Raw genomic sequence first — 56,348 nt, 5'->3', positions numbered from 1 at the left:
CGCAAGGCCGACACGGTCATCCGCTGCCTGGAGGCGGAGCTGGCGTTCTACGGCCAGACCCTCGGGTTCGAGCCGCGCGGCGTCGAACCCGTCGAGCTCAAGATCGGCTGATCAGGGGACGATGTAGGAGGAGATGTCGAGCAGCGTGTGGTCGGCGCGGAAGAACGACACCGTGTCTCCTGAGGTGTTGTTCAGAAAGCCGGCCGTCAGGCCGTTGTAGTAGGCGTCGGGACGGTTCGTGCCGGGGCCGACGTAGACGCGCAGCAGGCTGCCCGGCGGGATCACGTAGCCGGGGCCGATCCGCATCAGGTTGCCCGCCTGGTCGCGCAGGTAGCCGCCGCTCACCTCGACCGGCCTGGACGTCGTGTTGCGCAGCACCACGTGCTCGCTCTTCTCCGGCTGGGCGTCGTCGCCGCTCGGGTCGGGGAAGACGCTGTCGATCACGACGCCGTTCGCGCCGGGGAAGGGCGTCCGGCCCTCCAGGATCCGCCGGGTGGTGGCGGGGAAGTTCGTCGCGAGCCAGTCGTATCCCTGGTTCGCCCCCATGGAGACCTCTGCCGGGCTGTCCACCGGGTCGCTGAACACCTTCAGCCCCTTGGCGTGCGCGCGCCTGACGTCGTCGGCGCTGGTCGCCCTGGGGTGGGCGTACACGCTGACCGTCCAGCCCGCCAGCGCGGCCAGTTCGTCGTCGGAGAGCATCTTCCCGCCGGTCAGGTAGGAGAGCTGGACCTTGGGCGCGGACGCGTGGAATTCCTGGAGCGCCGCCTGGTCGCGCGAGTGGACGTGCACCCGGTAGGCCCCCGACCTGAGGGTCCCGCCGTCGGTGAGCCCCGCCGCGTTCAGCTCCCCGGCGAGCAGCGTGGCGATCCCCGGGCTGTTGGCGGGCGCCTTCAGCTCCAGGCTGAGCCCGGTCTCCCTGCCCCTGATGGCGAGCAGCTCCTTCAGGGCGGGTACCCGCTGGCCCGCGTACCGGGCGTCGAACCACGACCCGGCTTCCAGCCTCCTGATCTCGGCCAGCGTGAGCTGGCCCACCCTCCACGGCGCCCGGTCGGGGAAGACCTGCTCCACGTCGGTGGTCCGGGCGAGCGTGTCGTCGTGCACGAGCACGATCTGCTTGTCGGCCGTGAGCTGCACGTCGCCTTCGAGCACGTCGGCCCGGTCGCGGACTCCGCCGCGGTAGGACGCGGGCGTCTCCTCGGGGGCCTGCCCCGGCGACCCGCGATGCCCGACGATCACCGCGTGCGCGCGCTTCCCCGCGGCCTGCGGCGCGGCCTGGGCGCTGCCCGCGAAGGCGAGGGCGGCGGCCAGCACGGCCCCGCCCCCGATCATGGCGATCCTGTTCACGAGATCCTCCCGCCTGGAATGACTTGATCATCACCGCGGAAGCTTGCGAACACCAGACCGGCCGCTTAATTCCCCCCGAACCCCAACGAACCGCCCGGTCGCTTGATCGCCGCCGGTCAGCGGGCGAACTCGATCGCCCGGGACTCCCGGACGACGGTGACCCGGATCTGGCCGGGATAGGTCAGCTCGTCCTCGACCTGCTTGGCGATGTCGCGGGCGATCACCTGGGCCTGGATGTCGTCGACCGCGTCGGGCTTCACCATCACCCGGATCTCGCGGCCCGCCTGCATCGCGAACACCTTCTCCACGCCCTCGTGCCGGTCGCGGGCGATCTCCTCCAGCCGCTCCAGCCGCTTGACGTAGGCCTCCAGCGACTCGCGGCGCGCCCCCGGCCGGCTGCCGCTCACCGCGTCGGCGGCCTGGGTGAGCACGGCCTCCACGGTCCGGACCTCGACCTCGTTGTGGTGTGCCTCGATCGCGTGGACGACGTCCTCGTGCTCGCCGTAGCGGCGGGCGATCTCGGCGCCGATCAGCGCGTGGCTGCCCTCCACCTCGTGCGTGAGCGCCTTGCCGATGTCGTGCAGCAGCGTGCACCGCTTGGCGACCTCCACCGGCAGCCGCAGCTCGCCCGCCATGATGCCCGCGATGTGCGCCGACTCGATCAGGTGCTTGAGCACGTTCTGCCCGTAGGACGTCCGGTACCGCAGCTGGCCGAGCAGCGCGATCAGCTCCGGGTGCATGTCGGCGATGCCGACCTCGACCAGGGCGTCCTCGCCGGCGCGGACGCACAGCTGCTCGACGTCGCTGCGGCTGCGCTCGTAGATCTCCTCGATCCGCTGCGGGTGGATCCGGCCGTCCAGGACGAGCTTCTCCAGCGTCAGCCGCCCGACCTCGCGCCGCACGGGGTCGAAGCAGCTCAGCAGCACCGCCTCCGGCGTGTCGTCGATGATGAGGTTCACGCCCGTGGTGGTCTCGAAGGCGCGGATGTTGCGCCCCTCGCGGCCGATGATGCGGCCCTTCATCTCGTCGCTCGGCAGGTGCAGGACCGACACCACCGACTCGGCCGTCTGCTCGCTGGCGACCCGCTGGATCGCCAGCGTCACGATCTTTCGGGCGCGCTTGTCGCCCTCCGCCTTCGCCGCGTTCTCGATCTCCCGCACGATCGGGATGGACTCCCGCTTCGCCTGGTTCTCGATCGCGGCGACGAGTTCGCCCTTGGCCTGCTCGGCGGTCAGCCCGGCCGCCTGCTCCAGGACCTTGCGCCGCTCCTCGGCGACGCCGTCGAGCTCCCGCCCGCGGGCCTCCAGCGCCTTCTTGGTCTCGGCGAGCCGCCCCTGCCACTCCTCCAGGCGGCGCACCTCGGCGTCCAGCCGCTGCTCCCGCTCCGCGAGCCGCGCCTCCCGGCGCTCCAGGTCCTCCCGGACGGTGCGGAGATCGTCCCGCAGGGTCCGGCCTTCCTCGTCGAGTTCGGCGCGCCCGGCGGCGGCGGCCTGCTGCGCCTCGCGCTCGGCCTTCTCCAGGACGGCCCGCGCGTCTTTGGCGGCCTTCGCCCTGATCTCGTCGGCCTCGCCCTGCGCCCGGGCCATCTCGGCCGCGGCCCTGCCGGGCGTGCCGGGGCGCCGCACCAGAACGATCACGAGAGCGACCAGGGTCACCAGCAGCGCTGCACCCAGCAGGACGCTCTCCATGAGGCAGATCCTTCCTCGCCGCGGGCCCGTCCGGAGTACGGGCCCTGCCTAGCGAGGACTTACTCGCGCGCGGATGCACGACATCGCGGGACGGCGCAGCGGCGCGCCCCGGCGACCCGGCCGAATCCGGTCGACGAACCTGTCCTTTATGCCTCTCAGCTGCTGGAACGTGCTCGGTCGTATGGCAATCCGCGAGACGCGGAGTAACTCCTCACTGCCGTAACGGTAAGCGGCACAGAGGTAATGAGCAAGCAAACGACGGGCATTCCGGGCTAACCGAACGTCGGCGTGACTCCTTGCTTACCGCTTCCCCTGACCCCTGTCCCCCGCCCCGACCTGCACCATCACGCTCTCACCCGGCCGCCGTCCCGGCTTCCTCCGGTCACCGTCCCGGCGACTCCGGCGTGTCGCCACCCGCCTCTAACGCCGCCGCCACTGCCCCACCCACCCCACACCTGGTACGCGGTGTTTCAAAGGCCCGGCCCACTTCGCTCGCCTGGCGGCTCGCCACGTGACCGGGCCTGGGAGAACGCGGCATCGCTTGGCGATCTGCCCGGCTCCGCTCGCCTCCGGCTTCGCCGCATCGGGCAGGTCACGCCCTGACACCGCCGCCCCAGCCCCCGAGCGCACTGGGACCTGCGGATCCTCCCTCACGCCTCACCCAGCGGCAATGGCGCAGGGCCGCGAGGGCTTCCTCCGTCGCCCTGCAGTGCAGGCGGATGGTCAGTCGAGGGGCGTGGGGAGGTCTTCGGGGTCGGTGCCCTCTTCGGCCAGGGCTTCCTTGACCACCCGGTAGGACAGGGCGGGCGAGTAACCCTTGCGGGCGAGCATGCCGACCAGGCGGCGCATGCGCTTGGCCGGGTCGGTGCCTCGGCTGGACGGGAGCTTTCGGGCGACCAGGGCGCGGGCCGTCTGCTCCTCCTGGTCGGAGTCCAGGGTCTCCACGGCTTCGTTGACGGTCTCGTTGGAGACGCCCCGGCGGCGGAGTTCGGCGGCGAGGGCCCGCTTGCCCAGGCCTCGGCCGGCATGCCTGGACTGGACCCATGCCTGGGCGAAGGCCTCGTCGTCGATGAGGCCGACGTCGGTGAAGCGGCTGAGGACGCGTTCGGCGGCGTCGTCGGGGATGTGCTTGCGCTGCAGGGCCTCCACCAGCTGGGCCCGCGTGCGGGGGGAGGCGGACAGCAGGCGCAGGCAGATCTCGCGGGCCTTCGCCTCCGGGTCGCCCTCGCGCGCGGCCGTCATGGGGTGCCGGTTCGGGCCGGGGTGGGAGTCGTGGGAGCGGCGGCGCCATCGGGGAAGTTCCGGGCACCGGTCGTGCGGTGCCGGGTAAGGCGCCGCCGCCCTGCATACGAGATCATCGCCTACTCTTCGTCAAGAGTCACCCGCCTCCGAGGAATCCTTGTCAGGAATCGCCCGTTTTGGCGGCCTTAGCGCCCCTTTTCGCGGCGGGGGCCTTGACCGGGGCGGGAGCCGGGGGCTCGGGTGCGGCGCCCGGGGCGGCGGCGGGCTCGGCCTCCTTGTCGACCTTCGGGCCGATGCCGAGCTTCTCCTTGATCTTCTTCTCGATGCCGTCGGCCAGGTCGGGGTTGGCCTTGAGGAAGTTGCGGGCGTTCTCCTTGCCCTGGCCGAGCTGGTCGCCGTCGTAGGTGTACCAGGCGCCGGACTTGCGGACGAAGCCGTGCTCCACGCCGAGGTCGATCAGCCCGCCCTCGCGGCTGATGCCGAGGCCGTAGAGGAGGTCGAAGTCGGCGACGCGGAACGGCGGGGCCATCTTGTTCTTGACGACCTTGACGCGGACGCGGTTGCCGACGGCCTCGGTGCCGTCCTTGAGCGTCTCGATGCGGCGGACGTCGAGGCGGACGGAGGCGTAGAACTTCAGCGCGCGGCCGCCGGTGGTGGTCTCCGGGGAGCCGAACATGACGCCGACCTTCTCGCGGAGCTGGTTGATGAAGACGGCGGTGGTCTTGGTCTGGTTGATCGCGCCGGTGAGCTTGCGCAGGGCCTGCGACATGAGGCGGGCCTGGAGGCCGACGTGGCTGTCGCCCATCTCGCCCTCGATCTCGGCGCGGGGCACCAGCGCGGCGACGGAGTCGATGACGACGATGTCGATCGCGCCGGAGCGGATCAGCATGTCGGTGATCTCCAGGGCCTGCTCGCCGGTGTCGGGCTGGGAGACCAGCAGGGCGTCGATGTCGACGCCGAGCTTGGAGGCGTACTCGGGGTCGAGCGCGTGCTCGGCGTCGACGAAGGCGGCGATGCCGCCCATCTTCTGGATGCTCGCGACGGCGTGCAGCGCGATGGAGGTCTTGCCGGAGCCCTCGGGGCCGTACACCTCGACGACGCGGCCGCGCGGCAGGCCGCCGATGCCGAGGGCGATGTCGAGGGAGATCGCGCCGGTGGGGATCACCTCGACGGGCGCCCGCGCCTCCTCGCCCATCCGCATGACCGATCCCTTGCCGAACTGCCGCTCGATCTGGGCGAGTGCGGTCTCGAGAGCCTTCTCCCGGTCGTTCGCTGCCATGAGATGTCCTTCTCGTTGAGATGTGTCGGCTCTCGGCCGCTGCTTGCGATGTCGAGGGCGACGTTACGGCGGGCCACCGACACTTTCGACCCCGGCGCGGTGCGAGGACGCCGCCGCGGGCCCGGCCCAGCCTACCGAACATCCGTTCGATCATCGTCCCGCATGCCGATTTGCGGTGGAATCTCCGTGCGATCGATGGTCCCGACCCCGTAACCTGGCGGGGTTGACGGAGGGTTCCCATCATGACGCTGACCGTCCTCTTCTGCGTCGATCCGCTCCATCCCCGGCGCGTTGACCCCCACTTCGCCCGCGAGGCCGCCGCCGTGCGGGACCACTACGGCGAGATCGCTCTGATCGACCACGACGCGCTGCGGCGCGGTGACGTCGAGGACGCGGTCGACGCGGCGCCCTCCGACCTCGGCCCGGTCTGGTACCGCGGGTGGATGCTCTCGGCGCGGGAGTACGGCGCGATGGCCGCCGCCCTGAAGCGCCGCGGAACGGTGCTCCTGACGCACCCGGACGACTACCGTCGCGCGCACGAGCTGCCGGGATGGCACGACACGTTCGCCGGGCTGACCCCGCACAGCGTGTGGCGCCCTCTCGGCACCGGCCAGGACCCCGGTCCCCTCGGCGAGCTGGGTGAGCTCGTCAAGCCGCTGCGCGGCGGGCCCGCGGTGGTCAAGGACTACGTGAAGTCGTGCAAGCACGAGTGGGAGGAGGCGTGCTTCGTCCCCGACGTGAAGGACCTCGCGCAACTGCACGACATCGCGGCGAAGATGGTCGCGCTGCGCGACGACCATCTGGCCGGCGGTCTCGTCGTCCGGGAGTTCGAGCAGTACGACGGGGAGGGCGAGGCGCGCGTGTGGTGGGTGGACGGCGAACCCGCCCTGGTCGGCCCGCACCCGGACAGCCCCGGCACGGAACTCGATCCGGACCTGGGCGCGGTGGCCCCCGCCGTCCGCGCGCTCGGGTGCCGGTTCATCACCACCGACCTGGCCCGCCGCACGGACGGCGCCTGGCGCGTCGTGGAGGTCGGCGACGGCCAGGTCAGCGACCTGCCGTCGTCGGTGGACGCGATGGACCTCTACGCGCATCTCCCCGTGCCCGAATAACATCCGCCCAGGTGATGTGGTTGTGATCGAACCGGATTAGGGTTTTCGCCGTCTGATGACCTGTGGCCCCTGGCCGCCTCTCGATCCCTCCGTCGGAAGGACGTGTTCTCTTGCCCCCTCAGGAGCCCACTCGCCGGCTCAGCTCCCGCGCCGTGAAGGTGGGGATGGTGAGCGCCCTGTCGTTGACCCTCGTCGCCTGCGGTTCCGGTTCGACGACGGCGAGATGCGTGGACCGCAACGCGCCGGCCAAGGGCAAGGGCGGGTACAAGGTCGTCCCGGACAACAACTGCAACTCCGGCGACATCGACAACGGGGCCAACAACGCCTACAACCGCTACTTCTGGTACTACGGCGGCAAGAGCCGGTCCGGCTTCGTGTCCGGCGGCAGCCAGTACCGGCCCGAAGGCAAGATCAAGTCCAGTGGCGGGCGGACGCTGAGCCGGGGCGGGTTCGGCGGCGGCGGCCGGGGCGGGAGCTGACCCGTGCGCCGAGTCCGTTCCGCACCGCGCGAAGGCTGGGCGGAGAAGGTCGAGGCGCACGGCCTGGCCTTCCACCGCACAGCGCACCCCGAGCACCTGACCCGGCCCTACTGGGACGAGTCCGTGCACTACGTCTTCGACCTGGACGAGGTCCTCGCCCTGGAAGGCGTCGTCGAGGAACTGCACCGGATGTGCCTGGACGTGGTGGAGCATGTCGTGTCCACCGGTCGTTACCACGTCCTCGGCATCCCCGACTGGGTGGCGCCCCTGATCGAGGAGTCCTGGCGGCGCGGCGACCCGCACCTCTACGGGCGGTTCGATCTGCGCTACGACGGGCAGGGGCCCGCCAAGCTCCTGGAGTACAACGCCGATACTCCGACCGCGCTCGTGGAGAGCTCCGTCGTCCAGTGGTACTGGCTGCAGGACACCCATCCCGGGGACGACCAGTGGAACTCCATCCACGAGCGGTTCGTGGCGCGCTGGAAGGAGATGGCGCCCGCCGTGGGCGGCGGCCCCGTCCACTTCGCCTGGACCACCGGTGACGAGACCGGCGAGGAGGTCATGACGATCGCCTACATGCAGGAGACCGCCGAGGAGGCGGGCCTGCCGGGTGTGGCGATCGCCATGGAGGACATCGGCTGGGACCCGGCGCGCGGACGCTTCGTCGACCTCGACGAGCAGGCGATCGGAACGCTCTGCAAGCTGTACCCCTGGGAGTGGATCGTCGCCGAGCCGTTCGGGCGCAACATCCCGGGGACGCCCACGTCGTGGATTGAGCCGATCTGGAAGATGGTGCTCTCCAACAAGGCGCTGCTCGTTCTGCTGTGGGAGCTGTTCCCGGGTCACCCCAATCTGCTGCCCACCTACCTGAACACTCCGTCGAACCTGACGTCCTACGTGCAGAAGCCGCTGCTCGGGCGGGAGGGCGCGAGCATGCGCATCGTCACGCCGGACGGTTCGGAGCAGCGGACCCAGGGCGACTACGGCGCGGAGGGGTACGTCTTCCAGGAGTTCTGCGCGCTGCCGGACTTCGACGGCGAGCACCCCGTCCTCGGTGCGTGGGTGGTCAACGACGGGGCCGCTGGGATCGGCATCAGGGAGACGTCCGGGCTCATCACCGACGACACGTCGTCCTTCGTCCCGCACCGCATCCCGCTGTAGCGGCAGCCCTAGCGCAGGGTCGCGGGGACGTCGAACGTGGCCACGACGGCCTGCCAGACCCTCTTGGCGGATTCACCGTCAGCGAAGGCCTGTTCGATGGTGCGGCCGCCCAGGTCGGCTATGACGTAGTCCTTGGCCACGCTCTGGGCGTAGTGCTCACCGAACTGCTGGTTCATCCGATCCCAGAAGAGTGTTAGCCGCACGTGTCCCACGCTATCCGACGGATGGTTCCCCCAGGGACCGCGTCACCTCGCCGGGTACCTCGGGGGCGCGGCCCTGGCGGTACTGGCGGTGCAGGCCCGTCAGGTACCGTTCGACGCCTTCGATGACCCGGGCCGTCCGGTAGGAGGGGAAGACGTCGAACCCGTGCTGGGCGCCCCGCATCTCGGCGTAGAGGACGGGCGAGCCGGAGACCTCCCGCAGCCGCTCGACGAACCGGCGGGCCTCGGCCACGGGGATGAGCGAGTCGCGGCTGCCGTGGATGACGAAGAAGGGCGGTGCGTCTTCGCGGATGTAGGTGACCGGGGACGCCTTGGCGTACACCTCCCGGTTCTCCGCGAAGGGCTGCTTGACGACCATCCGCTCCATGAGGCGGGTGGTGCCGAAGGGGCGGGGAAACGTTCCCGCCTCGAAGAAGTTGTAGAAGCCGTAGAACGGGACCGCACCCTGCACGGTGGTGTCCGCGTCCTCGAAGCCCGGCTGGAATTCGGGGACGTTCGCGGTCAGCGCCACCATCGCGGTGAGGTGCCCGCCGGCCGAACCGCCGGTCACGCAGAGGAAGTCGGGGTCTGCTCCGTACTCCTCGGCGTGCTCCTTGTACCAGGCGACGAAGTGCTTCAGGTCGATCAGATGGTCCGGCCAGGTGGCACGCGGGCTGAGCCGGTAGTTGACGTTGAAGCCGACCCATCCCTGGACGGCCATGTGGTTGAGCAGCGGCAGCCCTTGCTCCCGCTTGTCGCCGATCACCCAGGCTCCGCCGTGGATCTGCATGAGCCCCGGGCGCAGCCCGCCGCCGGCGCGTTCGGCAGCGGGACGGAAGACGTCCAGTTTCAGGCGCAGGCGGCCCTCCTGCCGGTACACCACGTTGCGTTCGACCCGCACGCCCTTGCGCGGGACCAGGCACAGCGGGGGGACGATCAGGTGTGCGAGCGGGTAGCGCGGTGCGCCCTCGGGGTCCAGTTCGAGGGGGGCGCCGCTGTCTCGCAGAGTGACGACCGTCCGGCGGGACGCCGCGAGGGTGGCCGCGACGCCCGCCATGCCGAGGACCGCCAAGGCGAGTCCGGTCCAGCCCGCCCAGCCGTCCAGTCCCCCGAAGGCCGCGGCCAAGGCCGTGGCGGCGGCCCAGACGACCAGGACGTGTGGTGCCAGCTCGATCGTGAGCCAGCCCGCGAAGAAGCTCGGCGTGAGGAGGCCGGGGCCGCGCCGCGGGGCGTGGGCGTTGGCGGCCGTCAGGGCGAGCAGGACGCCCAGGGCGAGGAGGACGTAAGGCATCGTGACTCCCTTGCGGAGCGTGGGCCGGCCTGCTCCACCCTGCCCATACAAGCGCTTGCTTACAAGAGGGTCCGCGGAAGGACGACATCCATGTGACGCGTGCCACGCCCGCGCATTCTGTCCCACCCGCGAGGCAGTATGGCGCCATGGGCGGTGACGTGCTCGAACGCTTCTCCCCGGCGACCCGCGCCTGGTTCACCGGGGCGTTCGCCGCGCCCACGCCCGCGCAGGCCGGGGCCTGGGAGTCTATCGCCGGCGGCGACAACACGCTGGTCGTGGCGCCGACCGGGTCCGGCAAGACCCTGGCGGCCTTCCTGTGGTCCCTCGACCGGCTCGGCACCGAGGCCCTTCCCGAAGACCCGCTGCGCCGCTGCCGCGTCCTGTACGTGTCGCCGCTGAAGGCCCTCGCCGTCGACGTCGAGCGCAACCTGCGCGCCCCGCTGACCGGCATCCGCCACGCGGCGCGGCGCCTCGGCCTGCCCGAGCCGGACGTCCGGGTCGGGATGCGGTCGGGCGACACCCCGGCCGACGAGCGCCGCCGGCTGGCCGTCAGGCCGCCCGACATCCTGATCACCACCCCGGAGTCGCTGTTCCTGATCCTCACCTCGCGGGCGCGCGAGTCGCTGCGCGGGGTGGAGACCGTCATCGTCGACGAGGTGCACGCCGTGGCGGGCACCAAGCGCGGCGCGCATCTCGCGCTGTCCCTCGAACGGCTGGACGCGCTCCTCGAACGCCCCGCCCAGCGCGTCGGCCTGTCGGCGACGGTCCGTCCCGCGGGCGAGGTGGCGGCCTTCCTGGGCGGGCCGAGGCCCGCCGCCGTGGTCCAGCCGCCCTCGGAGAAGGTGTTCGAGCTCGACATCGTCGTCCCGGTCGAGGACATGGGCGAGGTCGGCCGGTTCGTCGACGACTCGGGTACGCCCGACCCCCGCCAGCGCAGCATCTGGCCCCACGTGGAGGACCGCCTGCTCGACCTGATCCAGGCGCACCGCTCGACGCTCGTGTTCGCCAACTCCCGGCGTCTGGCCGAGAGGCTGTGCGGACGGCTGAACGAACTCGCCTACGAGCGCGCGGACGGCGAGCCCCTCCCGGAGGACCACTCCCCCGCGGCCACGATGGCCCAGGCGGGCGCCGCCAAGGGGGCGCCGATGGAAATCGCCAGGGCGCACCACGGCTCCGTCTCCAAGGAGGAGCGGGCCGGCATCGAGAACGCCTTGAAGGAGGGCCGCCTGCCCGCGGTCGTGGCGACGTCCAGCCTGGAACTCGGCATCGACATGGGCGCGGTCGACCTGGTCGTCCAGGTGGAGTCGCCGCCGTCGGTCGCCAACGGGCTCCAGCGGGTCGGTCGCGCCGGCCACCAGGTCGGCGCCGTGTCCAAGGGCGTCATCTTCCCCAAGTACCGGGGCGACCTCGTGCAGACGGCCGTGGTGGCCGAACGCATGCGCGGCGGCGAGATCGAGGAGCTGCGGTACCCGCGCAATCCCCTCGACGTCCTCGCCCAGCAGATCGTCGCGATGGTCTCCATGGACGAATGGACGGTCGACGACCTCGAATCCCTCGTCAAACGCGCCGCCCCCTACGCCACGCTCCCCCGGTCGGCGCTTGAGGCGTCCCTGGACATGCTCGCCGGGCGCTACCCCAGCGACGAGTTCGGCGAACTCCGTCCCCGCCTTGTCTGGGACCGCGTGACCGGCGTGCTGCGCGACCGTCCGGGTGCCCAACGGCTCGCCGTGACCAGTGGCGGGACGATCCCGGACCGCGGCCTGTTCGGGGTGTTCCTCGTCGGCGAGAAGGCCTCGCGCGTCGGCGAACTCGACGAGGAGATGGTCTACGAGTCGCGCGTGGGGGACGTGTTCGTCCTCGGTGCGAGCTCATGGCGGATCGAGGACATCACCCCCGACCGCGTGCTCGTCTCCCCCGCGCCGGGCCAGCCCGGCAAGCTGCCGTTCTGGCACGGCGACACGCTGGGGCGTCCGGCCGAACTGGGCCGCGCCCTCGGTTCGTTCACCCGCGAGCTGGCCGAACTGCCCCAGCAGGAGGCGCGGGCACGCGTCACCTCGGCCGGCCTGGACGACTGGGCCTCCGCCAACCTCGTCTCCTATCTGACCGAGCAGCGTGAGGCCACCGGGCACATCCCCGACGACCGCACGATGGTCGTCGAACGGTTCCGCGACGAGCTCGGTGACTGGCGCATGGTCGTCCACTCTCCGCTGGGCGCGCGTGTGCACGCCCCCTGGGCGCTCGCCATAGCCGGCCGCCTGCGCGAGCGGTACGGCGTCGACGCGCAGGCAATGCACGCCGACGACGGCATCGTCATCCGCATCCCGGACATGGACGAGCCCCCCGGTCTCGACCTCGCCGTCTTCGACGCCGACGACATCGAGCGCATCGTCGTCGACGAGCTGGGCGGCTCGGCGCTGTTCGCCGCCCGGTTCCGCGAGTGCGCGGCGCGCTCGCTGCTGCTCCCCCGCCGCCGTCCCGACAAGCGCATGCCCCTGTGGCAGCAGCGCCAGCGCGCCGCGCAGCTCCTGGCCGTGGCGAGCAAGTACCCGTCGTTCCCGATCGTGCTGGAGACCATGCGCGAGTGCCTGCAGGACGTGTTCGACGTCCCGGGCCTGGTGCAGCTCATGCGCGACATGTCCGGACGCAAGGTCCGCATGGTGGAGGTGGAGACCTCCGAGCCGTCCCCCTACGCGCGTTCCCTGCTGTTCCACTACGTGGGCGCGTTCATGTACGAGGGCGACTCGCCCCTGGCGGAGCGCCGCGCGCAGGCCCTGGCTCTCGACTCGGCGCTCCTCGCCGAACTGCTCGGCCAGGCCGACCTGCGCGAGCTGCTCGATCCCGACGCCGTCGCCGAGACCGAGCGCGAACTCCAGCGCCTGGCCGCCGACCGCCGGGCCCGTGACATGGAGGGCGTCGCCGACCTCCTCCGCGCGCTCGGCCCCCTCACCACGGCCGAGGCGGCCGAACGCGCACTGCCCGCGGGTCTCGGCGCCCCGCCGGACGAGGGCGGGGCCGCGGCGGGTGACGCGGAGACCGCCGCGGCAGGCGGTCCCGTGCCGGACGAAGTGATGGTCCTGGTCTCGCGGTGGCTGGCGGAGCTGGAGGCGACGCGGCGGGCGATCCGCGTCCGGATCGCCGGGGAGGAGCACTGGGCCGCGATCGAGGACGCCGGCCGGCTGCGGGACGCGCTCGGCGCGCCGCTGCCGGTGGGGGTCCCGGAGGCGTTCCTCGAACCGGTCGGCGACCCGCTCGGCGACCTGGTCTCCCGGTACGCGCGGACGCACGGGCCGTTCCGGGCGGCCGAGGCGGCGGCGCGCTTCGGGCTGGGCGTCGCCGTGGTCGTCGAGACGCTGCGGCGGCTCTCGGGCTCGGGCCGGGTCGTCGAGGGCGAGTTCCTGCCGGTCGGGTCGGTGGCGGGCCCGCTGACGACCGAATGGTGCGACAGCGGCGTGCTGCGGATGCTCCGGCGCCGTTCGCTGGCACGCCTGCGCGCCGAGGTGGAGCCGTCCCCGCCGGAGTCGCTCGGCCGGTTCCTGCCGGCCTGGCACGGCATCTCGGGCGGGTCGCGGCTGCGGGGCATCGACGCGCTCGTCCAGGCGATCGAGCAGTTGCAGGGCGCGGCGGTGCCCGCGTCCGCGCTGGAGTCGCTGGTCCTGCCGTCGCGGGTCCCCGGCTACACCCCGGCGATGCTGGACGAGCTGACCTCGGCCGGCGAGGTCGTGTGGGCGGGCCAGGGAGGGCTGCCGGGCGGCGACGGCTGGGTGGCGCTGTACCTGGCCGACACCGCCCCGCTGCTCATGCCGAACCCCGCCGAGATCACGCTCACGCCCGTGCACCAGGCCGTCCTCGACGCCCTCGGCGACGGAGGCGCGCTGTTCTTCCGGACGCTGTCCGACCGTGTGAACAAGCAGGCCACCGCGGGCGACGCCGACCTCGTCACCGCCGTGTGGGACCTCGTCTGGGCCGGCCACCTCACCAACGACACGCTGGCCCCGCTGCGGTCCGCGCTCGGATCGGGCCGTCCGACGCACCGTTCCCGGACGACGCGCCGCGGGCGTCCCGTCCTGCCGTCCCGGACGGGTCCGCCGACGGTCGCCGGGCGCTGGTGGCCGCTTCCCGAGCGCGAATCCGCCGCGACCCTGCGCTCGCACGCCCTCGCCGAGTCGCTCCTGGAGCGGTACGGCATCGTCATCCGCGGCGCCGTCGCCGCCGAGCGCACTCCCGGCGGCTTCTCCGCCGTGTACCCGGTCCTGCGCGCGTTCGAGGAGACGGGGCGCTGCCGCCGGGGCTACTTCGTCGAGGGCCTGGGGGCCGCCCAGTTCGCGCTGCCGGGGGCCGTCGACCGGCTCCGCGCTCTCCGCCCGGGGGCGGCCGCCGCGCCCGACGACATCTCCGCCCTCTGGGAGACGCCCCGCAAACCCGCGGTCCGGGCGCTCGTCCTCGCGGCGGCCGATCCCGCCAACCCCTACGGCGCGGCGCTGCCCTGGCCGGAGCGCGCCGACGAGGTCGCCAGCGGCCACAAGCCGGGCCGCAAGGTCGGCGCGCTCGTCGTCCTGGTCGAGGGGCGCCTCGTCCTCTATGTCGAACGCGGCGGGCGGACCCTGCTCACCTGGGACGACGACCCGGACGTCCTGCAGCCGGCCGTCGACGCCCTCGCTCTGGCCGTCCGTGAGGGGGCGCTCGGCAAGCTGACCGTGGAGCGCGCCGACGGCGAGGCCATCAATGACTCCCCGCTGGCCGCCGCGCTGGAGTCGGCCGGCTTCCATCCCACGCCCCGGGGGCTGCGGCTGCGCTCCTGACCGTCCGAGCCGCGGAGCGCGACGCCGCCGAGCAGAAGGCGTGGGTGCGCGCCCTCTTCGCCGGCCTCGTGGGCGACGGCGTGCTGGCCGACCAGCTGCTCATCCTGCACGAGGGCGCGCTCGTCGCGTTCAGCGTCGCCGGCGTGCGCGACGCGGCGGCCTCCGCCCGCTCCGCCGGCGAGGCGATCGTGCCCCGCCGGCTCAGCGCCGCCGCCCCCTGAACATGTTGATCAGCCCGCGCAGGGCCCGCTCGTCCAGGGACCCGAACGGGTTGTCGTGGACGAGGTAGGTCCAGGTCGCCGAGGGCCGCTTCAGCCCCGCGGCGTCGAGGTCGACGCCGTCCTCGGACGCGGTGAGGGCCGCGAAGGCGGCGACGGACCGCCGGCGCGCGTCGGCCAGGAGCCGCTTGCCCGCCGGGACGGCCTCCCGGTTGAACTCGACCAGCGGGTCCAGGCCGCGGCCGAGCGAGCGCAGGTGGATGCCCTCGCGCAGGTCGGCGAGGAACGCCAGGTGCTCGGCCCAGCAGCGGTCCAGCTGGTACAGGACGATCTGCCGCGCGGCGCCGGCCACCTCGTCCGCGCCCGCGATCGCGGTGAGCTCGGCGTGCCGCTCCGGGGCGTCCGCCGCCATGGCCCGGTCGGCGGCGTCGCCGTGCAGGACGGCGTCGCGCTCGGCGAGCACCTCCCGCCGCTGGAGCCCGATCAGGTGGTTGTACCGCCACGTGTTGCGGTGCAGCTCCAGGTCGACGCCCTCCGCGACGCGCTGGGCGTGGCCGACGATCCAGTGCGCGCTCTTGTCGGTGATGAGCCCGTCGTCGCCGGCGGGCGCCCTGGACTCCTCGTCCGGCGCGTAGCGGGTGACGAGGTCGTCCTGGAGGCTGGTGAAGAACACCGAGCCGCCGGGGTCGCCCTGCCGCCCGGCCCGCCCCCTGAGCTGGTCGTCCAGGCGGCTGCTGTGGTAGCGGCCCGTCCCGATGACCAGCAGGCCGCCGGCCCGCGCGACCCGGTCGCGGTCGGCGCCGTCCCGCTCGGCCGGGGCGGTGCCCGGGGCGGACGGCGAGGGGCTGCCGCCCAGCCGGATGTCGGTGCCCCGGCCGGCCATCTGGGTGGAGACGGTGATCGCGCCGTACGCGCCCGCCTCCGCGATGATCGCGGCCTCCTCGGCGTCGTTCTTGGCGTTGAGGACGACCCGGTCGAGCCCGGCGCGGGCCAGCCGGCGGGCGAGCCGCTCGGACTCGGCGACGTCGCCCGTCCCGACCAGCACCGGGCGCCCCCCGGCGTGCGCGGCGGCGATCTCCTCGACGATCGCGACCTCCTTGTCGGCGGCGGTCGCGTAGAGGCGGTCCGGCTCGTCCTCGCGGACGCACGGCCGGTTCGGCGGGACGACCGCGATCGGCAGCGAGTAGAACTCGGTCAGCTGCCCGGCGACGGCCATCGCGGTGCCCGTCATGCCGCACCGGACGGGATAGCGCCCGACCAGCTCCTGCACGGTGATCGAGTCGAGGATCTCCCCGCTCGGGGAGGCGTCCAGGGCCTCCTTCGCCTCGACCGCCGCCTGCAGGCCGTCCGGCCAGCGCTGGAGGAGAGCGACCCGGCCCCGCGACTCGCTGACCAGCTTCACCGCGCCGTCCCGGACGATGTAGTCCACGTCGCGGTGCAGCAGGACCTCCGCGTGCAGCGCCACGTTCACCGCGGTGAGCGCGGCGAGGTTCTCCGGGGCGTAGAGGTCGAGCCCGAGGGCGCGTTCCACCTCGCGCGCCCCGGCCGCCGTGAGCTGGACGTTGCGGGCCTCGTCGTCGGTGGCGTAGTGCAGCCCGGGGCGCAGCCGCCGGACCAGGTCGGCGTACCGGGGATCGGCGGCGTCGAGATCGGCGGCGCCCGCCAGCACGAGCGGGACCATGGCCTCGTCGACCAGCACCGAGTCGGCCTCGTCGATCAGCGCGACGGACGGCTCGGGCAGCACGAGGTCGCTGGCGCCGGTGGCGAGCCGGTCCCGGAGCAGGTCGAACCCGACCTCGCTGACCGGCGCGTACGTCACGTCCGCCCGGTAGGCCTCGCGCCGCTCGGCGGGCGTGGACGACTGGCCGACCCAGGCGACGGTGACGCCGAGCATCGCGTAGAGCGGCCCCATCCACTCGGCGTCGCGCCGCGCCAGGTAGTCGTTGACCGACATCACGTGGACCCGGTTGCCGCGCAGCGCGTACCCGGCCGCCGCCAGGGCGCCCGCCAGGGTCTTGCCCTCGCCGGTGGCCATCTCGGCGACGTGCCCGGACAGCAGTGCGAGCGTCCCGACGAGCTGCACGTCGAAGGGCCGCTCCCCGAGGGCCCGCCGGGCGGCCTCCCTGCCGAGGGCGCACAGCTCGGCGAGGTCCTCCTTCTCGCGGAGGGCGGACGCGGCCGCGGTCAGCTCCGCGTCCGGCAGCTCCCGGACGCGGGACTCGCGCGCCGCGGCCTCGTCCACCAGGGCGCGCAGCGGCGCGAGATCGACGCTTCCGGGCTTCTGGACGAGGCGCCGCAGCCGGTCACGCAGCGCCATGACGGCCACTCGGTTCGTCGCTCACGGTTCCCCCAACGGGCGGGCAGAAGTCGGCGTTCCCATGATCTCAGCGCGGCGGACCGGCGGTTGTCCAGGGCGGTCCTCCGCTGCTGGTCTGACCTCGAATTCATTCCTCGGGCGGATCCCCTCCGGCCCTCTCGTTTGAGAGCATGGCCGCATTACGGGGTTTGCGGTGGCCAAGGGGAAAGCGCCACCGCGGAACGGGGTTTCGGCATGACACCTACGGCACGCAAGGCCGCCGCTCTCCGGCGCAAGCGTCAGATCATCAGCCAGACCGTCATCGACCGCGCGCTGAACGACCCCCGGCGTCATCCGGAGGTCGCCGTCGCGGCGGCGTCCGCCAAGTAGGGGAACAGTCCACCGCGCGGCCGGGAAGCGCCTGCGCCCCGGCTGGGCGCAGGCGCTTCCCGCTTTCGCGGACGCGCCTTCCTACGATGCCCCCGCGGCCGAGAAGACGTCGTCGCGTGCCTGCTCCAGCGCCGCGTGGAGGGCGCCGCGCAGGACGGGGTTGCCCTTCACGCCGGTGACGGCGACGGCGGGGCGGGTCGGGCTGATCCGCCCGACGATCGACTCGATGCGGGTGGCCAGCGGCCGCCCTCCGGCCCGGCCGAGGCTGCCCGACAGCACCATGAGCCCCGGGTCCAGGACGATGTTGACCGAGGTCACGCCGTAGGAGATGCGGTCGGCGAGCTCGTCGAGGAACGGGCCGCCGCGGTCCTCGTCGGCGGCGGCCGCGCGGACGCAGTCCACGGCGGTCGGCTCGGCGATGCCGTGCTCGTGCGCGAGGGCGCGGACCGCGTCCGCGCCCACCAGGGCCCCGTAGCCGCCCGCGAGGGTCGGGATCCCCCAGGTCGTCGACTCGGTGACCCCCTCGTCCTGCGCGGCGCGCCGGGCGGCCCCGACCGGCAGCGGCGCCCCGGGGACGGGCAGGTAGCCGATCTCCCCCGCGCCGCCCCACCGGCCGCGGTGCAGCCGCCCGCCGAGCATCACCGACAGGCCCATGCCGCGGTCGAACCACATGAGCGCGAAGTCGTCGGCGTCGCGCGCGGCCCCGTAGGCCCGTTCGGCGATCGCGGCGAGGTTCACGTCGTTCTCGATGGTCACGGGGCGGCGCAGGTCGGTGCGGAGCGCGGCGAGGACGCCCTCGTGCCAGGCGGGCAGGTCGAAGGAGAACTGGACGTCGCCGGACCGGGGGTCGACGACGCCGGGCGTACCGATGACGAACGCGCTCAGCTTGGACACCGCGACCTTGGCCGAGCGGCACGCCTTGACGACGGCGCTGTGCACCATCTTCACGGGATCGTCGGCGCCGTTGGGGTCCACGGTGACCTGGGCGACGATGTGGCCGGTGATGTCGGCGACGCCGGCCGTCACCCCGTCCGGCCCCACCTCCAGGCCGGCGACGTACGCGCTGGACGGGACGACCGCATAGAGTGCGGCGTTGGGGCCCCGCCCCCCGGCCTGCTCCCCCACCACCGAGACGAGCCCGCGCTCCTCCAGCCGGGAGAGCAGCTGGGACGCGGTCACCTTCGACAACCCGGTGTGCTCGCCGATCTGCGCGCGGGTGAGCGGGCCCTGCTCGACGAGCAGGTCCAGCGCCGCGCGGTCGTTCAGCTCACGCAGCAGCCTCGGCGTTCCCGGGCGTCTTGCCATTGCGACCCCTGATGTCTCAATCCGCTAACGAGCAGTTTTGTTTAGGAAAGTTTCTTGTTAGTTTACGCCCAAGCGCCGACCGGCACGGTACCCCGGGTCGGGGGCGCGCGCAGAGCGCGGACTGGCGAGCAGGGCGCCCGCGAGCGATGCGAACGCGAGAGGGGCATGGCTGGGACCCTAAAGGGTCCGCGCCGTCTCCACTCGCACCGCAGGCCACAAGGCCGCGCGAGGCGATGCCGGAAAGGAACCCCAGTGAAGTACATCAAGGTTGCGGCAGTGACGGCCGCGATCGCCCTGGCCGCCACGGCCTGCGGCGGCGACGGCAAGGACGGCGACGCGGGCGACGGCAAGGACCCGGCGCAGCTCAAGGTCTGGATGATGGGCGACGGAACGCCCGAGCAGACCAAGATCCTCGACGGCGTCGAGGCCGAGTTCAAGAAGAAGCACCCGAACACCGACGTCCAGGTCAAGTACGTGCCGTGGCCGCAGGTCGCCACCACCTTCCAGAAGGCGGCGGCCGGCGGCGAAGGACCCGACGTCACCGAGCTCGGCAACACCGACGTCCAGTCCCACATCGAGCAGGGCAGCCTCGCCGACATCACCGACGAGTTCAAGGGCTGGGCCGACGGCAAGACCCTGAACAAGACCGCGCTCGGCAACGACACCGCGGACGGCAAGACCTACGCGGTGCCGTGGTACGGGGGCGTCCGCGGCGTCTGGTACCGGACGGACTGGTTCCAGGAGCTCGGCATCCAGCCGCCGAAGACGTGGGCGGACCTCTCCGCCGCCGCGAAGAAGGTGCAGGACTCCAAGAAGGTCCCCGGCATCGGCATCCCGAGCGACCAGACCAACGCGCTGCTCAGCTTCGTGTGGGGCAACGGCGGCGAGGTCGCCTCCGACGACGGCAACGGCGGCTTCAAGGGGCAGCTCGACCAGCCGGCGGCGGTCGAGGCGGTCAAGTACTACGCCGGCCTCGTCACCACCGAGAAGGTCGCGCCCGAGAAGTACGTGGGCAAGAACGAGCTCGAGGGCCCGCAGCGCGACTTCGCGCTCGGCAAGCTCGGCATGTACATCGACGGCAGCTGGGCGCTCAAGGAGATGAAGAAGGTCTCCGAGAAGAACGCCGACAAGTGGGCCGTCTTCCCGATCCCGGCCAAGACCGGCGGCAACGCCCCGGTCATGGCGGGCGGCTCCGACCTCGCGGTGTGGAAGGACAGCAAGGCCAAGGGCGCGGCGTTCGACTACATCACGCTCCTGAACGACGCCAAGAACGCCAAGATCTGGGCGGACTACAGCGGCTTCTCCTCCATGCGGTCGGACGTGAAGTTCTCCGACCCCAAGCTGGAGGTCTTCACCGCGATCGCCGGCAACACCAAGTTCCCGCCGATCAGCGCCGGCTGGGGCGAGTTCGAGCAGGCCAAGAAGGTGCTGCCGAACGCCGTCAAGGCGATCATGCAGGGCAAGTCCGCCGAGGAGGAGATGAAGAAGGCGAACGAGCAGGCCAACACGCTGCTGAACCCGTAGTACCCGGCTGATCGGAACGTCCATGCTCGACACCGCTCCCGCGGTGCGGAGAGCGCCCGGCCGGAGAACGTCCGGCCGGGCGCGCCCCCGCCGCAGGCCCCGCTTCGGGCCCTACCTGCTGATCGCGCCCACCGTGGTGGTGATCGCCGTCCTGATGTTCTGGCCCATGGTCCAGATCGGGATCATGTCGTTCCAGAAGGTCGGCAACCGCCAGCTGCGCGGCGAGCCGGCCGAGACGGTGGGGACCGAGAACTTCGACAAGATCTTCAACGACCCCTTCTTCTGGCAGACCCTCCGGCACACCGTGCTGTTCGCCGTCGTCGCGGTGTCCCTGACCCTGGTCGTCGGGACGCTGGTGGGGCTGCTGCTCAACAAGCTCGGCAAGCGGATGTCGAGCTTCGTCGCCGGCGGCGTGATGGTCGCCTGGGCGACGCCGCCGGTCACCGCCGCGATCATCTTCAGCTGGCTGTTCGGCACCACCGGCGGCCTGGTCAACTGGTGCCTGGACCTGCTGCCGGACTTCCTGGTCGGCGGCGGCTGGAGCGACTACAACTGGTTCGCCACGCCGCTGTCCACCTACACCGTCCTCACCGTGTGCGTCGTCTGGCAGGCGTGCCCGTTCGTGGCGGTGTCCGTGCTGGCCGGGCTGAAGAGCGTCCCGGGCGAGCTGTACGAGGCGGCCCGGGTGGACGGCTCCGGCCCATGGCGGACGTTCTGGAGCCTCACCTACCCGATGCTCAAGCCGATCTTCCTCGTGCTGGTCGTCATGTCGATCATCTGGGACTTCAAGGTCTTCACCCAGCTGTTCATCATGGCCGGGATGGCCAACCGCGACGCGTTCAACCTGTCGCTGTACGGCTACTCCGAGGCGTTCGGCTCGCTGAATCCGAAACTCGGCATGGGCTCGGCGATCGCGCTCGTGCTCACGCTCATCCTGCTCGTCGTCACCGCCCTCTACGTGCGGGTCATGGTCCGTCAGGGGGAGACCCGATGAGGCGCCTGCCGCGCAAGCTGCTGCTGAACGGGACGGGCCTGCTGGTCTTCCTGGTCGCGGTGTTCCCCGTCTTCTGGATGGCCTCCACCGCCTTCAAGCCCAACACCGAGATCTTCAGCACGACGCCGAAGCCGCTGCCGTCCCACCCGACGCTGGAGCACTTCGACCTGGTGCTGAACGGCGGCATCGCCGAGGTCTCCTTCTGGGAGTACTTCCGCAACAGCGCGATCCTGGCGCTCGTCACCGTCCTGGCGTCGGGGCTGCTCTCGCTGATGGCCGCGATCGCCGTCGCCCGCTTCCGGTTCCGCTTCCGCACCACCTTCCTGATCATGCTGCTGGTGGTGCAGATGGTCCCGTGCGAGGCGCTGGTCATCCCCCTGTTCCTGGACCTGAAGCAGCTTGACCTGCTGAACAGCCTGGCCGGCCTCGTCATCGTCTACATCGGCTTCGCCGTCCCGTTCGCGATCTGGATGCTGCGCGGCTTCGTCGCCGCGGTGCCCCGCGAACTGGAGGAGGCCGCCGCCATCGACGGCGCCGGCCCGATCCGGACCTTCTTCCGCGTCATGCTCCCGCTCGTCGCGCCCGGCCTGGTGGCGACCAGCATCTTCTCCTTCATCACCGCCTGGAACGAGTTCATCTTCGCGTTCACGTTCCTGGACGACCAGACCAAGTACACCCTGCCGATCATGCTGCAGTTCTTCTTCGGCCGCAGCGGCAACGCCTGGGGGCCCATCATGGCAGCGTCCACGCTGCTCACCATTCCCGTCATCGCCTTCTTCCTGATCGTCCAGCGCCGCATGGTGTCCGGGCTCACCGCCGGGGCGGTGAAGGGGTGACGACCGACGACATCGCGACCACGGCCGAGATCGCCCGGCTCGCACGCGGCACGCTGCTCCCGTCCTTCCCCGGCGCGACCGCCCCCCACTGGGTCCTGGACGAGCTGGAGGCCGGCCTCGGCGGCGTCACGCTCTTCGCGCTCACCGGCAACGTCCCGAGCCCGGAGGCGCTGGCCGCGCTCACCGCGCAGATGCGCAAGGCCGGCGACCCCTTCATCACGATCGACGAGGAGGGCGGCGACGTCACCCGCCTCGGCGGCCACGCGACCGGCAGCCCCTACCCGGGCAACGCCGCGCTCGGCGCCGTCGACGACCCCGAACTGACCCGCCGCATCTACCGCTCGCTCGGCGCCGAGCTGGCCGAGGTCGGCGTCAACTTCAACTTCGCGCCGTCGGTCGACGTCAACACCGCCGACGACAACCCCGTCATCGGCACCCGCTCGTTCGGCTCGGACCCCGCGCTGGTCGCGCGGCACGCCGCCGCCGCCGTCACCGGCACGCAGGAGGCGGGCGTCGCCGCCTGCGCCAAGCACTTCCCCGGCCACGGCGCGACCGTGGACGACTCCCACCTCGGGATCCCGCTCGTCGACGCCGACCTGGACCTGCTGGACCGGCGCGAGCTGGTCCCGTTCCGGGCGGCGATCGCAGCCGGCACCCGTGCGGTGATGACCGGGCACCTCAACCTGCCCGCCATCACCCACGGGGCGCCGGCCACCCTCTCCCAGGAGGCGATCACCGGTCTGCTCCGCGAGCGGCTCGGCTACCAGGGCGTCATCGTCACCGACGCGCTCGACATGCAGGGCGCGAGCGGCGCGATCGGCATCCCGGAGGCGTCCGTGCGGGCCCTCATCGCGGGCGCCGACCTGCTGTGCCTCGGCCCGCGCGAGCACGCCGAGACCGTCGAGGCCACCCTCGCCGCGATCGACGAGGCCGTCCGCGCCGGGCGCCTCCCGCTCGCCAGGCTGGCCGACGCGGCCGAGCGCACCCGCCTGCTCAGGGAATGGCTCGCCGGGCACAGCCCCGCCGTCGTCGACCGGCCCGCCGGCCTGGAGGCCGCCCGCCGCGCCGTCCGCGTGACGGGCGCGCTGCCCGGCTGGACCGCGGCGCCCCTGGTCGTCGAGACCGAGTCGACCGGCAACATCGCGGTCGGCCCGACGCCCTGGGGCCTGCGCCCGTGGGCGCCCGACGCCGTCCAGGCCGACGGCGCGGACGGGACGGCGAAACGTGTCTTGGACCGTGCCAAGGGGCGCGGCCTCGTGATCGTCCTCCGCGACGCCCACCGGCACGCCGGCCAGCGCGCCCTCACCACCGCCCTGCTCACCGCCCGCCCCGACACCGTCGTCGTGGAAATGGGCCTCCCCGTCTGGCGCCCCCGCTCCGCCGTGTACATGGCCACCTACGGCGCCGCCGCCGCCAACGCCCAAGCCGCCGCCGAACTATTGGGGCTGTGCTGACTGCTTTTTACTCCTCCTTCAGGCCTGGCGGCCCTCCATCGTCGCTAAAAGCGGGCGATCGCTGGCATCGCTCCGTCTCGCCTGGCGGCTCGCTGCCCGATCAGATTCTTGCTTCGCTCGAATCTGCCTTCGGACGCGATCGCGGCCCCAGCTTGTCGCGGGGTTGCTGTGCCGACTGAGGTCGGTGCAGCAGGGGTGCCGGCCGGCGGGCAGGGGTCGCCGCCTGGCCGGTCCTCGCTTCCCTTGAACCTGCTTCGGGCGCGATCGAGCTGGTGAGGTCAGCCGCGCGCCTGCCGCAGGACCGAGGTAGCCCTGCGGCCTTCAAGGCCACGGCGCGTCCGCCGGACAAGAGCCCGGTTCCGGCGGACGCGTCGTGTCAGGGGAGGTACGGTGTCTGGCCGTGGTGAAGGACCTGTCTGCGGAGGTGTTCTCGTGAATGACTATGAAGACGCTGGAGCCACGTCAGCGCGTCCGCAGACCAGCCCGGCACCGGCGGGCGTGTCCGCCAAGCCTCCCGTAGTCGCGCCGCCCTTCACCCCTCACTTCACCCAAGCTCATCTTCCGTCGCGCACCACGATCCTGCGGGCCAGGCGGCTGCCTCAACCGTCGGCGTAACCCCGCAACAACCTCAGTGGCCGCGATCGCGTCCGAAGGCAGGTTCGAGCCTGCGAGAACCTGATCGCGCAGCGAGCCGCTGGGCGAGCCGGAGCGATGCCAGCGATCGCCCGCGTTTCTCGACGATGGAGGGCCCTCAGGGCCCGAAGGAGGAGAGAGACGCCAGGAGAACCGAAGTGGTCCTATCGGCAAGGGATAATGCGAATATGCGATTGTCCGCCCGGGTCGACTACGCGCTGCGCGCCTCCGCCGAACTGGCGGTCGCCGGGAGTCATCCGGTGACCGCGGTCCAGCTCGCCGAGGCCCAGCGGATACCGCCCAAATTCCTGGAGAACATCCTCGGCCAGCTGCGCCGGTCCGGGCTCGTGCGGAGCCAGCGGGGGCCCGAAGGCGGCTACTGGCTGGCGCGCCCGGCCGAGCGGATCTCGCTGGCCGACATCATCCGCGCCATCGACGGGCCGCTGCTCGGCGTGCGGGGCGAGCGGCCCGAGCACGTGGGGTACGAGGGGCCCGCGCGCTCCCTCCAGGAGGTGTGGATCGCGCTGCGCGCCAGCGAGCGGTCGATTCTGGAGCAGGTCACGCTCGCGCACATCGCCGCCGGTGAACTGCCGGCGCCCGTCCAGAAGCTGACCGAGGACCCGTCCGCCTGGGAAAGCCCCTCCCTGATCTGACATGCCCGAGGGCGACGTCGTCTGGCTGACCGCCCGCCGCCTGCGCGAGGCGCTGAAGGGGCGGGTGCTGACGCGCTCGGACTTCCGCGTGCCGAGGTACGCGACGGCGGATCTGCGCGGACGGACGGTTCTGGACGCGGTCTCGCGCGGCAAGCATCTCCTCGTGCGGGTGGAGGGCGGTCTGACCGTCCACACCCACCTGAAGATGGAGGGACGCTGGCAGATCCGCAGGGCCGGGCCTCCGCCGCGCGACCACCGGGTGCGGCTCGTGCTGGCGAACGCGGAGTGGCAGGCGGTCGGGTACTCGCTGGGGGTGGTCGAACTGCTGCGCACCGACGAGGAGGACTCGGCGGTCGGGCATCTCGGGCCCGACCTCCTCGATCCGGCGTGGGGGCCGGAGATGGCGGCCGAATCCGCCGCGCGGCTGGCGGAGGAACCGGAGCGGGCGATCGGGGAGGCGCTGCTCGACCAGACGAGGGTCGCCGGGATCGGCAACGTCTACAAGGCCGAGGTTCTGTTCCTGCGGGGCGTGAACCCGTGGACCGCCGTCCGGAACGTTCCCGACCTTTCGGGCCTTGTGCAGCTCTCTCACCGGCTCCTGGAGGCCAACAAGGAGCGCCACGGCCACATCACGACCGGTGAGCTGGGGCGCGGCCGGGAGCACTGGGTGTACGGGCGCGCCGGACGTCCGTGCCGCAGGTGCGGAACCCGTGTCGAGCGGGCGGAGCAGGGTGAGCGGGCGGCCTTCTGGTGCCCGCGCTGCCAGCCGGTCGGCGCCCGCCCTGCCCCCTGAGGGCGGGTCGCCGCCGTTCCGGGTCGCCGGATCCTGCGCCCTTATGGAGATCGTGCGGCGAGGAGGTCTTCCAAGTCAATTCTCGGGTTTCGTTGACTGTCTCCAAGGTCTAGCTTGGGTCCGTGACCTTGGACGATCTTCGTGTCTTCGTGGCGGTCTGCGCGGCGGGGAACCTGAGCGCGGTCGCGCGGGACCTGTCGTGCAGCCAGTCGGCCGTCAGCCAGCACGTCAAGCGGCTCGAACGCGAGACCGGGCTCGTGCTCCTGGAGCGGCGCCCCCGGGGGGTGGTCCCGACCCGCGCGGGGCGCGTCCTCCACGAGGCGGCGAGGGAGGGGATCGCCGGGCTGGACGCGGCGCTGCGCGTCCTCGGCGACCTGCGCCGCGGGGTGGGGGGCACCGTCAGGGTCGCGACCGGGGCCACGACCGTGCGGCACTTCATGGCGGCGGGAGTGGCGGAGTTCCGGGCCCGCCACCCCGAGGCGGCGCTCCAGTTCGAGACCGCCGGGTCGAGCCGCAGGTGCCTGGAGGCGGTGCGCTCGCACACGGCCGATCTCGCGTGGGTGACGATCGGACCGCCGCTGGAGGGCGTCGAGCAGCGGGCATCGTGCGAGCTGCCGTGGGTGCTCGCCGTGCACGCTGACGACCCCCTGGCCGCGCGGGCGTCGGTGGCACTGGGCGAGCTGGCCGCGATCCGCTACATCGAGCTTCCCGCGCACTCGACGTCGCGCGTCCATCTGGAGATGCAGCTGGAACGGCACGGGGTGCGCCTCACGTCCACCACGAGCGTCGCCGACTGGGACACCGCGCTCCTGCTGGCCGAACTGGACCTCGGCCAGGCGATCCTGCCCGCGCTGCCCGGATGGGGCGAGGGGCCGGGAGGCGTCCGGCTGGTTCCGATCCCGGAACTGCCGCCGCTCACCGCCGGCTGGGCGGCGCGCCGCTGGGACGCTCTGAGCCCGCTCGCCGTCGAGTTCGCCGAGACCGTCCTGGCGCACCTCTGATCAGCGGACGGCCACCTGCCCGTTCGCCACGGTCAGCGCCGCCTGCGGGGGGCCTTCGCCGCAGTGGGGGCCGTTGGGGAACGTGGCCTTCGGTGTGACGTCGAGACGGTGGGTGAAGTAGGTCCGCCCCTCCGCGTCCCGGAGCTTGAGCGTGACCTGGACGGGCGCCTTCGGGAGGCCGTCGAGCCGCGCGAAGCCCGACTTGCCCCCGTCAGGGGACGCCGAGGCACCGCAGACGGCGTCGGGACCGTCGCCGTCGCAGCCGGTCGAGACGGCCTTCGAGGTCGGGGTCAGCTCGATCCGGGGCTCCTGGCACGTCCCGCCCCAGCACACCCGAAGGGAGGCGGCGGCGACGCGGGAGCCGTCGGGAACGACCAGGTTCAGGCCGGGCTCGGACCCGATCAACGTGCAGGGACGGCCCGCGCCGCCGCCTTCGGAGCCGCAGGCGGCCAGTGCGAGCAGAGCGGCGGCGGCCGGCAGGGTTCGGGAGAGTGCGCGCATGCCTCATGATCGGCGGAAAGCGGACCGGAACGGGGCGGAACGCGGAAAACCCCGGGTCCTCGCCGAGGGCGGGCCGGGGTCTTCGCCGGAGCGGGTCGCTCAGGTCTGCGCCTGGAACATCCAGTGCTGCTTCTCGAGCTCGGCGGTGATGCCGATGAGCAGGTCCTGCGTCACCTGGTCCGGCTCGTCGGTGGCCTCGATGCGCTCCCGGAACCGCGCGATGATCTGCGCGAGGATGTCGGTGATCGCGGCGACGACCTTGTCGTCGGCGAGGTAGCCGGCCTCCAGCTGCGGGATCGTCGTGCGGTCGGCGACCGTGCGGACACGGCCGTCGGGGTTCGCCCCGATCGCCACGGCGCGCTCGGCCACGTCGTCCTGGCCGCTGCGGGCCAGCGCGACGATCTCGTCGAGGTGCTCGTGGACGACCTTGAAGTTGCGTCCGGTGAGATTCCAGTGCGCCTGCTTGGCGACCAGCGCGAGATCGATCAGGTCGATGAGAGCGCCCTGCAAAGCGTCCCCGGCGGCCTTCAGTGCCGCATCGTTGAGCGGGCTCTTGACCGACGCCATGAACGGGCTCCTTCCGCATCGTTACGGTTATCCGTTACAACACAGGAAGGTCCCCGGAAATGCCGAGTCCATGCCGTGAGGCCGCGCACACCCGCGGCCCCGGGTCGGGGCATGAACTCGCCGGAAACGGTCAGGCGGCGACCATGTCGGCGCGAAGCTCGCCGGTGATCTCCTCCGGGGTCTCCGGAATGCTCTCGGCGGAGATGCGCTCGTGCTCCGGCGCGCCCGCCATGACGGGCTCGTGCTGCAGCTCGGCGAGGGCGAGCTGATCCGCGACTTCCCTCAGCACGTGCGACAGCGGAACGCCCAGGGCTTTGCAGATAGAGGACAGCAACTCCGAAGAGGCCTCTTTCTGACCCCGCTCGACCTCGGAGAGGTAGCCGAGTGACACCCGCGCTGCCGCGGACACCTCACGGAGGGTGCGTCCCTGGCGCAGCCGCAGCTGCCGCAGTACGTCACCGAGCAGCTGGCGAAGCAGGACCATCGTCTCGCTCCCTCCCTCAGTTCGGACCATCTGCCGGTTCCACCGTACCCGCCTTGGCGGTGGCCGTGGCAGACCGTTGATTTCGTGTTCGCTCGCAACGTAACGCTGTAATCAGCCCCGATCTTCCCGATCTGCCCGAGCCTCCCCGCTCCCGTCGGCGACGTCAAGTCCCAGCAATCGGCGTCTCAGCAGCTCAAGCGCGTGCACGACGGTCATCCGCCGGACCACCGCGCGGATCTCCGGCCCCGTCCCCGGCACCGGGAGTTTCGGGCCGACCACCGTGAGCGAGTCTCCAGGTCCGGCCAAGCCGATATAGACCGTTCCGACGGGACGGCCGTCCTGCGGGTCGGGACCGGCGACGCCGGTCACCGCGAGCCCGTAGGTCGCCCCGACCGCGTCCCGGACGCCCGCGGCCATCCCGCCGGCCACGTCCGGGTGGACGGCCCCGTGCTCGGCGAGCAGGTCGCCCGGCACGCCGAGCAGGCTCCGCTTCAGATCGGTGGCGTAGGCGACCATGCCCCCCGCATAGGTGCCGGACGACCCCGGCGTCGCGGTGAGCTCGGCGCCGACGAGGCCGCCGGTCAGCGACTCGGCCGTGGCGACGGTCTCGCCCCGGGCCAGCAGCAGCCGGTGCACGACCAGGCCGAGCGACTCGTCCTCGACCCCGTAGACCGACGGGCCGAGCAGCTCCCGGACGCGCGACTCCACGCCCGCCAGGCGTCCGGCGGCGTCCCGGCCGGCCACGGTGATCCGGATCTTCACCTCGGCGGGGTCGGGCAGGTAGGCGAGCTTCACCCCGTCCATCGCCTCCACCTCGGCGAGGCGGGTCGCGACGACCGACTCCCACAGCCGGGCGGTGCGCAGCGTGCGGCGCGCGACGGAGGGCAGCCCGGCCGTCTCCGCGAGCTCCGGCAGCACGATCTCGTCCATGATCGTGCGCATCTCGAACGGGACGCCCGGCAGCGCGTAGGCGACCCCGCCGGGCAGCTCGACGCGCAGGCCGGGCGCCGATCCGGCGGAGTTGGGAAGCAGCCGCGCGCCCTCGGGGACGTCCGCCATGCGCAGCGCCATCGGCTGCGGCTCGCGGCCGGCCCGCGCGACCCGCTCGCGCAGCCGCCGCTCCAGCGCCGGATCGCGGACCAGGGCGACGCCCGCCGCCTTGGCGAGGGCGTCGCGCGTCACGTCGTCGTAGGTGGGGCCGAGCCCGCCGGTGGTGATGACCGCGTCGGCCCGGTCCAGCGCGGACGCCACCGCCGCCACGATCACGTCGAGCTCGTCGCCGACGACCACGCTGCGGGTGACCTCGACGCCGTGTTCGGCGAGCCGGCGGCCGAGCCACGCCGCGTTCCCGTTGATCGTGTCGCCGAGGAGCAGTTCGTCCCCCACGGTGAGCAGTTCGACCCGCATCGCGTCCCCGTCCGTCCCCGCCGCGCGGGATCCGTCGCCTCGCGCGAGCGTCCCCGAATCTACCGGCGCGCGGCCGCGACGGGCCCGGCGGATCGCCGGTTCACCGGAAAAACCGACCGAATGAGGACGCCACCGGATCCCCGCCTTCACACCGGCCCCACAGGGATAACGCTTTTCCGTCGTCGTGAAAAGAGACGGCCGCGTTTATGTCCGCCGCGCCCGGAGCGGCCCGGACGCTGCGCGCGGCCGAGGCGCCGCCCGGAGCGCGCATCGTCGCCGCACGTCATCGGCCCCGGCGGCCGACAATGGCAGGAAGCGCAGGTCACATTGTGAGTCAAAACTCATTCCGCCGATTCGTGCACGGGCACGCCGGCAGGGATAATCGAATAGCGCGGGGCGCCCTAAAGCGGGGCCGCGGGGCCACGACCGGGGTGGGCGTGGTCCCGCGGCCCACCTAAACCCGCGACAGGCGGCGCAGCACGGCGCCGCAGCGGCGGGCGTAGGACCGCTGGAACACCCGTCCGAACGGGCCCGCCAGCCTGGCGGCCGCCGTCGCCGGCCGGCTGAACGCCGTGACCGTCAGCCACACGTCGCCCTCGTCGTCCAGATGGACGACGAACGACTCCTCCCCCGACTCCGGGTGGCCCGGAAGCGTGCCGTACGCCCATCCGGCGTAGCGCTCCTCCTCGCGCGTCCACACGATCCGGCAGGGCGCCCTCAGGCGCAGCGGTCCCACGCCCAGCCCGATCACGACGCTCACCCCGGGCGCGGCGCGCGGCGCCGACGCCTGCACCCGGACCGGCAGCGCCCGGTGCATCCAGAACTCCATGACCGCGTCCGCGGCGTTCCGGAATGCCTCGGGTCCCCGTCCGACGAGCATCCGCTGCCGCATGTGCCGGTACCCGGCCGGGCGTTCGGCGTCGCGCGTCGCGCCGACCTCGGTGTAGGTGAAGTCCTGCCCGGTCATGCCCTCCGGCCTCCAAACTGACGAATCCGCGTCAAGTATCGCCGCTGCGCCTGGCCACGCGGCGAGCCGGTCCGTACCGTCCGACGCATGCTCGTCATAGTCGCCGGCCTGAACGTCTTTCCGATCAAGAGCGCGGGGGCGGTCCCCGTCGCCGAGGCCGAGCTGACGACGGACGGGCTGCGGCACGACCGGGAGTACATGCTCGTCCGTCCGGACGGCCGGCATCTGTCGCAGCGGGAGGTACCCGAGCTGGCCTTGCTCCGTCCCGACTACGACGGTGTGAAGCTCGTCGTCCACACCCCGCTCGCGGCTTCGCCCCTGGTGTGCGAGGCGGTGGACGGCCCTCCGCTCGACGTCACCGTGCACCGCCGCCCGTGCCAGGGAATGGACCAGGGCGACGAGGCGGCCGAATGGTTCTCCGAGGTCCTGCGGGTCCCCTGCCGTCTCGTCCGCTTCGTCGGGACGCGCCCCACTGCGCTCGGCGGCGGCACCCTGACGTACGCCGACGGCTACCCCGTCTCGGTGCTGTCGGAGGAGTCGCTCGACGACCTGAACCGGCGGATGGACGCCCGGCTCCCGATGGCGCGCTTCCGTCCCAACATCGTCCTGCGCGGACTCGGGCCCTACGGCGAGGACTCCGTCACCCGGCTGCGCGGCGACCATGTGGACATCGAGCTCATCAGGCCGTGCGGCCGGTGCGTCATCATCAACACCGACCAGGACACCGCCCGGCGGTCCCCCGAGCCGCTGCGCGCCCTCGCCCGGTACCGAACGGAGCGCTTCGGCGGCACCCGGGAGATCATGTTCGGCAGGCTCGGCGTCCCTCGCGCGCTCGGCGCCCTCCGTGTGGGCGGCGAGCTCACCGCGTCGTGACGGCTCGTTGCGCGCGGGTGGTCAGGAGGTCTCGCCGGACGTGCGGCGCATGCGCCAGGCCTGGACGACGTAGTCGATCCCGGTGACGACCGTGACGACGAGCGCCGCGCCCATCGTGGCCCAGCGCAGGTAGTCCAGCGGGCCCGGCAGGATGTAGAAGCCGATGGCGAAGACCTGGAGCGTCGTCTTCAGCTTGCCGCCCTTGCTCGCCGGGATCACGCCGCGGCGCAGGACGACGAACCGCATCACCGTGATGCCGATCTCGCGGACGAGGATGGCGGCCGTCACCCACCACCACAGCTCCCCCATCGCCGACAGGCTGATCAGCGCCGCCCCGGTGAGCGCCTTGTCCGCGATCGGGTCGGCGATCTTGCCGAAGTCGGTGACGAGGCCGCGCGCCCGGGCGATGTCGCCGTCGATCTTGTCGGTGATCGAGGCGACCGCGAACACCGCGAAGGCGGCGAGCCGCCAGCCGGTGCCGTCCAGGAAGAACAGCCAGACGAAGAGCGGCACCAGCGCGATCCGCAGGAGCGTGAGCGCGTTGGCGATGTTCCACACGCCGGCCTGCGGCGGATCCGGCGCGCCCGCGACCGGCTCGGGGGTGCCGGCGATCACGAGACGTCAGCGACGAGGTCCACCCCGTCGCTGCCCACGACCCGGGCCTCCACGATATCGCCGAGCGCGAGCCCCTCGCCGCGGACCAGGACCGTCCCGTCCACCTCGGGCGCCTGGTGCTCGGCGCGGCCCTCGAAACCGCCGTCGCGCGCCCCGTCCCCCGCCGGGTCGGCCTTGTCCTCCAGCAGGACGCGGACCACGGAGCCGACGCGGTCCTCGGCGCGCTGCGCGGTCAGCTCCTCGGCGAGGCCGGACAGCTCCTCGACGCGGGCGGCGACGTCGGCGGGGTCGAGCTTGCCGTCCAGGTTCGCGGCCTCCGTGCCCTCCTCGTCGGAGTAGCCGAACACGCCGACGGCGTCGAGCCGGGCGGCCGACAGGAACTCCGCCAGCTCCTCGAAGTCGTCCTCGGTCTCGCCGGGGAAGCCGACGATGAAGTTGGAGCGCACGCCCGCCTCCGGCGCCAGCGCGCGGATCTGGTCCAGCAGCCCGAGGAACCGCTCCCGGTCGCCGAACCGGCGCATGGAGCGCAGCACCGGGCCGCTCGCGTGCTGGAAGGACATGTCGAAGTACGGCGCGACGCCGGGCGTGCCGCAGATCGCCTCGATGAGGCCGGGGCGCGTCTCGGCGGGCTGCAGGTAGCTCACCCGCACCCGCTCGACGCCGTCGACGGCGGCGAGCTCCGGCAGCAGCTTCTCCAGCGCCCGCAGGTCGCCGAGGTCCTTGCCGTAGGACGTGGAGTTCTCGCTGACGAGGACCAGCTCGCGGACGCCGTGGTCGGCGAGCCAGCGCGCCTCCTCCAGCACCTCCGCGGGCGGGCGCGACACGTACGCGCCGCGGAACGCGGGGATCGCGCAGAACGTGCAGCGCCGGTCGCAGCCGGACGCCAGCTTCAGCGGCGCGACCGGGCCGCCGCCGAGGCGCCGCCGCAGCACCCGCGGCCCCGACGCCGGGGCCACGCCGTCCGGCAGGTCGTCCTGCCCGCCGTGCCCCGGGACGTGGGAGCCGTGCGCCCGCTGGCGCTCGACCGGGCTGATCGGCAGAAGGGTGCGGCGGTCGCGCGGGGTGTGCGCGTCGCGCCGGCGTCCCGCCATGACGTCGTCGAGGCGGTCGCCGATCGCGGTGTAGTCGTCGAAGCCGATCACCGCGTCGGCCTCGGGCAGCGCCTCGGCCAGCTCGCTGCCGTACCGCTCGGCCATGCACCCGGCCGCGACGACCTTGGCGCCGGAGTCGTGCGCGGCCAGCAGCGTGTCGATGGAGTCCTTCTTGGCCGCCTCGATGAAGCCGCAGGTGTTGACGACCACCACGTCGGCGCCGTCCGCGCCGTCCGCGAGGTCCCAGCCCGCGTCCTCGATGCGCGCGGCGAGCTCCTCGGAATCGACCTCGTTGCGGGCACAGCCGAGCGTGATGAGTGAGACCTTGCGGCGAGTGGACATGCCCCTAAGGTAATGGGCCCCCGCGCCGATGCCGACCATCGGCCCGCGGCCTTCTGACGGGAGACGTTTCGTGCGGCGGCGCAAGGCGCGGGTCCCCGCCCGGTCCCCCGATCAGGCCGACTCGGGGTCGCCGCGGTCGAAGGTCAGCCGCTGGACGCCCTTGCCCTTGCCGGGCGAGCCCAGGTCCTTGCCGTTGACGGTCAGGTTGACGCTGCCGCCGACGCCGATCACGAGCCGGACCTTCTTCTTGGCGCTGAAGCTCTTCTGGTCGCCCTCGCGCAGCATGCCGCTGAACAGCGACCTGCCCTGATCGCCCTGGACGTTCAGCCACGTCGCCCGCTTCGCCTCGACCCGCACCTCGACCTTGGTGCGCGGCGCCTCGGCGACCGGGGCGCTGCTCTTCGGCGCGGCCGGCGCGGCCGGCGCGGGGGACGGCGCGGGCGTCCCGGCGACCTGCCGCGCGGTGCGCCGCTCGCCGCCGCCGCCGTGCCCGACCACCTGGACGATCCCGTAGACGACCACGAGCGTGAGGGCGAGCGCCATCGCGGCGCTCCAGTTCGGCGACCGGCGCTCGCGGAACGCGACGGGCTGCTCCGGCTCGAACGCCGACACCGCCGAGACCGGCTGCGGGGCGCCGCCGTGCGCGGCGTCGAACTCGGCGACGAGCGGTTCCGGATCGATGCCGATCACGCGGGAGATGCTGCGGATGTGGCCGCGGGCGTAGAAGTTGCCCCCGCACGCGGAGAAGTCGTCGGCCTCCATGCCGCGGACGACGGTCTCGCGTATGCGCGTCTGGAGGCTCACCTGTGTCACCGAGAGACCGGCCCGCTGACGCTCCTCCGCCAAGGTCTCACCGATGCTCACGCCGGGCCTCCTCTGAGGAGTTCGTGGCCGATCTCGCACGACTGTGAGACCAGTCTAGGAACGGGCCTGCCCGTTCGGCGACTGCCAACACGTTCGAAACAGGGCAAGATTTCGCATCATTCCGCAAGGCCCCGGCACCGCGCTCAGCCGCCGCCGCGCAGTTCCGCGAGCACTCCCGGCAGGTCGTCGGGCTTGGCCAGCACGTCCCGCGCCTTGGAGCCCTCACTGGGGCCGACGATGTCGCGGCTCTCCATGAGGTCCATCAGGCGCCCGGCCTTGGCGAACCCGACGCGCAGCTTGCGCTGCAGCATCGACGTCGACCCGAACTGGGTGGACACGACCAGCTCGATCGCCTGGACGAGCAGGTCCATGTCGTCGCCGATCTCCTCGTCGATCTCCTTCTTCGGCGCGCCGGCCGCGGCGACGTCCTCCCGGTAGCTCGCCTCCATCTGCCCCTTGCAGTGGTCGACGACGCTGTGGATCTCCTTCTCCGAGACGTAGGCGTTCTGCAGGCGCATGGGCTTGCTCGCGCCCATCGGCAGGAACAGGGCGTCGCCCTGCCCGACGAGCTTTTCGGCGCCCGGCTGGTCGAGGATGACGCGGCTGTCCGACAGCGAGGACGTCGCGAACGCCAGCCGGGACGGCACGTTGGCCTTGATGAGCCCGGTGACCACGTCCACCGACGGTCGCTGGGTCGCCAGGACCAGGTGGATCCCCGCGGCGCGGGCGAGCTGGGTGATGCGCACGACCGAGTCCTCCACGTCGCGCGGCGCGACCATCATCAGATCGGCCAGCTCGTCGACGATGACGAGCATGTACGGGTACGGGGTGTACACGCGCTCGCTGCCGGGCGGCGGCACCAGCTTGCCCGCCTTCACCGCCTTGTTGAAGTCGTCGATGTGCCGGTACCCCGAGGCGGCCAGGTCGTCGTAGCGGCGGTCCATCTCGCCCACGACCCACTCCAGGGCCTCGGCGGCCTTCTTGGGATTGGTGATGATCGGCGTGATCAGGTGCGGGATGCCCTGGTACATCGTCAGCTCGACCCGCTTGGGATCGACCAGGATCATCCGCACCTCGTCCGGGGTGGCCCGCATCAGGACCGAGGTGATGAGCCCGTTGATGCACGTCGACTTGCCGGCCCCGGTGGCGCCCGCGATCAGGATGTGCGGCATCTTCGCCAGGTTCGCCACCACCGTGCGGCCCTCGACGTCCTTGCCCAAACCCACGATCATCGGATGATGCTCGTTGGTCGCCGCAGGCGAGCGCAGCACGTCACCGAGGCTGACGATGTCCTTGTCGGTGTTGGGGATCTCCACCCCGATCGCCGACTTCCCCGGAATCGGCGAGATGATCCGCACATCGGCGCTCTTCACCGCATACGCGATGTTCTTGGTCAACGCCGTGACCTTCTCCACCTTCACCGCCGGACCCAGCTCGATCTCGTACCGCGTGATCGTCGGCCCCCGCGTGAACCCCGTGACCTGCGCATCGATGTCGAACTGCTCCAACACCCCGGTAAGCGCGTTCACCACCGTGTCATTGGCCTTCGTCCGCGGCTTGGACACACTGCCGGGCCGCAACGCCGCCGGATCGGGCAGCACGTAGATCTCGCCGGACGACGACAGCGGCAGCTGCTCGGTCCGGCGCGGGGCCGGCGTCGGGTCGCGCACCTCGGGGTGCTCGGCCTCCGCCGCCCCGGCGATCGGCTCGGCGGCCATCGGATCCGCGGCCATCGGGTCGGCGGCCATGGACTCGCCGGCGACGTGCTCGTCCATCGGCGCGTCGGCGGGCGGGGCCGGGGGCGGTACCTGCGCGCCGAACGGGTCGGGCTCGAACAGCTCGTCGGCGAGGTCGCGGCGGGGCCGGTCGGCCTTCTTCGGCTGGTCCTCCAAAAGCGGCGTGTCGTAGGGCTTGGAGTGCTCGCCGACCTCCAGCTCGTCGCCTTCCCCGGACTTGCCCTTGCGGCGCCGCTTCTTCGGCGCGCCCTCCTCCGCGGCCTCGTCCGCGGAGGGGCGGTCGGGGCGGCTCTGGAGCGTGGCCATCGCCCACAGGTCGGCGACCCGCTCGGGCACCTTCGCGATCGGCGTCGCGGTGACGACCAGGAGCCCGAACCCGGACAGGAGCAGCAGCAGCGGGACGGCCACCCACCCGCTCAGGGCCGCGTCGAGGGGGGCCGACACGAGCCAGCCGACCACTCCGCCGGACTCGCGGACGGCGTCCATGTCCTTGGCCGGGGACGGGACGCCGGCGGCGATGTGCAGGATGCCGAGGACGCCCACGGCGAGCGCGGTGATGCCGATGACGACGCGGCCGGTGTCCTCGTGGTGCTCGGGGTGGCGCAGCGTCCGCCACGCCAGCAGCGCCAGCAGCACGGGCAGGACCATCGCCATGATGCCGAGACCGCCGCGCACGACCTTCTCCAGCGCGATGGTGACGACGCCGTCCGGCCGGAACCAGGTGACGGAGGCCAGCACGATGGACGAGCCGAGCAGCGCCAGCCCCAGCCCGTCGCGGCGGTGCTCGGGGTCGAGGTTGCGGGCCCCGTTCCCGTAGGCGCGGAACACCGACCCGACCGCGACGGCCGCCAGAAGGTACAGCCTGAACAGGAGCTTGAAGAACCCGAGGACCGCCTGGGGGATCGGGTCGGGCTTCTGCGGGGGGCGCCCGCGGCCGGTGCCGCGGCCCCCCTTGGAGTTGCCGCTCGGTCGCTTCCGGGGGGCCGTACCTGCGGGCTTGCGAGCCGCCGTGCCCCCCGCACGCGAGGAGGCTTTCGCGCCTCCAGACGCACGTGTGGCCATGGTTATGAGAGTAACCAAGGACCCTCGTGGTTCCCGGGATGGCGGGCGGGCGTGTCGGACGGGCGGAGGGCCGCGGCCCTCCGCCCGTCCGACACGCCGCTAGACCTCGACGACCACCGGGATGATCATGGGGCGGCGGCGGTAGTTCTCGCTGACCCACTTGCCGACGGTGCGCCGGATCAGCTGGCTGATCTGGTGCACGTCGTTCACGCCGTCGCCGGCGGCGTCCCGCAGGACGTCCTCGATCCGCGCGATGACCTCGTCGAAGTCCTCGTTGACGATGCCGGCGCCGCGGGCGTGCACCTCGGGACCGGCGACGAGCTTGCCGGAGGTGGAGTCGAGACCGATGACGATCGAGACGAACCCCTCCTCGCCGAGGATGCGCCGGTCCTTCAGGGAGGTCTCGGTGACCTCGCCGACCGACAGGCCGTCCACGTACACGTACCCGGCGGGCACCGCGCCGACGATCTTGGCCTGGCCCTCCACGAGGTCGACGACGACGCCGTCCTCGGCGATGACGATGCCGTCCTCCGGCACGCCGGTGAGCGCGGCGAGCTTGGCGTGCGCCCGCAGGTGCCGCCACTCGCCGTGGATGGGCATGAAGTTCGCCGGCCTGGTGACGTTGAGCACGTACAGCAGCTCGCCGGCCGAGGCGTGCCCGGACACGTGCACGAGGGCGTTGCCCTTGTGGACGATGCGGGCGCCCCACCGGGTGAGGCCGTTGATGACGCGGTTGACCGCGTTCTCGTTGCCCGGGATCAGCGACGACGCCAGCATCACGGTGTCGCGCCCGGTGATGCGGATCGAGTGGTCGCGGTTGGCCATGCGCGACAGCGCCGACATCGGCTCGCCCTGCGACCCGGTGCACACCAGCACGAGCCGGTCGCCGGGGATGTCGTCGATCACCTTCTGCTCGACCATGATGCCCTCGGGCACGTTCAGGTACCCGAGTTCGCGCGCGACGCCCATGTTGCGGACCATGGACCGCCCGACGAAGCACACCTTGCGGCCGTTGGCGACGGCGGCGTCCAGGACCTGCTGGACGCGGTGGATGTGCGAGGCGAAGCAGGCGACGATGAGCCGCCCCTGCGCGGTGCGGAACACCTCGTCGACGACCGGCCCGATGTTGCGCTCGCTGGTGACGAAGCCGGGCACCTCGGCGTTCGTCGAGTCCGACATCAGCAGGTCGATGCCCTCGGCGCCGAGCCGGGCGAACCCGGGCAGGTCGGTGAGCCGGCCGTCCAGCGGGAGCTGGTCCATCTTGAAGTCGCCGGTGTGCAGGACGAGCCCGGCGGGCGTGCGGACGGCGACGGCGAGCGCGTCCGGGATCGAGTGGTTGACGGCGAGGAACTCGCAGTCGAACGGCCCGAACGCGCGGCGCTCACCCTCCGCGACCACGTGGGTCACCGGTTTGATGCGGTGCTCGGTGAGCTTGGCCTCCAGCAGCGCCAGCGACAGCCGCGAGCCGACCAGCGGGATGTCGCGGCGCTCGCGCAGCAGGTACGGGACGGCGCCGATGTGGTCCTCGTGGCCGTGCGTCACGATGACGGCCTCGATGTCGTCCAGCCGGTCCCTGATGTACTCGAAGTCGGGCAGTATCAGGTCGACGCCGGGCTGCTCGGTCTCGGGGAAGAGCACGCCGCAGTCGACGATGAGCAGGCGACCGCCGTACTCGAACACCGTCATGTTGCGGCCGATCTCCCCCAGCCCGCCGAGCGCGACGATCCGCAGACCCCCCTTGGGCGGCGCGGGCGGATCCGAGAGCTCCGGGTGAGGATGGCTCACCGGGCGACCTCCGGAATGACGACCTCAGGCACTTTGACTCCCCCTATCGTGAGGTCTTCGCGCAGGCGCGCCGCGAACTCCGGCGAGGCCTCCACCAGCGGCGCGCGGAGCGGGCCGCCTCCGGGGAGGCCGAGCAGGTTCAGCGCTGCCTTGACGGCGATGGCGCCCTGCGTACGGGTCATGATGGCGGCGACCACGGGCAGCAGGCGCCGGTGGATCTCCAGCGCCCGCCCGTGCTCGCCGGCGCGGTATGCGTCGATCATCTCATGGAGCTCGATCCCGACGACATGGCCGACCACGCTGACGAACCCCGCCGCCCCGACCGACAGCCACGGCAGGTTGAGGTTGTCGTCACCGGAATACCAGACGAGGTCGGTCTCGGCCATCACCCTGGACGCGCCGAACAGGTCGCCCTTGGCGTCCTTCACGGCGACGATCCGCGGGTGGTCGGCGAGCTTCACGAGTGTGTCGTTCTGGATCGGCACCCCGGCGCGCCCCGGGATGTCGTACAGCATGTTGGGCAAGGCCGTCGCGTCGGCCACCGCCGTGAAGTGGCGGACGAGCCCCTCCTGCGGGGGCTTGTTGTAGTACGGCGTGACCACGAGCAGGCCGTGCGCGCCCGCGGCCTCGGCCTGCCGCGCGAGTTTCAGGCTGTGCTCGGTGTGGTTGGTGCCGGCACCGGCGATGATCACTGCGCGGTCGCCGACCGCCTCGATGACCGCGCGCAGGAGTTCGCTCTTCTCTTCGTCGCTCGTCGTGGGCGACTCGCCGGTCGTCCCGTTGACGACGAGGCCGTCGTGGCGCCGGTCGTCGACCAGGTGGGTCGCGAGGCGCGCGGCGCCGTCGTAGTCGACGCCGCCGTCCGGCAGGAACGGGGTGACCATGGCGGTCAGCATCCGTCCGAACGGAGCGTCAGTGGATGTGCTGGGTGCCATGCAACGAACGGTACCGTTCCGGCCGTTCCACTTGGACCCGCAGGTCGAAGCGGAACGGGATAAAACGGGAGGAAGCCGTCGCCACACGCTCGGGGGTACGCGTGGCGACGGCTCCCACAACCGACATCGTGGCACGCAAATGCCGCGTTACGGGGTCAGTCCGGCCACGTCCCGGACTCGGTTGGATAACGTGACCCCGCGGTCATCTCGTGCAGGCGGACACGGAGCTCCTCGACGTCGTGCGTGCGCACGAGATCGTTCCCCCGGACGGCCCACCATTGCCCGGACCCGCCCCGGCCGATCCGCCATCCGGCGAACTCGGCCGCAAGTTCGCCGATGCGGTCGGCGTCGTGCCGCGCGGACTGCTGAGTGCCCATGGGCCGTCCCCACTTCCCTTGCCATCGCCTGTCGAGGCTTGACCTTCCGCACCCTCCACTACCCCCGGGATTGTGCGGGTATCCACCCCTTTTTACCTGGGAAGACGCGAGTTTCGGAACGTCGCGGCGGGGGTTTCTCAGCCGCCAAAACTTTCTGTCGCTCGGGGTAGCCAGGTGGCGCGGTAACGTGACCATTCGGCCGGGCTGGTCGTCCAGTCCGCGTACACGCCGACGCCGTACGGCCGCCTCGGCGGCCGCTTGAGATCATCGATTCCGCGCCGGACGCCGCGCAGGGCGACCGGCAGGTCCTCCGCCCACTCCATGAGGGGCCGGTAGGTGGGGATGCCCATGAAGACCGTCGTGCGGTCGCCGATGAGCTCCAGCGTCGTGCGGGTGTGCCGGGCGAAGTGCCATCCGGCGAGGGAGCGCGTGGGCAGCGACACGTCGTAGGTCATGATCGCGACCTGGTCGGCACGGTCGGCGACGGCGCGCAGGAAGTCCCGGGTGGGGCGCGGCGGGTAGTGGAGCTTCCCCGTGCGCGGTAGAAGCGCCTTGTAGACGGGCTGTGCCGCGTCCAGGAGGGTCTGCTGCTCCAGCGCCACCGACAGCAGCTTCCCCTTCGACCGCGTCAGTTCGCGGGTGGCGTCCATGAGCGCGAGGAAGGCGCGGTCGTCGGGGTAGATCGGCTCGAAGTCGTAGTGGATGCCGTCGAATCCCAGGTCGAGGAAGGTCGCGTCCGTCCCGAGGACCCTCGCCCGCACGGCGGGATCGTCCAGGTCGATGACGCCCTTGCCGTTCACCGTCCGGATCTGCCCCAGGTAGGCCTGCGCGCGGACGCCCGGCGCGTACTGGCGCACGGCGGCGAGGAGTCGCCGCGCGTAGCGGTACTTGGCCTCCGGCACGGTGCCGTCTGCCTCGAACGGCCCCGCGTGGAAGAAGACATCGGTGATGCGGTTCTCTTTCAGCAGCTCTCCGAGCGCCCGGTACTCGGCGTCGCTGTGGGGCTCCCCCACCCACTGGTGCCGCGCCCAGAGCGCGTTGGCCTCGGTGCCGCGCGCGTGCGGTTCCGGCTGCCACCACACCCAGGCCCCGGCGAGCACCAGCGCGGCGAGGCCGAGCACGTAGGCCGCCGCCCATCCCAGAGTCCGACCGATCCGCCCCATAACGCGCATCACGCAATCATGTCGGACGAGCCCGGCGCCGAGGGCCCGCCGTCCCAGCGGCGCCCCTGCCTCGCCCCACGATCCGGCCATAAAACGATCATGGTTGGGACGTGATCGCGCGCCGCGCGCGGCAGCGGTTGACAAGAGGGGAACCTTGTATTCACGAGGCGGCTCGTGGTGTCGGCCCGTTGGTCTCGATGGGGGAGCCGCCCGGTCCTTACCGTCCACACGGATGGAGGTCTACCGGCATGCGAGTCCCACCGAGGCAGGGTGAGCCCCGCCCCCTGATCAGCACACGGGCCCTCGTGATCGTCCTCGTGGCGATCGGTGCCGCCGCGCTCGCCGCCGCCGCTCCGGATCTGGCGATCCCGATCGGCGTGGGCGTGGCGGTCATCACGCTCCTGGCCCAGATCGTCAAGGACTGACCCCATCCGCGCCGCGCACGCCCGGCACGGTCTCGGCCGCGCCGGCGTGCGCGGCGTCGGGCAGGGCGCGCCGGACGCGGGCGCGCTGGGTGAGCGCCACGCAGACCAGCACGGCCACGGCCGCCAGAGCGGTCGTGGCGTCGATGCGTTCTCCGAGGAGGACGCCCGACCAGAGCAGGGTGAGCATGGGCTGGGTCAACTGGATCTGGCTGGCGCGGGCGATCCCGGCCCGCGCCAGTCCCTCGTACCAGGCGAAGAAGCCGAGGTAGGCGGAGAAGACGGACACGTAGCCGAAGCCGAGCACGGCGTGCGCCGTCCAGTCGGGGCTTGTCGTGGCGAGCAGCCATCCGGTGACCGGGACGGTGACGGGGGCCGCCAGGACGAGCGCCCAGGAGATGACGCGCCAGCCCGCCATGTCGCGGGCCAGCCGCGCGCCCTCGGCGTAGCCGGCGGCGCAGGTGAGGAGGGCGGTGAACAGCAGCAGGTCCGCGGGCGTGACGCGGCCCGCCCCCCGGACCAGGGCGAAGCCGGTGACGCAGGCCGCGCCGGCCGCGCTCGCGAGCCAGAAGGCGCGGGAGGGGCGCTCCCCCGCGCGCAGGACCCCGAGCACGGCGGTGGCGGCCGGCAGCAGACCGACGACGACGGCCGAGTGCGCGGAGGAGGCGCCGTGGTCGAGCGCGAGGGTGGAGAACAGCGGGAACCCGAAGACCACTCCGGCCGCGACGACCGCGAAGCTCGCCCACTGTCCCCGGCGCGGCGGCCGGGCCCGGACCGATAGCAGTGCGATGGCGGCGAGGACGCTCGCGGCGGCGGACCGGCCGATGCCGATCACGTAGGGGTCGAGCCCCTCAAGACCGAAGACCGTGGTCGGAATGGTGAGGGAGAAGGTCAGGACGCCGAGTGCCGCGAGTCCGAGGCCTCTCCCGGAGGTGGCGGCCGCTATCGGCCGGGGCACAGTAGCGCTATCTTTAATTCTCATGAAAGACGATAGCAGTGTGGCGGCTCTGGCCGGGAGGCTGCGCGCGGAGGTCCAGCGGATGAGCCCCGGCGAGCGCCTCCCGTCGAGCCGCGCGCTGGTCGAGCGCCACCGGGTCAGCCCGGTCACGGTGTCGCGGGCGCTCGGCCTGCTGGCCGCCGAGGGGCTGGTGGTGACGCGGCCGGGCAGCGGGGCGTTCGCCGCGCCGCGGGCCGAGGCCGCCGCGCGACCGGCCGACTTCGGCTGGCAGGCGCTGACGCTCGGCGACCGGTCCGTCGACCCGTCCGGGGTGTCGTGGCTGCTCACCCCGGCGCCGGACGGCGTGGTCGCGCTCAGCGGCGGCTACCTGCACCCGGCGCTCCAGCCGGTGCGGGCGCTCGCGACGGCGGCCGCCCGGGCGGCCCGGCGCCCGGACGCGTGGGAGATGCCCCGGCTCGGCGGCGCCCCGGAGCTGCGCGCCTGGTTCGCCCGCACCGTCGGCGGCGCCGTCTCCCCCGCCGACGTGCTGATCACGAGCGGGGGCCAGCAGTCGCTGACGACCGTGCTGCGCGCGCTGCTCCCGCCGGGCTCCCCGGTGCTGGTCGAGTCGCCGACGTACCTGGGCGTCCTGGCGGTGGCGCGGGCGAGCGGGCTGCACCCGGTGCCCGTCCCGGTGGACGCGGGCGGCGTCCGCCCCGACCTGCTGGCCGAGGCGTTCGCGATCAGCGGGGCGCGCGTGTTCTACACCCAGCCCGCCTTCCACAACCCGACCGGCACGGTGCTGGACGCCGGGCGGCGCGAGCGGGTGCTGGAGGCGGCGCGCGCGGCGGGCGCGTTCGTGGTGGAGGACGACTACGCGCGGTACCTCGGCGTCGACGCTCCCCCGCCGCCGCTGATCGCGCAGGACGCCGACGGCCGCGTCGTGCACGTGGCGTCCCTCACCAAGGCGACCGCGCCCAGCCTTCGGGTGGCCGCGGTGGTCGCCCGGGGGCCGGTCGCCGAGCGGATCCGCGCGACCCAGCTCGTCGAGGAGTTCTTCCCCGCGAGGCCCCTGCAGGAGACGCTGCTGGAACTGGTCAGCTCGCCGGGGTGGCCGCGCCACCTGCGGACCGTCCGGGCCGCCCTTCGCTCCCGGCGGGACGCGCTCCTCACCGCGCTCGCCCGCGACCTGCCGGAGCTGCGGGTGGACCGCCCGGCGGGCGGCCTGCACCTGTGGGCCCGGCTGCCGGACGGCGTGGACGACACCGCGCTGGCCGAGGCCGCGCTGCGGGCGGGCGTCCTGGTCAGCGCGGGGCGTCCGTTCTTCCCCGCCGAGGCGCCCGCCCCCCACCTGCGGATCAGCTACGGGACGGCGGCGTCGGAGGCCGAGCTGGCCGAGGGCGTGCGCCGCCTCGCATCGGTTCTGCGGTCATAGGGCCGTCCCGCGGTCATGAGGCGGTGCAGAAGCAGAACTCGTTGCCCTCGGGGTCGCGCCAGACCTGGAACGGGCGCTCCGGGTTCCCCATCGGCCCGGCGGCCGGGGTGGCGCCGAGGCTGGCCGCCCGCTCGCCGGCCGAGCGGATGTCCGCGACGTCCAGGTCCAGGTGGAGCCTGTTCTTGACCTTCTTGCCCTCGGGGACCAGCTGGAACGACAGGATCGGCCCGCCCGTCCCGAGCGGCTCCAGGTCGAGCCAGTCTTCGCTCCACTCCGTCGTCTTCATGCCGAGGAGGCCGCCCCAGAAGGCCCCCATGACGCCGAGGTCGGTGCAGTCGATGACGAGGTTGCCGACCCTGGGGTTCATCGCGCGACTCCCGCCGCGCGGACGGAGTGCGCCGCGGCGCGGGCGCAGTACGGAGCGGGGGACGTGCGCCACGGCCGGGGCAGCCCGCCGACCCGGGCGCGGACCCATGCCCGCTTCTGGGCGGCGCGCTCCCGCGCCCGCTCGCGGGCGACCAGCCTCGCCTCGACGATGTCGGCGTGCAGGCGGGCGTACTCGCGTTCGGCCCAGGCATGGCGCTGCGCGAGCACCGCGAAGTACGGCAGCTCGTTCATGGTCGTCCTCCCGTTCGTTGACACCGTCTAAACCGTAATGCTGGTGTTGTGATTCGCGCAACCGGTGAACGATTTATGCCGGTGTCGGCACTTGGTAGAGTTCCCATGGACGAGCAGGAGGGCGCGATGGCCGGCACCGACACGGGCGGGGATCCCGCGCCGCCGTCGGCCGACGCGGAGCCGCCCCCCGCGGACCCCGCGCTCCTGCTGGCGGACTTCGTCAACACGCTCGACGTCGAGTCCGCCACCGACGAGATCGCGACGCCCGCCGGGCTCGCCGGATGGCTGGCCGGACGCGGGCTCGTGCCCGAGGGCGCCGGGGCCGCGGGCGCCGACGTCCGCACCGCCGTCGCGCTGCGCGAGGGGCTCCGGGAGGCCATGGAGACCCACCACGGGCCGAACGAGGCCGACATCCCGGACGAGCTGGAGGACGTGCTGGCCGCCCTGCCGCTGCGCGTCACCCTGGCCGGGCCGCGTCCCGCGCTCGTCCCGCTCGACCCGCCCGGCGCCGTCCCCGGCGGCCTGGCCCGGATCGCCGCCGCGGTCATGGACTCGGTCGCCGACGGAACCTGGCCGCGCCTGAAGACCTGCCAGGTCGACACCTGCCGCTGGGCGTTCCTGGACACCTCCAAGAACCGCTCGCGCGCCTGGTGCTCGATGAAGGTCTGCGGCAACCGCACCAAGACCCGCGCCTACCGGGCGCGGCGGCGCGCCCCCGCGTAGCGGGCGCTCGCTAGGGTGGGCCGGGATCCCGGCGAGAGGACGTGAGCACGGCATGGCGGATGTTGGGGTGCGGCCCGCGCGGCGCGCGGACGCGGCCGCCGTCGCCGGCATCCAGGTGCGGGCGTGGCGGCACGGGTACCGCGACCTGCTGCCGGCGGACGTCCTGAGCCAGGTGACCAGCGACGCCGCGGTGGAGCGATGGCGCGACCGGTGGGCGGAGGCGGCGACGGCGCCGCCGAGCCCCCGGCACCGGCTGCTGGTCGCGGTGGCGTCCGACCTCGTCGTGGGCTTCGCCGCGCACGCCCCGGCCGAGGACGCCGACCTCGACCCGGCCGGCGCCGCCGAGCTGATCACCCTGCTGGTCGACCCCCTGCACACGCGGGCCGGCCACGGCAGCCGCCTGCTCGCCGCCACCGTCGACCTGCTCCGCGAGGACGGCTTCACGACCCTGGTCTCCTGGGTGTTCGAAGGCGACGAGGTGACGCGGACGTTCCTCGGCTCGGCCGGGTGGGCGCCCGACGGGACGGCCCGGACGCTCGACATGGGCGAGCCCGTCCGGCAGATCCGGCTGCACACCGACATCAGCGCCCCGCCTGACGGGGCGGCCCCCTAGCCAGGGGTCGGTGAGGCGCACAGGCGATCCGGCCATATCTTGGAGGTCGTGCCCGAGTCCACTTCCCTGACGCCGCCCCGTGCCTCCGCACCGGCGCCCTCCGCCCGGCATCGCCGGCTCGGCCTGGTCGTGATGAGCCTCGGCGTCTCCCTGGTGGTGGTGGACGCCACGATCGTGGGCGTGCTGCTGCCCCGCATCGTCTCCGACCTGAACCTTTCGACCTCGGGCGCGGAGTGGGCGACCTCGGTCTACTCGCTGGTGTTCGCCGCGCTGCTCATCCCGTTCGGGCGGGCGGGCGACCTGGTCGGGCGCCGCCGGATGTTCGTGCTCGGGGTGGCGGTGTTCGCGGCGGCCAGCCTCGCCGCCGCGCTGGCCCCCGGCGGCGCGGCCCTGATCGGCGCGCGGGCGCTGCAGGGCATCGGGGCCTCGATGCTCATGCCGGCGACGCTGTCCACGGTGAACGCGGTGTTCACCGGGCGGGACCGGGCCGTCGCCTTCGGCATCTGGGGCTCGATGATCAGCGGCATGGCGGCGCTCGGGCCCCTCGTGGGCGGGGCCCTGGCCACCGGCGGCGGCTGGCGGTGGGCGTTCGGGGTGAACCTGCCGCTCGGCGCCGTCCTGATCGCCGGGGCGCTCCGGTTCATGCCCGAGACGCGCTCGCCCGTGCCGGGCGGCGTGCGGCGCGAGATCGACTGGGTGGGAGGCGCGCTGGCCGCCCTCGGCCTCGGCGCCCTGGTCTGGGGGATCATCGAGGGGCAGACGTACGGCTGGTGGGCGGCGACGCGCCCGTTCACGGCCGGCGGGTTCCGCTGGCCGGAGACCGCCCTCTCCCCCGTCCCCGTGGTCCTGGCGTTCGGCGCGGTGCTGCTCGCGGCGCTGGTCGTGGTCGAGCGGTCCCGGACGGCGGCCGGACGGCCGGTGATGCTCGACCTCGCGCTGTTCCGCATCCCGAACTTCCGGCGCGGCAACCTGACCTCGGCACTGGTCAACGTCGGCGAGCTCGGGCTGCTGTTCGTGCTGCCGCTGTTCCTGCTGGGCGTCCACGGCACGAACCCGCTGCAGATCAGCCTGGCGATCCTGCCGCTCGCCGTCGGCGCGTTCGTGTCCGGCGGCGGCGCGGGCAGGCTCGCCGACCGGCGCGGCCCCCACCGGGTCGTGCAGATCGGCATGGTCATGGAGGTCGCCGCGGTCCTCGGACTGGCCCTCACCGTCTCCGCGACGACCGGCGGGCTCGGACTCGCGCCGTGGATGCTGCTGTACGGGCTGGGCCTCGGGCTGACGTCGGCGCAGCTGGCGAACGTCTCGCTCGCGGACGTCCCGCCGGCGCAGTCGGGCCAGGCGTCCGGCACGCAGTCGACGGCCCGGCAGGTCGGCGCGGCGCTCGGCATCGCCGCGATCGGGACGGTGTTCGCGACGAGCCTCGGGCACACGATGACCGACCGGCTGGCGGGCTCGTCGCTGAGCCCGGAGCGGCGGGCGGCCGTCGCCCACGACCTGCGCCACAGCGCCGGGACCTCCGGACGTGATCTTCACGACACGCCCGGGCTGGCGGCCGAGGCGCACGCCGCGGACGCCAGCCTCGCCGTCGCGACCAGGAACGCGGCCCTGACCACCGCGGCGATCCTCGCCCTCGGGCTCGGGGCCGCGCTGCGGCTGCGCCCGAGCACTGATCTTCATCGGGAAGAATCGAAGCGCTAGACCCCCTGTCGTCCCACGAGAACAAGCGGTGACTGTGGCCACGCTCTCCCAATGGGTCGCCGGATCCCGGCCCCGCACCCTGCCCGCGTCCCTCGTTCCCGTCGTCGTCGGCACCGGCGTCGCCGTGGGCGAGGGCGACCCCGTCTGGTGGCGCGGCGTCCTCGCCGCCGTCGTCGCCCTCGTGCTGCAGATCGGGGTGAACTACTCCAACGACTACAGCGACGGCATCCGCGGCACCGACGAGGACCGCGTGGGCCCGCTGCGGCTCGTCGGGTCGAAGGCCGCACCGCCCAAGCAGGTGCTGGCCGCCGCGCTCGGCTGCTTCCTGGTCGCCGCCGTCGCCGGGCTCGTCCTGGCCGCCGTGACGACGTGGTGGCTGCTGCTCGTCGGCGCGTTCGCGATCCTCGCCGCCTGGTTCTACACGGGCGGCAAGACGCCGTACGGGTACCGCGCGCTGGGCGAGGTCTCGGTGTTCGTCTTCTTCGGCCTCGTCGCCGTCGTCGGGACGACCTACGTCCAGATCGAGGAGCTGCCGTGGGAGGCGTGGGCGGCGGCGGTCCCGATCGGGCTGCTGGCGTGCGGGATGCTCGTCGCCAACAACCTGCGCGACATCCCCACCGACCGGGAGTCGGGCAAGCGGACGCTCGCCGTCGTGCTGGGCGACCGCTGGACCCGGATCCTGTACGCGGCGTGCACCGCGCTGCCGTTCATGTTCGCCCTGGCCCTGGCGGCGCCGCACCCGTGGGCGCTGCTCGCGCTGCTCGCGGCGCCGCTGTCGCTGCCGCCGACGCAGAAGGTGCTGAACGGCGCGGCCGGTCCCGCCCTGATCCCGGTGCTCGGCGAGACCGGCCGGCTCCAGATCGCCTACGGAGTGCTGCTGGCGGTCGGCCTGGCGCTCTGACCCCCGGCCAGGGCGCTCTGGTTCTCGGCCAGCAGGAACGCGCCGGTCAGGCCGGTGACGAGCCCGGCGAGCACCCCGGCGAGGGCGACGAGGCCCGTGGCGGACGCGGTGTCCGGCGCCAGGAAGCCCGGCCGGCCGAGCACCACGAGCAGCCCGTACAGGGACGCCGCGAACATGGTGCCGGAGCCGGCCCAGGCGGCGGCGAGCGGCACCGCGAACCGGCCGGGACGGCCCGCGCGCCGGACGATCAGCACCAGCGCCGCCGCGGCGGCGACCGCGAGCAGGCCCTCCGCACCGTCGGCCAGCTGCTGGGCCAGGTTCCGGTCCGTGGCCTCGCCCCCGTGGAGGCCCGCCGTCCCTCCGGACGCCCAGAAGAGCTGCACGGCCGCGAAGACCGCGGCCGGAGCGACCGCCACGCGCGCCAGGAGCACCTGCAGCGAGTGGGTCGGCCCCTTGGGGACGCTCGCGGTGCGGATCTCGAACGTCCGCGGCCACCTTTCGCGCGCGTACAGGACGAACGCCGTCAGCAACCCGATGCCCTGCAGGGTGAAGCCCGTGTAGACGACGCCGTACACCCAGCCCTGGAGGGCGTTCTCGTCGCCCATGAGCGGCTCGGATGAGAAGAACGTCTGCAGGAGCGTGCCGAGCGGGACGGCGAGGACGATCGGCGCGAGCAGCCCCACCGCGATCCAGATCGGCGCCAGCACCAGCCACGCCGGGATCCGGCGGCCCCAGCGGAAGGTGAACGCCGCCGCCACCAGCACGGCCGCCGCGTCCATGGCGAGCGTGATCGCGTTGCCCACGTACAGCGCGGAGTCCTCGGCCGCGGCGGCGTCGTTCCAGCCGACCGTGCTGCCCGACAGCCACGCGATCTTGATGGTGAGGTAGGGGGCGCACGCGGCGATCGTCGCCGCGCAGACGGCCAGGCGGGCGCGCCCGGGGCCGGCGTGCGCGACGCGCGGCCGCTCGGCGGGCCGGTGAACTGAAACGGTCATGGACCGACGATCCACCGGGCCGCCCGCCCCGCGCCTCCCGCCGCGGAGGGAGGACGGGCGCACCGCTCCCCCGCGCGGGTGAGACGAACGGTCAGGCCCAGTCGATCTCGGCGCGGCCGGCGTCGACGAGGGCCTTGTTGACGGCGCTGAACGGGCGCGTCCCGAAGAACTTCTTCGCGCTGAGCGGGCTCGGGTGCGCCGACTCGATCACGGTGTGCTGGGGACCGGTGATCAGGCGGGCCTTCTTGCGGGCGTAGGCGCCCCAGAGGACGAACACGACGCGCTCGCTCTTGTCGTTCAGCGCGCGGATCGCTGCGTCGGTGAAGTCCTCCCAGCCCTTGCCCGCGTGCGAGCCCGCCTCGCCGGCCCGGACGGTCAGCACCGCGTTCAGCAGCAGGACGCCCTGGTCGGCCCAGCGGGTCAGGTCGCCGGACACCGGCGCGGGGACCTCCAGGTCGGCCGCCAGCTCCTTGTAGATGTTGCGCAGCGACGGGGGGAGCCGCACGCCCTCGCGCACGCTGAAGCTCAACCCGTGCGCCTGGCCGGGGCCGTGGTAGGGGTCCTGCCCGAGGACCAGGACGCGGGCGCCGTCGAACGGGCAGTGCCGGAACGCGTTGAACAGGTCCTCGCGCGGCGGGTAGACGGTCTGCCCGGCGTACTCTCCCGCGACGAACGCGCCCAGCGCGGCGGTGCCGACCGGGTCGAGCAGCGGGTCGAGCCGCTCGCGCCAGTCGCCGGGCAGCAGTTCCAACAGGTCGAGGGACATCGTCGGGCCTCCGAGAAACGTGATCTCCAGTTGCCCCGAACACTAGTGCGGGCCTGTGACACGCCACGGCCGAATCCAGGGACCTCGAACCCCCCGACCCTAGGATGAGACAAATGCCCGATTCCCCCCATCGGCGGCGCCTGCGCGCGTCCGCGCTGCTCGCGGCGCTCGTCCTGCCCGCCCTCGGCGCGGGCTGCGGCGGCCCCTCCGGGCCGGCAACGCTCACCGTCCTCGCCACCTCCTCGATGACGGAGGTGCTCGGCGAGGTCGGGGAGGCCTACCACCAGCAGAACCCGGACGTCAGGCTGCGGTTCGCGTTCGGCGGGACGCCGGAGATCGCCGACCGCCTCGCCGAGCACGAGCCCGCGGACGTCCTGGTGACGGCCGACGGGGCGAGCATGGACGAGGCCGACGAGTACCTGGGCGGGCGCCGCCGCGTCATCGCCCGCGACGCGCTCACGATCGCGGTCGGGCCGGGCAACCCGCACCGGATCCGCGACCTGCGGGACCTGGCGCGGCCGGGCCTGCGGGTGGTCGTCGGCGCCGGGTCGGTCCCGGTCGGCCGCTACACCCGCCAGGTCCTCGCCAAGGCCGGCGTGACCGCCCGGTGGAGCAGCGAGGAGATCAGCGCGCGGGCCGTCCTGGACCGGGTCCGCGCCGGCGAGGCCGACGCGGGCGTCGTCTTCGTCACCGACCTGAACTCGGCCGGGATCGCGGCGAGCAGCGTGCCCATCCCGGCGGACCAGAACGTCACCGCGTCTTTCCCCGCCGCGGTCGTCCGCGGCGGGGACCACGAGGACGCGGCGAACGCGTTCGTGGCGTGGCTGGTCACACCCGACGCGCAGCGGCTGTTCAACAAGTACGGCTTCGTCACACCGACCGCTCCCCAGTGACCCGCGGGGAACGGATGGGGGCCCACTTCCGTTTACCTCCCCGGAGCCCCCCAGGGCTCGGGAACACCTGATCGCCCCGGCCTGCGGGGCGCGTTGTACGGGGAGATGCGACACGTGCCGGACCAGCGACCCGCGCCACAGCCCAACGGGGCACCGCGACCGAACGGGACGGCGCCGAACACCGGCGCGCAGCGCTCCGGCACGGCCGAGCCCGGCCGGCGCCAGTCGGTGCCGCCCCGCAGCGACCCCGACCAGCCCTGGCGCGCCGAAGGCGTCCCCGACCGCAGGGACAAGCGGGCGTCCGGCCTGCGCGGGGGCGGGTGGAAGCCGAACCGGAACAACGCGGTCTTCTGGGCGCTGCTGCTGGCCGTCTTCGGGCTGAGCTACGTCTCCATGCACCTCACCGGCCAGAAGGAGCGGGTGACGGTCCCCTACACGGCGTTCACCCAGCAGGTCGCCGCCGGGAACGTGAAGGACGTCTACACCAAGGGCTACCAGATCCAGGGCCAGCTGAAGAGCAAGCGGCCGGTCCCGGGGCACGCGGAGAAGACCTATTCCTCGTTCGAGACGCTGCGTCCCGCGTTCGCCGACGACAAGATCTACACGGAGATGGTGCGCAAGGGCGTCGAGGTCGAGGCCAAGCCGGTCAACGAGGACCGCGGCCTGCTCGCCAACCTGCTGCTGTCGCTGCTGCCGACCCTGCTGTTCGTCGGCCTGTGGATCGGCGTGATGGTCTGGTTGCAGCGCCGCATGACCGGCGGCGGGGGCGGTCTCATGGGCGGCTTCAACCGCTCCCCCAAGCCCGTGGCCGCGGACGACAAGCGCGCCACGTTCGCCGACGTCGCCGGCATCGACGAGGTCGAGGCGGAGCTCAGCGAGATCGTCGACTTCCTCAAGGACCCCGGCAAGTACCGCCGGATGGGCGCCCGCGTCCCCCGCGGCGTTCTGCTGACCGGCGCGCCCGGCACCGGCAAGACCCTGCTCGCCCGCGCCGTCGCCGGCGAGGCCGACGTCCCGTTCTACTCCGCGGCCGCGTCGGAGTTCATCGAGATGGTCGTCGGCGTCGGCGCCGCCCGCGTCCGCGAGCTGTTCACCGAGGCCCGCAAGACCGCCCCCTCGATCATCTTCATCGACGAGATCGACACCATCGGGCGGGCGCGCGGCGGCGGCGCCAGCATGGGCGGCCACGACGAGCGCGAGCAGACCCTCAACCAGATCCTCACCGAGATGGACGGCTTCTCCGGCTCCGAGGGCGTCGTCGTGATCGCCGCGACGAACCGTCCCGACATCCTGGACCCGGCCCTCATGCGCCCCGGCCGGTTCGACCGGCAGGTCGCGGTGTCCCCGCCCGACCTGGACGGGCGCGTCGCGATCCTCGGCGTGCACACCCGCGACGTCCCGCTCTCCGCCGACGCCGACATCCTCTCGATCGCCAGGATGACCCCCGGGATGACCGGCGCCGAGCTGGCCAACCTGGTCAACGAGGCCGCCCTGCTCGCCGTCAAGCGCGAGAAGGACGCCGTGGACATGGACGACTTCCAGAGCGCCCTGGAGAAGGTGCAGCTCGGCACCCGCCGCTCCCTGGTCATGCCGTTCGAGGAGCGCCGCCGCACGTCCTACCACGAGTCCGGGCACGGCCTGCTCGGCATGCTGCAGCCGGGCGCCGACCCCGTCCGCAAGATCACGATCGTGCCGCACGGCCGCGCGCTCGGCGTCACCGTCTCCACCCCCGACGACGACCGCTACGCCTACGACGAGCGCTACCTGCGCGGCCGCATCATCGGCGCGCTCGGCGGCATGGCCGCCGAGGAGCTGGTGTTCGGCGTGATCACCACCGGCTCGGAGAGCGACCTGGAGCAGGTCACCAAGATCGCCCGCGGGATGGTGGGCCGCTGGGGCATGTCCCAGAAGATCGGCCCCCTGTCGATCCTCCCCGCGGACGGATCGGACCCGATGGGCCAGTACGCCGCCCAGGGCACCCTGGACGCCGTCGACCTGGAGGCCCGCCGGATCGTCGACGAGTGCTACGCCGAGGCCCTGGAGACCCTCCGCACCCACCGCGACAAGCTGGACTCCCTGGCCGCCGCCCTCCTGGAGAACGAGACCCTCGACGAGGCGGCCGCCTACGCCGCCGCCGGCGTCGACCGCACCATCCGCGAGGCCGACCTCACCAAGACCCCCCGCTGACCCGCCCCTTCACCCGTGTCACCCAGAGGCGTTCACCGAGACTGGGTACTCTGACTACACACGGAAGTACGCCATCACCCCCCATGTCGCGCGCGAACGTCGCGTCCACCTGCCGACCGTTAGGCCCCGCCCCGGTTTCCGCACAACCCCGGTCACATCCGGGCCGCGGCGTCCGTCAGTGTTATGACCTGGTGGCACAGAGGGGGACGTGATGGACGAGCGCGAGTTCCTGGCCGAGCGCTTCGAGGGGCACCGCACGCATCTGAAGGCGGTCGCCTACCGGATGCTGGGCTCACTCGCGGAGGCCGACGACGCCGTCCAGGAGGCCTGGCTGAAGCTCAGCCGGTCCAACGCGGGCGACATCGAGAACCTGGGCGGCTGGCTGACGACCGTCGTGGGACGGGTGTGCCTGGACATGCTGCGCTCGCGCACGTCCCGCCGCGAGGACCCGCTGGAGCAGCGCCTGCCCGACCCGGTCGTCAGCGCCACCGCCACCGACCCCGAGTACGAGGCCCTGGTGGCCGACTCGGTCGGTCTCGCGCTCCTGGTGGTCCTGCAGTCCCTCACCCCCGCCGAAAGGCTGGCGTTCGTCCTGCACGACACTTTCGGCGTGCCGTTCGAGGACATCGCGCCCATCGTCGGACGGTCCCCCGCGGCCGCCCGCCAGCTGGCCAGCCGCGCCCGCCGCCGGGTGCGCGGCACGGCCCCGGACCCCGAACGCGACCCGGCCCGACAGCGCGCGGTCGTGGACGCCTTCAACGCCGCCGCCAACGACGGCGACTTCGAGGCGCTCGTCGCCGTCCTCGCCCCGGACGTGGTGCTGCGCGCCGACGTCGGCGCCATCCCGGGCGGCTGGACGGAGGTCGTCGGCGCCGAGAACGTCGCCGGGCAGGCGATCAGGTTCCGCAGGACGACCCGGGGCCAGGTCATGCACGCCCTGGTCAACGGCACCGCCGGGATCGTCTGGTTCCAGGACGGGCGCCCGCAGTCCGTCCTGGCCTTCACGGTCGCGGACGATCGGGTCACCGCGATCGACATCCTGGCCGACCACGACCGCCTCGCCGCCCTCGACCTCGTCTACTCCGGCTGACCCGGCCGCGTCACAGGGCGGCGGGGAGCGCCGAGACGGTGAGGGCCGTCATGCCCTTCAGGGCGTTGAGGACCGTGGGGTGCGGAGCCGCGTGGACGGTCGGAAGGATCGGGTCGTCCGGGTAGGCCAGGGCGTCGGCGGAGGCGGAGAAGGTCACGGCCGGGTCGCGGGGGTCGAGGCGGACCCACATGTCGTCGACGAGGGCGGCGGCCAGGCCGTGGACGAAGCCGGGGCGCTGCTGGTAGCAGAGCCCCGCCTGGACGCCGCCCGCGCGAAGGAGGGCGACGTAGGCGTGGGACTGGGCGAAGCACAGGCCCGTGCGCTGTTCGAGGACGTCGGAGGCCCGCCACGGCACGCGGGTGTCGCCGGTGTCCATGGAGTGCGGGATCCGGTCGCGGACGTAGTCGAACGCAGCCCGCGCGTAGGCGATGTCGTCGCCGTCGCGCAGTTCCGCGGCGATCGACTGGACGAGCGGGTGCTCGATGTCGATCGCCTCGGACGCGGCGAGGTAGTCCCAGGGTTCGGCGTCGAAGTCCATCACAGGCCGAGGAGCGCCTCGATGCCGACCGTGAGGCGCTCGAGCTCGGGGACCTTTCGGACGGCCAGCAGCACCCCCGGCATGAACGACTCGCGGTTCATCGAGTCGTGCCGGATGGTGAACAGCTCGCCGTGCCCGCCGAGGACGACCTCCTGGTGGGCGACGGCGCCGGACATGCGGACGGCGTGCACGCGGACGCCGTCCACGTCGGCGCCGCGGGCGCCCTCGACCCCGGAGGTGGTGGCGTCCGGGGACGGGGCGACGCCCGCCTCGGCGCGGGCGGCGGCGACCAGCTCGGCGGTGCGGTAGGCGGTGCCGGACGGAGCGTCCGCCTTGTGCGGGTGGTGCGTCTCGACGATCTCGACGGACTCGAAGAACGGGGCCGCCTTCTGCGCGAAGTGCATCATCAGCACCGCGCCGATGCCGAAGTTCGGGGCGATGAGCACGTTCCCGGACGACTCGCCGGTCAGCCAGGAGCGGACCGTGTCGAGCCGGGACGGGTCGAAGCCGGTGGTGCCGACGACCGCGTGCAGACCGCGCTCGACGCACCACCTGAGGTTTTCCATGACGACGCCGGGGTGGGTGAAGTCGACGACGACCTCCGCCGCGGACAGCGCGTCGAGCGCGTCACCCTGGTCGACGGCGGCGACGAGCTCCATGTCGCCGGCTCCCTCGACGGCGCGGCACACCTCGGCGCCCATCCGGCCCTGCGCGCCCAGCACCCCGACCTTTGTCACGTGTTCCTCCCGGTTGACGTCGCCCCGAGCCTATCGTCAGAAGCGCTTGCCCAGCTCGCGCGCCTCGGCGTGCGCGGAGCGGCGCCCGGTCTCGGCGTCGGCGGTGGCGAGGTTCGGGCGGAACTCGGCGGTGGCGATGTCGGTGATCCCCGTCCAGCGCAGCCAGCCCTCCAGGAACGGGGCCTGGTGGTCGCGGCCGAACGCGGGCCCGCGGCCCTCACCGTAGACGGCGCTGGTGTACACGACGGCGGCCTTCTTGCCCCGCAGCAGGCCGCTGTAGCCCTTCTCAGGGTCGAAGCGGAAAACCCATCCGGGCTGCGAGACGACGTCGATG

Annotated in this window: 53 protein-coding genes (2 of these 53 running past the window's edge); 24 read left to right on the top strand and 29 right to left on the bottom strand. The window is 72.7% G+C overall.

What is annotated here, in order from left to right; genetic code table 11:
* Positions 1-111, top strand: partial view of a S9 family peptidase gene (locus BKA00_RS01605; RefSeq protein ID WP_185023227.1) — the 3' portion only. Its footprint begins 1,902 nt before the window's first position; only the last 111 of its 2,013 coding nucleotides appear in the window; its start codon lies off the left edge, out of view; its stop codon occupies positions 109-111.
* Here BKA00_RS01605 and BKA00_RS01600 read toward each other — a convergent pair whose 3' ends face one another.
* The 4 genes from BKA00_RS01600 to recA all read right to left on the bottom strand — a co-directional run bounded on the left by BKA00_RS01600 (position 112) and on the right by recA (position 5,553).
* On the bottom strand, positions 112-1,344 hold the full coding sequence (locus BKA00_RS01600; protein WP_185023226.1) for a glycerophosphodiester phosphodiesterase family protein: 1,233 nt from the start codon (positions 1,342-1,344) through the stop codon (positions 112-114).
* A 116-nt stretch (positions 1,345-1,460) separates the two neighbouring features.
* A complete protein-coding gene (rny, locus tag BKA00_RS01595; protein ID WP_185023225.1) occupies positions 1,461-3,032 on the bottom strand; it encodes a ribonuclease Y in 1,572 nt (523 codons plus the stop codon).
* A 723-nt stretch (positions 3,033-3,755) separates the two neighbouring features.
* Entirely contained in the window at positions 3,756-4,274 is a 519-nt protein-coding gene (locus tag BKA00_RS01590) for a regulatory protein RecX (RefSeq protein WP_185023224.1), read from the bottom strand.
* A 160-nt stretch (positions 4,275-4,434) separates the two neighbouring features.
* Positions 4,435-5,553, bottom strand: a complete 1,119-nt coding sequence (recA, locus tag BKA00_RS01585; protein ID WP_185023223.1) for a recombinase RecA — start codon at positions 5,551-5,553, stop codon at positions 4,435-4,437.
* Positions 5,554-5,795: 242 nt separating this feature from the next.
* Between recA and BKA00_RS01580 the strand changes: the two genes are divergently transcribed.
* The 3 genes from BKA00_RS01580 (at position 5,796) to BKA00_RS01570 (ending at position 8,305) form a co-directional block, all read left to right on the top strand.
* Entirely contained in the window at positions 5,796-6,665 is an 870-nt protein-coding gene (locus BKA00_RS01580) for an ATP-grasp domain-containing protein (protein WP_185023222.1), read from the top strand.
* A gap of 110 nt (positions 6,666-6,775) precedes the next feature.
* Positions 6,776-7,144, top strand: coding sequence for a hypothetical protein (locus tag BKA00_RS01575; protein ID WP_230298522.1), 369 nt, complete (start codon positions 6,776-6,778; stop codon positions 7,142-7,144).
* Positions 7,145-7,147: 3 nt separating this feature from the next.
* A complete protein-coding gene (locus tag BKA00_RS01570; protein ID WP_185023221.1) occupies positions 7,148-8,305 on the top strand; it encodes a glutathionylspermidine synthase family protein in 1,158 nt (385 codons plus the stop codon).
* An 8-nt stretch (positions 8,306-8,313) separates the two neighbouring features.
* On the opposite strand, the gene BKA00_RS01565 is transcribed toward BKA00_RS01570, so the two are convergent.
* Entirely contained in the window at positions 8,314-8,508 is a 195-nt protein-coding gene (locus BKA00_RS01565) for a DUF3046 domain-containing protein (protein ID WP_185023220.1), read from the bottom strand.
* A gap of 10 nt (positions 8,509-8,518) precedes the next feature.
* On the bottom strand, positions 8,519-9,796 hold the full coding sequence (locus BKA00_RS01560; protein WP_185023219.1) for an alpha/beta hydrolase: 1,278 nt from the start codon (positions 9,794-9,796) through the stop codon (positions 8,519-8,521).
* Positions 9,797-9,942: 146 nt separating this feature from the next.
* Here BKA00_RS01560 and BKA00_RS01555 point away from each other — a divergent pair, with 146 nt between their 5' ends.
* Together BKA00_RS01555 and BKA00_RS01550 are read left to right on the top strand one after the other, a co-directional pair.
* A complete protein-coding gene (locus BKA00_RS01555) occupies positions 9,943-14,595 on the top strand; it encodes an Lhr family helicase (RefSeq protein WP_185023218.1) in 4,653 nt (1,550 codons plus the stop codon).
* A gap of 44 nt (positions 14,596-14,639) precedes the next feature.
* Positions 14,640-14,816: a hypothetical protein gene (locus BKA00_RS01550; RefSeq protein WP_185023217.1), complete on the top strand. Its 177-nt coding sequence runs from the start codon at positions 14,640-14,642 to the stop codon at positions 14,814-14,816.
* On the opposite strand, the gene secA2 is transcribed toward BKA00_RS01550, so the two are convergent.
* Positions 14,797-17,130, bottom strand: coding sequence for an accessory Sec system translocase SecA2 (gene secA2 / locus BKA00_RS01545; protein WP_185023216.1), 2,334 nt, complete (start codon positions 17,128-17,130; stop codon positions 14,797-14,799). The genes BKA00_RS01550 and secA2 overlap by 20 nt on opposite strands.
* Positions 17,131-17,364: 234 nt before the next feature.
* Between secA2 and BKA00_RS39640 the strand changes: the two genes are divergently transcribed.
* Complete coding sequence (locus tag BKA00_RS39640; protein WP_258938661.1) at positions 17,365-17,499, top strand: hypothetical protein; 135 nt, start codon at positions 17,365-17,367, stop codon at positions 17,497-17,499.
* Between the two features lie 81 nt (positions 17,500-17,580).
* Here BKA00_RS39640 and BKA00_RS01540 read toward each other — a convergent pair whose 3' ends face one another.
* The gene (locus BKA00_RS01540) at positions 17,581-18,804 is read right to left on the bottom strand and encodes an ROK family transcriptional regulator (protein ID WP_185023215.1); all 1,224 of its coding nucleotides are present in this window, start codon (positions 18,802-18,804) and stop codon (positions 17,581-17,583) included.
* 252 nt (positions 18,805-19,056) lie between these two features.
* Here BKA00_RS01540 and BKA00_RS01535 point away from each other — a divergent pair, with 252 nt between their 5' ends.
* The 7 genes from BKA00_RS01535 (at position 19,057) to BKA00_RS01505 (ending at position 26,692) form a co-directional block, all read left to right on the top strand.
* Complete coding sequence (locus BKA00_RS01535) at positions 19,057-20,328, top strand: extracellular solute-binding protein (protein ID WP_185023214.1); 1,272 nt, start codon at positions 19,057-19,059, stop codon at positions 20,326-20,328.
* Between the two features lie 22 nt (positions 20,329-20,350).
* Positions 20,351-21,322: a carbohydrate ABC transporter permease gene (locus BKA00_RS01530; RefSeq protein ID WP_185023213.1), complete on the top strand. Its 972-nt coding sequence runs from the start codon at positions 20,351-20,353 to the stop codon at positions 21,320-21,322.
* A complete protein-coding gene (locus tag BKA00_RS01525; RefSeq protein ID WP_185023212.1) occupies positions 21,319-22,158 on the top strand; it encodes a carbohydrate ABC transporter permease in 840 nt (279 codons plus the stop codon). The genes BKA00_RS01530 and BKA00_RS01525 overlap by 4 nt, the downstream gene beginning before the upstream one ends.
* Positions 22,155-23,612, top strand: coding sequence for a glycoside hydrolase family 3 protein (locus tag BKA00_RS01520; RefSeq protein ID WP_230298523.1), 1,458 nt, complete (start codon positions 22,155-22,157; stop codon positions 23,610-23,612). The genes BKA00_RS01525 and BKA00_RS01520 overlap by 4 nt, the downstream gene beginning before the upstream one ends.
* A gap of 821 nt (positions 23,613-24,433) precedes the next feature.
* Positions 24,434-24,898: an RrF2 family transcriptional regulator gene (locus BKA00_RS01515; RefSeq protein ID WP_185023211.1), complete on the top strand. Its 465-nt coding sequence runs from the start codon at positions 24,434-24,436 to the stop codon at positions 24,896-24,898.
* Position 24,899: 1 nt separating this feature from the next.
* Complete coding sequence (locus tag BKA00_RS01510) at positions 24,900-25,691, top strand: Fpg/Nei family DNA glycosylase (protein WP_185023210.1); 792 nt, start codon at positions 24,900-24,902, stop codon at positions 25,689-25,691.
* A gap of 122 nt (positions 25,692-25,813) precedes the next feature.
* Entirely contained in the window at positions 25,814-26,692 is an 879-nt protein-coding gene (locus BKA00_RS01505; RefSeq protein ID WP_185023209.1) for a LysR substrate-binding domain-containing protein, read from the top strand.
* Here the strand turns inward: BKA00_RS01505 and BKA00_RS01500 are convergent, their stop codons facing one another.
* The 5 genes from BKA00_RS01500 to BKA00_RS01480 all read right to left on the bottom strand — a co-directional run bounded on the left by BKA00_RS01500 (position 26,693) and on the right by BKA00_RS01480 (position 30,618).
* Positions 26,693-27,193, bottom strand: a complete 501-nt coding sequence (locus BKA00_RS01500; RefSeq protein ID WP_185023208.1) for a hypothetical protein — start codon at positions 27,191-27,193, stop codon at positions 26,693-26,695.
* A 99-nt stretch (positions 27,194-27,292) separates the two neighbouring features.
* A complete protein-coding gene (locus BKA00_RS01495) occupies positions 27,293-27,760 on the bottom strand; it encodes a Dps family protein (RefSeq protein WP_185023207.1) in 468 nt (155 codons plus the stop codon).
* Positions 27,761-27,890: 130 nt separating this feature from the next.
* Positions 27,891-28,244: a helix-turn-helix domain-containing protein gene (locus BKA00_RS01490; RefSeq protein WP_089313015.1), complete on the bottom strand. Its 354-nt coding sequence runs from the start codon at positions 28,242-28,244 to the stop codon at positions 27,891-27,893.
* Between the two features lie 111 nt (positions 28,245-28,355).
* A complete protein-coding gene (locus tag BKA00_RS01485; protein WP_185023206.1) occupies positions 28,356-29,651 on the bottom strand; it encodes a CinA family nicotinamide mononucleotide deamidase-related protein in 1,296 nt (431 codons plus the stop codon).
* A 454-nt stretch (positions 29,652-30,105) separates the two neighbouring features.
* Positions 30,106-30,618, bottom strand: a complete 513-nt coding sequence (locus BKA00_RS01480; RefSeq protein WP_185023205.1) for a DUF1990 family protein — start codon at positions 30,616-30,618, stop codon at positions 30,106-30,108.
* Between the two features lie 87 nt (positions 30,619-30,705).
* On the opposite strand from BKA00_RS01480, the gene BKA00_RS01475 reads away from it, so the two are divergent.
* A complete protein-coding gene (locus tag BKA00_RS01475; protein ID WP_185023204.1) occupies positions 30,706-31,491 on the top strand; it encodes an MOSC domain-containing protein in 786 nt (261 codons plus the stop codon).
* A 21-nt stretch (positions 31,492-31,512) separates the two neighbouring features.
* On the opposite strand, the gene pgsA is transcribed toward BKA00_RS01475, so the two are convergent.
* The 8 genes from pgsA to BKA00_RS01435 form a co-directional block, all read right to left on the bottom strand.
* Entirely contained in the window at positions 31,513-32,106 is a 594-nt protein-coding gene (pgsA, locus tag BKA00_RS01470; protein WP_185023203.1) for a CDP-diacylglycerol--glycerol-3-phosphate 3-phosphatidyltransferase, read from the bottom strand.
* The gene (rimO, locus tag BKA00_RS01465; protein WP_185023202.1) at positions 32,103-33,539 is read right to left on the bottom strand and encodes a 30S ribosomal protein S12 methylthiotransferase RimO; all 1,437 of its coding nucleotides are present in this window, start codon (positions 33,537-33,539) and stop codon (positions 32,103-32,105) included. The genes pgsA and rimO overlap by 4 nt, the downstream gene beginning before the upstream one ends.
* 111 nt (positions 33,540-33,650) lie before the next feature.
* On the bottom strand, positions 33,651-34,403 hold the full coding sequence (locus tag BKA00_RS01460) for a helix-turn-helix domain-containing protein (RefSeq protein WP_185023201.1): 753 nt from the start codon (positions 34,401-34,403) through the stop codon (positions 33,651-33,653).
* Positions 34,404-34,546: 143 nt separating this feature from the next.
* Positions 34,547-37,201, bottom strand: coding sequence for a DNA translocase FtsK (locus BKA00_RS01455; protein ID WP_185023200.1), 2,655 nt, complete (start codon positions 37,199-37,201; stop codon positions 34,547-34,549).
* 99 nt (positions 37,202-37,300) lie between these two features.
* A complete protein-coding gene (locus BKA00_RS01450; RefSeq protein WP_185023199.1) occupies positions 37,301-38,986 on the bottom strand; it encodes a ribonuclease J in 1,686 nt (561 codons plus the stop codon).
* Positions 38,983-39,921 carry a 4-hydroxy-tetrahydrodipicolinate synthase gene (gene dapA, locus BKA00_RS01445; protein ID WP_185023198.1) on the bottom strand — a complete coding sequence of 313 codons (939 nt, stop codon included), beginning with the start codon at positions 39,919-39,921 and terminating at the stop codon, positions 38,983-38,985. The genes BKA00_RS01450 and dapA overlap by 4 nt, the downstream gene beginning before the upstream one ends.
* A 155-nt stretch (positions 39,922-40,076) precedes the next feature.
* On the bottom strand, positions 40,077-40,298 hold the full coding sequence (locus BKA00_RS01440) for a hypothetical protein (RefSeq protein ID WP_185023197.1): 222 nt from the start codon (positions 40,296-40,298) through the stop codon (positions 40,077-40,079).
* Positions 40,299-40,435: 137 nt separating this feature from the next.
* Positions 40,436-41,470 carry a glycoside hydrolase family 18 protein gene (locus tag BKA00_RS01435; protein WP_230299208.1) on the bottom strand — a complete coding sequence of 345 codons (1,035 nt, stop codon included), beginning with the start codon at positions 41,468-41,470 and terminating at the stop codon, positions 40,436-40,438.
* A gap of 239 nt (positions 41,471-41,709) precedes the next feature.
* Here BKA00_RS01435 and BKA00_RS01430 point away from each other — a divergent pair, with 239 nt between their 5' ends.
* Entirely contained in the window at positions 41,710-41,886 is a 177-nt protein-coding gene (locus BKA00_RS01430) for a hypothetical protein (RefSeq protein ID WP_179278875.1), read from the top strand.
* On the opposite strand, the gene BKA00_RS01425 is transcribed toward BKA00_RS01430, so the two are convergent.
* On the bottom strand, positions 41,876-42,841 hold the full coding sequence (locus BKA00_RS01425; RefSeq protein ID WP_230299207.1) for a DMT family transporter: 966 nt from the start codon (positions 42,839-42,841) through the stop codon (positions 41,876-41,878). The genes BKA00_RS01430 and BKA00_RS01425 overlap by 11 nt on opposite strands.
* A gap of 22 nt (positions 42,842-42,863) precedes the next feature.
* Here BKA00_RS01425 and BKA00_RS01420 point away from each other — a divergent pair, with 22 nt between their 5' ends.
* The gene (locus tag BKA00_RS01420) at positions 42,864-44,255 is read left to right on the top strand and encodes an aminotransferase-like domain-containing protein (protein ID WP_185023195.1); all 1,392 of its coding nucleotides are present in this window, start codon (positions 42,864-42,866) and stop codon (positions 44,253-44,255) included.
* Between the two features lie 13 nt (positions 44,256-44,268).
* Here the strand turns inward: BKA00_RS01420 and BKA00_RS01415 are convergent, their stop codons facing one another.
* Positions 44,269-44,622 carry a VOC family protein gene (locus tag BKA00_RS01415; RefSeq protein WP_185023194.1) on the bottom strand — a complete coding sequence of 118 codons (354 nt, stop codon included), beginning with the start codon at positions 44,620-44,622 and terminating at the stop codon, positions 44,269-44,271.
* On the bottom strand, positions 44,619-44,873 hold the full coding sequence (locus tag BKA00_RS01410) for a hypothetical protein (protein WP_185023193.1): 255 nt from the start codon (positions 44,871-44,873) through the stop codon (positions 44,619-44,621). Before BKA00_RS01410 ends, BKA00_RS01415 begins: the two co-directional genes overlap by 4 nt.
* Positions 44,874-44,978: 105 nt before the next feature.
* On the opposite strand from BKA00_RS01410, the gene BKA00_RS01405 reads away from it, so the two are divergent.
* From BKA00_RS01405 to BKA00_RS01390, 4 genes are read left to right on the top strand one after another with little or no spacing between them, the layout of a single operon-like run.
* On the top strand, positions 44,979-45,596 hold the full coding sequence (locus BKA00_RS01405; protein WP_230299206.1) for a CGNR zinc finger domain-containing protein: 618 nt from the start codon (positions 44,979-44,981) through the stop codon (positions 45,594-45,596).
* A 52-nt stretch (positions 45,597-45,648) separates the two neighbouring features.
* Entirely contained in the window at positions 45,649-46,209 is a 561-nt protein-coding gene (locus BKA00_RS01400; protein ID WP_185023192.1) for a GNAT family N-acetyltransferase, read from the top strand.
* 48 nt (positions 46,210-46,257) lie between these two features.
* Positions 46,258-47,907: an MFS transporter gene (locus BKA00_RS01395; RefSeq protein WP_230299205.1), complete on the top strand. Its 1,650-nt coding sequence runs from the start codon at positions 46,258-46,260 to the stop codon at positions 47,905-47,907.
* A 34-nt stretch (positions 47,908-47,941) separates the two neighbouring features.
* Positions 47,942-48,808, top strand: a complete 867-nt coding sequence (locus tag BKA00_RS01390; protein WP_185033543.1) for a 1,4-dihydroxy-2-naphthoate polyprenyltransferase — start codon at positions 47,942-47,944, stop codon at positions 48,806-48,808.
* On the opposite strand, the gene BKA00_RS01385 is transcribed toward BKA00_RS01390, so the two are convergent.
* The gene (locus BKA00_RS01385; RefSeq protein ID WP_185023191.1) at positions 48,772-49,803 is read right to left on the bottom strand and encodes a hypothetical protein; all 1,032 of its coding nucleotides are present in this window, start codon (positions 49,801-49,803) and stop codon (positions 48,772-48,774) included. The two genes, BKA00_RS01390 and BKA00_RS01385, sit on opposite strands and share 37 nt — an antisense overlap.
* 91 nt (positions 49,804-49,894) lie before the next feature.
* Positions 49,895-50,569 carry a uracil-DNA glycosylase gene (locus BKA00_RS01380; protein ID WP_185023190.1) on the bottom strand — a complete coding sequence of 225 codons (675 nt, stop codon included), beginning with the start codon at positions 50,567-50,569 and terminating at the stop codon, positions 49,895-49,897.
* A 113-nt stretch (positions 50,570-50,682) separates the two neighbouring features.
* On the opposite strand from BKA00_RS01380, the gene modA reads away from it, so the two are divergent.
* From modA to BKA00_RS01365, 3 genes are all read left to right on the top strand, one after another.
* The gene (modA, locus tag BKA00_RS01375) at positions 50,683-51,462 is read left to right on the top strand and encodes a molybdate ABC transporter substrate-binding protein (protein ID WP_185023189.1); all 780 of its coding nucleotides are present in this window, start codon (positions 50,683-50,685) and stop codon (positions 51,460-51,462) included.
* A 114-nt stretch (positions 51,463-51,576) separates the two neighbouring features.
* On the top strand, positions 51,577-53,649 hold the full coding sequence (ftsH, locus tag BKA00_RS01370) for an ATP-dependent zinc metalloprotease FtsH (RefSeq protein WP_230299204.1): 2,073 nt from the start codon (positions 51,577-51,579) through the stop codon (positions 53,647-53,649).
* Between the two features lie 211 nt (positions 53,650-53,860).
* Positions 53,861-54,739, top strand: a complete 879-nt coding sequence (locus tag BKA00_RS01365; protein ID WP_185023187.1) for a sigma-70 family RNA polymerase sigma factor — start codon at positions 53,861-53,863, stop codon at positions 54,737-54,739.
* A gap of 10 nt (positions 54,740-54,749) precedes the next feature.
* Here BKA00_RS01365 and BKA00_RS01360 read toward each other — a convergent pair whose 3' ends face one another.
* The 3 genes in view from BKA00_RS01360 to BKA00_RS01350 are tightly spaced (at most 36 nt apart) and all read right to left on the bottom strand, a layout consistent with a single transcriptional unit that may run on beyond the window.
* A complete protein-coding gene (locus BKA00_RS01360; protein WP_185023186.1) occupies positions 54,750-55,277 on the bottom strand; it encodes a transglutaminase-like domain-containing protein in 528 nt (175 codons plus the stop codon).
* Positions 55,277-56,014 (bottom strand): 4-hydroxy-tetrahydrodipicolinate reductase, encoded by a 738-nt coding sequence (gene dapB, locus BKA00_RS01355; protein ID WP_185023185.1) that lies wholly within the window; start codon positions 56,012-56,014, stop codon positions 55,277-55,279. Before dapB ends, BKA00_RS01360 begins: the two co-directional genes overlap by 1 nt.
* Positions 56,015-56,050: 36 nt before the next feature.
* Positions 56,051-56,348, bottom strand: the 3' portion of a protein-coding gene (locus tag BKA00_RS01350) for an FMN-dependent NADH-azoreductase (protein ID WP_185023184.1). It continues 326 nt past the right edge of the window; 298 of the gene's 624 nt are visible here — the last part of the coding sequence; its start codon lies beyond the right edge, outside the window — the gene reads right to left on this strand; its stop codon occupies positions 56,051-56,053.

Origin of the sequence: Actinomadura coerulea, assembly GCF_014208105.1 — a bacterium.
Taxonomy (GTDB): Bacteria; Actinomycetota; Actinomycetes; order Streptosporangiales; family Streptosporangiaceae; genus Spirillospora; species Spirillospora coerulea.
The sequence above is the reverse complement of the archived record's forward strand: the minus strand, read 5'-3'. Positions and strand labels throughout refer to the sequence as shown.

Coding starts and splice junctions, on each gene's coding strand:
- BKA00_RS39640 (WP_258938661.1), top strand. CDS start 17,365: ATGACACCTACGGCACGCAAGGCCGCCGCTCTCCGGCGCAAGCGTCAG.
- BKA00_RS01420 (WP_185023195.1), top strand. CDS start 42,864: ATGAAAGACGATAGCAGTGTGGCGGCTCTGGCCGGGAGGCTGCGCGCG.
- BKA00_RS01385 (WP_185023191.1), bottom strand. CDS start 49,803: ATGACCGTTTCAGTTCACCGGCCCGCCGAGCGGCCGCGCGTCGCGCAC.
- BKA00_RS01515 (WP_185023211.1), top strand. CDS start 24,434: ATGCGATTGTCCGCCCGGGTCGACTACGCGCTGCGCGCCTCCGCCGAA.
- BKA00_RS01555 (WP_185023218.1), top strand. CDS start 9,943: ATGGGCGGTGACGTGCTCGAACGCTTCTCCCCGGCGACCCGCGCCTGG.
- BKA00_RS01365 (WP_185023187.1), top strand. CDS start 53,861: ATGGACGAGCGCGAGTTCCTGGCCGAGCGCTTCGAGGGGCACCGCACG.
- BKA00_RS01475 (WP_185023204.1), top strand. CDS start 30,706: ATGCTCGTCATAGTCGCCGGCCTGAACGTCTTTCCGATCAAGAGCGCG.
- recA (WP_185023223.1), bottom strand. CDS start 5,553: ATGGCAGCGAACGACCGGGAGAAGGCTCTCGAGACCGCACTCGCCCAG.
- BKA00_RS01510 (WP_185023210.1), top strand. CDS start 24,900: ATGCCCGAGGGCGACGTCGTCTGGCTGACCGCCCGCCGCCTGCGCGAG.
- BKA00_RS01525 (WP_185023212.1), top strand. CDS start 21,319: ATGAGGCGCCTGCCGCGCAAGCTGCTGCTGAACGGGACGGGCCTGCTG.
- BKA00_RS01495 (WP_185023207.1), bottom strand. CDS start 27,760: ATGGCGTCGGTCAAGAGCCCGCTCAACGATGCGGCACTGAAGGCCGCC.
- BKA00_RS01455 (WP_185023200.1), bottom strand. CDS start 37,201: ATGGCCACACGTGCGTCTGGAGGCGCGAAAGCCTCCTCGCGTGCGGGG.
- secA2 (WP_185023216.1), bottom strand. CDS start 17,130: ATGGCGCTGCGTGACCGGCTGCGGCGCCTCGTCCAGAAGCCCGGAAGC.
- BKA00_RS01485 (WP_185023206.1), bottom strand. CDS start 29,651: ATGCGGGTCGAACTGCTCACCGTGGGGGACGAACTGCTCCTCGGCGAC.
- BKA00_RS01415 (WP_185023194.1), bottom strand. CDS start 44,622: ATGAACCCCAGGGTCGGCAACCTCGTCATCGACTGCACCGACCTCGGC.
- BKA00_RS01530 (WP_185023213.1), top strand. CDS start 20,351: ATGCTCGACACCGCTCCCGCGGTGCGGAGAGCGCCCGGCCGGAGAACG.
- dapA (WP_185023198.1), bottom strand. CDS start 39,921: ATGGCACCCAGCACATCCACTGACGCTCCGTTCGGACGGATGCTGACC.
- BKA00_RS01590 (WP_185023224.1), bottom strand. CDS start 4,274: ATGACGGCCGCGCGCGAGGGCGACCCGGAGGCGAAGGCCCGCGAGATC.
- BKA00_RS01400 (WP_185023192.1), top strand. CDS start 45,649: ATGGCGGATGTTGGGGTGCGGCCCGCGCGGCGCGCGGACGCGGCCGCC.
- BKA00_RS01435 (WP_230299208.1), bottom strand. CDS start 41,470: ATGCGCGTTATGGGGCGGATCGGTCGGACTCTGGGATGGGCGGCGGCC.
- BKA00_RS01380 (WP_185023190.1), bottom strand. CDS start 50,569: ATGTCCCTCGACCTGTTGGAACTGCTGCCCGGCGACTGGCGCGAGCGG.
- rny (WP_185023225.1), bottom strand. CDS start 3,032: ATGGAGAGCGTCCTGCTGGGTGCAGCGCTGCTGGTGACCCTGGTCGCT.
- BKA00_RS01490 (WP_089313015.1), bottom strand. CDS start 28,244: ATGGTCCTGCTTCGCCAGCTGCTCGGTGACGTACTGCGGCAGCTGCGG.
- BKA00_RS01360 (WP_185023186.1), bottom strand. CDS start 55,277: ATGGACTTCGACGCCGAACCCTGGGACTACCTCGCCGCGTCCGAGGCG.
- BKA00_RS01580 (WP_185023222.1), top strand. CDS start 5,796: ATGACGCTGACCGTCCTCTTCTGCGTCGATCCGCTCCATCCCCGGCGC.
- BKA00_RS01440 (WP_185023197.1), bottom strand. CDS start 40,298: ATGGGCACTCAGCAGTCCGCGCGGCACGACGCCGACCGCATCGGCGAA.
- BKA00_RS01540 (WP_185023215.1), bottom strand. CDS start 18,804: ATGGCAAGACGCCCGGGAACGCCGAGGCTGCTGCGTGAGCTGAACGAC.
- BKA00_RS01500 (WP_185023208.1), bottom strand. CDS start 27,193: ATGCGCGCACTCTCCCGAACCCTGCCGGCCGCCGCCGCTCTGCTCGCA.
- BKA00_RS01405 (WP_230299206.1), top strand. CDS start 44,979: ATGGACGAGCAGGAGGGCGCGATGGCCGGCACCGACACGGGCGGGGAT.
- BKA00_RS01430 (WP_179278875.1), top strand. CDS start 41,710: ATGCGAGTCCCACCGAGGCAGGGTGAGCCCCGCCCCCTGATCAGCACA.
- modA (WP_185023189.1), top strand. CDS start 50,683: ATGCCCGATTCCCCCCATCGGCGGCGCCTGCGCGCGTCCGCGCTGCTC.
- BKA00_RS01480 (WP_185023205.1), bottom strand. CDS start 30,618: ATGACCGGGCAGGACTTCACCTACACCGAGGTCGGCGCGACGCGCGAC.
- rimO (WP_185023202.1), bottom strand. CDS start 33,539: ATGTCCACTCGCCGCAAGGTCTCACTCATCACGCTCGGCTGTGCCCGC.
- BKA00_RS01410 (WP_185023193.1), bottom strand. CDS start 44,873: ATGAACGAGCTGCCGTACTTCGCGGTGCTCGCGCAGCGCCATGCCTGG.
- BKA00_RS01560 (WP_185023219.1), bottom strand. CDS start 9,796: ATGCCTTACGTCCTCCTCGCCCTGGGCGTCCTGCTCGCCCTGACGGCC.